Annotated in this window: 52 protein-coding genes (1 of these 52 only partly in view); 27 read left to right on the top strand and 25 right to left on the bottom strand. The window is 68.9% G+C overall.

From position 1 onward, the window contains the following. Positions 1–466, bottom strand: a 466-nt coding sequence (locus AB0J16_RS29975) for a transposase (protein WP_358545322.1), incomplete at its 3' end; no start/stop codon positions are given. 262 nt (positions 467–728) lie between these two features. On the opposite strand from AB0J16_RS29975, the gene AB0J16_RS29980 reads away from it, so the two are divergent. Both AB0J16_RS29980 and AB0J16_RS29985 read left to right on the top strand, forming a co-directional pair. Continuing rightward, a complete protein-coding gene (locus AB0J16_RS29980) occupies positions 729–1,382 on the top strand; it encodes an IS3 family transposase (RefSeq protein WP_358545324.1) in 654 nt (217 codons plus the stop codon). An 8-nt stretch (positions 1,383–1,390) separates the two neighbouring features. Continuing rightward, on the top strand, positions 1,391–1,648 hold the full coding sequence (locus tag AB0J16_RS29985) for an integrase core domain-containing protein (RefSeq protein WP_358545326.1): 258 nt from the start codon (positions 1,391–1,393) through the stop codon (positions 1,646–1,648). A 95-nt stretch (positions 1,649–1,743) separates the two neighbouring features. Here the strand turns inward: AB0J16_RS29985 and AB0J16_RS29990 are convergent, their stop codons facing one another. Continuing rightward, the gene (locus AB0J16_RS29990; RefSeq protein ID WP_358545327.1) at positions 1,744–2,103 is read right to left on the bottom strand and encodes a hypothetical protein; all 360 of its coding nucleotides are present in this window, start codon (positions 2,101–2,103) and stop codon (positions 1,744–1,746) included. Between the two features lie 170 nt (positions 2,104–2,273). On the opposite strand from AB0J16_RS29990, the gene AB0J16_RS29995 reads away from it, so the two are divergent. From AB0J16_RS29995 to AB0J16_RS30015, 5 genes are all read left to right on the top strand, one after another. Then, positions 2,274–3,476 carry a histidine kinase gene (locus AB0J16_RS29995; protein ID WP_358545329.1) on the top strand — a complete coding sequence of 401 codons (1,203 nt, stop codon included), beginning with the start codon at positions 2,274–2,276 and terminating at the stop codon, positions 3,474–3,476. Next, a complete protein-coding gene (locus AB0J16_RS30000; RefSeq protein WP_358545331.1) occupies positions 3,473–4,144 on the top strand; it encodes a response regulator transcription factor in 672 nt (223 codons plus the stop codon). The genes AB0J16_RS29995 and AB0J16_RS30000 overlap by 4 nt, the downstream gene beginning before the upstream one ends. A gap of 294 nt (positions 4,145–4,438) precedes the next feature. Next, positions 4,439–7,678, top strand: a complete 3,240-nt coding sequence (locus AB0J16_RS30005) for an efflux RND transporter permease subunit (protein WP_358545332.1) — start codon at positions 4,439–4,441, stop codon at positions 7,676–7,678. Continuing rightward, the gene (locus AB0J16_RS30010) at positions 7,675–8,913 is read left to right on the top strand and encodes a bifunctional glycosyltransferase family 2/GtrA family protein (protein WP_358545333.1); all 1,239 of its coding nucleotides are present in this window, start codon (positions 7,675–7,677) and stop codon (positions 8,911–8,913) included. Before AB0J16_RS30005 ends, AB0J16_RS30010 begins: the two co-directional genes overlap by 4 nt. Before the next feature lie 25 nt (positions 8,914–8,938). Further along, on the top strand, positions 8,939–10,972 hold the full coding sequence (locus AB0J16_RS30015; RefSeq protein ID WP_358545335.1) for a glycosyltransferase family 39 protein: 2,034 nt from the start codon (positions 8,939–8,941) through the stop codon (positions 10,970–10,972). 87 nt (positions 10,973–11,059) lie between these two features. Here AB0J16_RS30015 and AB0J16_RS30020 read toward each other — a convergent pair whose 3' ends face one another. Both AB0J16_RS30020 and AB0J16_RS30025 read right to left on the bottom strand, forming a co-directional pair. Then, positions 11,060–11,680 (bottom strand): TMEM175 family protein, encoded by a 621-nt coding sequence (locus AB0J16_RS30020; RefSeq protein WP_358545337.1) that lies wholly within the window; start codon positions 11,678–11,680, stop codon positions 11,060–11,062. A 121-nt stretch (positions 11,681–11,801) separates the two neighbouring features. After that, positions 11,802–12,749, bottom strand: coding sequence for a helix-turn-helix domain-containing protein (locus tag AB0J16_RS30025; protein WP_358545339.1), 948 nt, complete (start codon positions 12,747–12,749; stop codon positions 11,802–11,804). A gap of 101 nt (positions 12,750–12,850) precedes the next feature. Here AB0J16_RS30025 and AB0J16_RS30030 point away from each other — a divergent pair, with 101 nt between their 5' ends. Continuing rightward, a complete protein-coding gene (locus AB0J16_RS30030; RefSeq protein ID WP_358545341.1) occupies positions 12,851–13,894 on the top strand; it encodes a saccharopine dehydrogenase NADP-binding domain-containing protein in 1,044 nt (347 codons plus the stop codon). A 24-nt stretch (positions 13,895–13,918) separates the two neighbouring features. Here AB0J16_RS30030 and AB0J16_RS30035 read toward each other — a convergent pair whose 3' ends face one another. From AB0J16_RS30035 to AB0J16_RS30045, 3 genes are all read right to left on the bottom strand, one after another. Next, positions 13,919–14,269, bottom strand: a complete 351-nt coding sequence (locus tag AB0J16_RS30035) for a hypothetical protein (protein ID WP_358545343.1) — start codon at positions 14,267–14,269, stop codon at positions 13,919–13,921. 496 nt (positions 14,270–14,765) lie between these two features. Continuing rightward, positions 14,766–15,026: a hypothetical protein gene (locus AB0J16_RS30040; RefSeq protein ID WP_358545345.1), complete on the bottom strand. Its 261-nt coding sequence runs from the start codon at positions 15,024–15,026 to the stop codon at positions 14,766–14,768. Between the two features lie 161 nt (positions 15,027–15,187). Beyond that, positions 15,188–16,114: a tyrosine-type recombinase/integrase gene (locus AB0J16_RS30045; RefSeq protein ID WP_358545347.1), complete on the bottom strand. Its 927-nt coding sequence runs from the start codon at positions 16,112–16,114 to the stop codon at positions 15,188–15,190. Between the two features lie 229 nt (positions 16,115–16,343). Here AB0J16_RS30045 and AB0J16_RS30050 point away from each other — a divergent pair, with 229 nt between their 5' ends. The 4 genes from AB0J16_RS30050 to AB0J16_RS30065 all read left to right on the top strand — a co-directional run bounded on the left by AB0J16_RS30050 (position 16,344) and on the right by AB0J16_RS30065 (position 18,306). After that, positions 16,344–16,910 (top strand): DUF5994 family protein, encoded by a 567-nt coding sequence (locus AB0J16_RS30050; RefSeq protein WP_358545349.1) that lies wholly within the window; start codon positions 16,344–16,346, stop codon positions 16,908–16,910. 133 nt (positions 16,911–17,043) lie between these two features. Continuing rightward, complete coding sequence (locus AB0J16_RS30055; RefSeq protein WP_358545351.1) at positions 17,044–17,367, top strand: STAS domain-containing protein; 324 nt, start codon at positions 17,044–17,046, stop codon at positions 17,365–17,367. A 5-nt stretch (positions 17,368–17,372) separates the two neighbouring features. Next, complete coding sequence (locus AB0J16_RS30060) at positions 17,373–17,666, top strand: hypothetical protein (protein ID WP_358545353.1); 294 nt, start codon at positions 17,373–17,375, stop codon at positions 17,664–17,666. 82 nt (positions 17,667–17,748) lie between these two features. After that, positions 17,749–18,306 carry a hypothetical protein gene (locus AB0J16_RS30065; RefSeq protein WP_358545355.1) on the top strand — a complete coding sequence of 186 codons (558 nt, stop codon included), beginning with the start codon at positions 17,749–17,751 and terminating at the stop codon, positions 18,304–18,306. On the opposite strand, the gene AB0J16_RS30070 is transcribed toward AB0J16_RS30065, so the two are convergent. Continuing rightward, complete coding sequence (locus AB0J16_RS30070) at positions 18,284–19,471, bottom strand: MFS transporter (RefSeq protein WP_358545357.1); 1,188 nt, start codon at positions 19,469–19,471, stop codon at positions 18,284–18,286. The two genes, AB0J16_RS30065 and AB0J16_RS30070, sit on opposite strands and share 23 nt — an antisense overlap. A gap of 87 nt (positions 19,472–19,558) precedes the next feature. On the opposite strand from AB0J16_RS30070, the gene AB0J16_RS30075 reads away from it, so the two are divergent. Then, on the top strand, positions 19,559–19,996 hold the full coding sequence (locus tag AB0J16_RS30075; protein WP_358545359.1) for a helix-turn-helix domain-containing protein: 438 nt from the start codon (positions 19,559–19,561) through the stop codon (positions 19,994–19,996). A 10-nt stretch (positions 19,997–20,006) separates the two neighbouring features. Here AB0J16_RS30075 and AB0J16_RS30080 read toward each other — a convergent pair whose 3' ends face one another. From AB0J16_RS30080 to AB0J16_RS30095, 4 genes are all read right to left on the bottom strand, one after another. Then, complete coding sequence (locus AB0J16_RS30080; protein ID WP_358545361.1) at positions 20,007–21,596, bottom strand: serine/threonine-protein kinase; 1,590 nt, start codon at positions 21,594–21,596, stop codon at positions 20,007–20,009. Next, complete coding sequence (locus tag AB0J16_RS30085; protein ID WP_358545363.1) at positions 21,593–23,386, bottom strand: serine/threonine-protein kinase; 1,794 nt, start codon at positions 23,384–23,386, stop codon at positions 21,593–21,595. Before AB0J16_RS30085 ends, AB0J16_RS30080 begins: the two co-directional genes overlap by 4 nt. A gap of 122 nt (positions 23,387–23,508) precedes the next feature. After that, complete coding sequence (locus AB0J16_RS30090; RefSeq protein WP_358545365.1) at positions 23,509–24,519, bottom strand: aldo/keto reductase; 1,011 nt, start codon at positions 24,517–24,519, stop codon at positions 23,509–23,511. Beyond that, the gene (locus AB0J16_RS30095) at positions 24,516–24,962 is read right to left on the bottom strand and encodes a VOC family protein (RefSeq protein WP_358545366.1); all 447 of its coding nucleotides are present in this window, start codon (positions 24,960–24,962) and stop codon (positions 24,516–24,518) included. Before AB0J16_RS30095 ends, AB0J16_RS30090 begins: the two co-directional genes overlap by 4 nt. Before the next feature lie 76 nt (positions 24,963–25,038). Here AB0J16_RS30095 and AB0J16_RS30100 point away from each other — a divergent pair, with 76 nt between their 5' ends. The 6 genes from AB0J16_RS30100 (at position 25,039) to AB0J16_RS30125 (ending at position 29,269) form a co-directional block, all read left to right on the top strand. Further along, a complete protein-coding gene (locus tag AB0J16_RS30100) occupies positions 25,039–25,683 on the top strand; it encodes a helix-turn-helix domain-containing protein (RefSeq protein WP_358545368.1) in 645 nt (214 codons plus the stop codon). A 229-nt stretch (positions 25,684–25,912) separates the two neighbouring features. Further along, positions 25,913–27,376, top strand: coding sequence for an MDR family MFS transporter (locus tag AB0J16_RS30105; protein ID WP_358545369.1), 1,464 nt, complete (start codon positions 25,913–25,915; stop codon positions 27,374–27,376). A gap of 130 nt (positions 27,377–27,506) precedes the next feature. Then, a complete protein-coding gene (locus AB0J16_RS30110) occupies positions 27,507–27,851 on the top strand; it encodes a hypothetical protein (RefSeq protein ID WP_358545371.1) in 345 nt (114 codons plus the stop codon). A gap of 382 nt (positions 27,852–28,233) precedes the next feature. Beyond that, on the top strand, positions 28,234–28,359 hold the full coding sequence (locus AB0J16_RS30115) for a hypothetical protein (protein WP_358545373.1): 126 nt from the start codon (positions 28,234–28,236) through the stop codon (positions 28,357–28,359). 72 nt (positions 28,360–28,431) lie between these two features. Continuing rightward, complete coding sequence (locus AB0J16_RS30120) at positions 28,432–28,824, top strand: hypothetical protein (protein ID WP_358545374.1); 393 nt, start codon at positions 28,432–28,434, stop codon at positions 28,822–28,824. Between the two features lie 49 nt (positions 28,825–28,873). Then, on the top strand, positions 28,874–29,269 hold the full coding sequence (locus AB0J16_RS30125; RefSeq protein WP_358545375.1) for a hypothetical protein: 396 nt from the start codon (positions 28,874–28,876) through the stop codon (positions 29,267–29,269). A 65-nt stretch (positions 29,270–29,334) separates the two neighbouring features. Here the strand turns inward: AB0J16_RS30125 and AB0J16_RS30130 are convergent, their stop codons facing one another. Next, entirely contained in the window at positions 29,335–30,720 is a 1,386-nt protein-coding gene (locus AB0J16_RS30130; RefSeq protein WP_358545376.1) for a hypothetical protein, read from the bottom strand. 200 nt (positions 30,721–30,920) lie between these two features. Between AB0J16_RS30130 and AB0J16_RS30135 the strand changes: the two genes are divergently transcribed. Further along, positions 30,921–31,463 carry a hypothetical protein gene (locus AB0J16_RS30135; RefSeq protein ID WP_358545377.1) on the top strand — a complete coding sequence of 181 codons (543 nt, stop codon included), beginning with the start codon at positions 30,921–30,923 and terminating at the stop codon, positions 31,461–31,463. Between the two features lies 1 nt (position 31,464). Here the strand turns inward: AB0J16_RS30135 and AB0J16_RS30140 are convergent, their stop codons facing one another. The 3 genes from AB0J16_RS30140 to AB0J16_RS30150 all read right to left on the bottom strand — a co-directional run bounded on the left by AB0J16_RS30140 (position 31,465) and on the right by AB0J16_RS30150 (position 35,056). Continuing rightward, a complete protein-coding gene (locus tag AB0J16_RS30140; RefSeq protein ID WP_358545379.1) occupies positions 31,465–32,073 on the bottom strand; it encodes a TetR/AcrR family transcriptional regulator in 609 nt (202 codons plus the stop codon). 9 nt (positions 32,074–32,082) lie between these two features. Next, a complete protein-coding gene (locus AB0J16_RS30145) occupies positions 32,083–32,991 on the bottom strand; it encodes an alpha/beta fold hydrolase (RefSeq protein ID WP_358545380.1) in 909 nt (302 codons plus the stop codon). 67 nt (positions 32,992–33,058) lie between these two features. Then, positions 33,059–35,056: a GxGYxYP domain-containing protein gene (locus AB0J16_RS30150; protein ID WP_358545382.1), complete on the bottom strand. Its 1,998-nt coding sequence runs from the start codon at positions 35,054–35,056 to the stop codon at positions 33,059–33,061. Positions 35,057–35,192: 136 nt separating this feature from the next. On the opposite strand from AB0J16_RS30150, the gene AB0J16_RS30155 reads away from it, so the two are divergent. From AB0J16_RS30155 to AB0J16_RS30165, 3 genes are all read left to right on the top strand, one after another. After that, complete coding sequence (locus AB0J16_RS30155) at positions 35,193–35,969, top strand: SDR family oxidoreductase (protein ID WP_358545383.1); 777 nt, start codon at positions 35,193–35,195, stop codon at positions 35,967–35,969. Between the two features lie 90 nt (positions 35,970–36,059). After that, on the top strand, positions 36,060–36,740 hold the full coding sequence (locus AB0J16_RS30160) for an expansin EXLX1 family cellulose-binding protein (protein ID WP_358545385.1): 681 nt from the start codon (positions 36,060–36,062) through the stop codon (positions 36,738–36,740). 29 nt (positions 36,741–36,769) lie between these two features. Then, the gene (locus AB0J16_RS30165; protein ID WP_358545386.1) at positions 36,770–37,270 is read left to right on the top strand and encodes a hypothetical protein; all 501 of its coding nucleotides are present in this window, start codon (positions 36,770–36,772) and stop codon (positions 37,268–37,270) included. Between the two features lie 45 nt (positions 37,271–37,315). On the opposite strand, the gene AB0J16_RS30170 is transcribed toward AB0J16_RS30165, so the two are convergent. The 3 genes from AB0J16_RS30170 to AB0J16_RS30180 form a co-directional block, all read right to left on the bottom strand. Next, positions 37,316–39,097, bottom strand: a complete 1,782-nt coding sequence (locus AB0J16_RS30170; RefSeq protein WP_358545388.1) for a zinc ribbon domain-containing protein — start codon at positions 39,095–39,097, stop codon at positions 37,316–37,318. 642 nt (positions 39,098–39,739) lie between these two features. Further along, positions 39,740–40,705, bottom strand: a complete 966-nt coding sequence (locus AB0J16_RS30175; RefSeq protein WP_358545389.1) for an LLM class F420-dependent oxidoreductase — start codon at positions 40,703–40,705, stop codon at positions 39,740–39,742. After that, positions 40,702–42,141, bottom strand: coding sequence for a carotenoid oxygenase family protein (locus tag AB0J16_RS30180; RefSeq protein ID WP_358545391.1), 1,440 nt, complete (start codon positions 42,139–42,141; stop codon positions 40,702–40,704). Before AB0J16_RS30180 ends, AB0J16_RS30175 begins: the two co-directional genes overlap by 4 nt. A 106-nt stretch (positions 42,142–42,247) precedes the next feature. On the opposite strand from AB0J16_RS30180, the gene AB0J16_RS30185 reads away from it, so the two are divergent. Further along, positions 42,248–43,813, top strand: a complete 1,566-nt coding sequence (locus AB0J16_RS30185; RefSeq protein WP_358545392.1) for a class I adenylate-forming enzyme family protein — start codon at positions 42,248–42,250, stop codon at positions 43,811–43,813. On the opposite strand, the gene AB0J16_RS30190 is transcribed toward AB0J16_RS30185, so the two are convergent. Further along, positions 43,791–44,744 carry a helix-turn-helix domain-containing protein gene (locus tag AB0J16_RS30190; protein WP_358545393.1) on the bottom strand — a complete coding sequence of 318 codons (954 nt, stop codon included), beginning with the start codon at positions 44,742–44,744 and terminating at the stop codon, positions 43,791–43,793. The two genes, AB0J16_RS30185 and AB0J16_RS30190, sit on opposite strands and share 23 nt — an antisense overlap. A 267-nt stretch (positions 44,745–45,011) precedes the next feature. Here AB0J16_RS30190 and AB0J16_RS30195 point away from each other — a divergent pair, with 267 nt between their 5' ends. Beyond that, on the top strand, positions 45,012–48,092 hold the full coding sequence (locus AB0J16_RS30195) for a BTAD domain-containing putative transcriptional regulator (RefSeq protein ID WP_358545394.1): 3,081 nt from the start codon (positions 45,012–45,014) through the stop codon (positions 48,090–48,092). A gap of 63 nt (positions 48,093–48,155) precedes the next feature. Here the strand turns inward: AB0J16_RS30195 and AB0J16_RS30200 are convergent, their stop codons facing one another. Then, complete coding sequence (locus AB0J16_RS30200; RefSeq protein ID WP_358545396.1) at positions 48,156–50,651, bottom strand: polysaccharide lyase family 8 super-sandwich domain-containing protein; 2,496 nt, start codon at positions 50,649–50,651, stop codon at positions 48,156–48,158. A 128-nt stretch (positions 50,652–50,779) separates the two neighbouring features. Beyond that, entirely contained in the window at positions 50,780–52,000 is a 1,221-nt protein-coding gene (locus AB0J16_RS30205) for a cytochrome P450 (protein ID WP_358545398.1), read from the bottom strand. Positions 52,001–52,442: 442 nt separating this feature from the next. Between AB0J16_RS30205 and AB0J16_RS30210 the strand changes: the two genes are divergently transcribed. Further along, positions 52,443–53,552, top strand: coding sequence for a glycosyltransferase family 4 protein (locus tag AB0J16_RS30210; protein WP_358545399.1), 1,110 nt, complete (start codon positions 52,443–52,445; stop codon positions 53,550–53,552). Between the two features lie 80 nt (positions 53,553–53,632). Next, positions 53,633–54,187 (top strand): cysteine hydrolase family protein, encoded by a 555-nt coding sequence (locus AB0J16_RS30215; protein WP_358545401.1) that lies wholly within the window; start codon positions 53,633–53,635, stop codon positions 54,185–54,187. A 29-nt stretch (positions 54,188–54,216) separates the two neighbouring features. On the opposite strand, the gene AB0J16_RS30220 is transcribed toward AB0J16_RS30215, so the two are convergent. From AB0J16_RS30220 to AB0J16_RS30230, 3 genes are all read right to left on the bottom strand, one after another. After that, on the bottom strand, positions 54,217–54,747 hold the full coding sequence (locus tag AB0J16_RS30220; protein WP_358545402.1) for a phospholipase: 531 nt from the start codon (positions 54,745–54,747) through the stop codon (positions 54,217–54,219). Between the two features lie 145 nt (positions 54,748–54,892). Beyond that, positions 54,893–55,984, bottom strand: coding sequence for a Gfo/Idh/MocA family oxidoreductase (locus AB0J16_RS30225; RefSeq protein ID WP_358545403.1), 1,092 nt, complete (start codon positions 55,982–55,984; stop codon positions 54,893–54,895). Further along, positions 55,969–56,661 carry the 3' portion of a ThuA domain-containing protein gene (locus AB0J16_RS30230; RefSeq protein ID WP_358545405.1) on the bottom strand. 12 nt of this gene lie beyond the right edge of the window, so the window shows 693 of its 705 coding nt (coding positions 13–705); its start codon lies off the right edge, out of view; its stop codon occupies positions 55,969–55,971. Before AB0J16_RS30230 ends, AB0J16_RS30225 begins: the two co-directional genes overlap by 16 nt.

Raw genomic sequence — 56,661 nt, forward strand, 5'->3', positions numbered from 1 at the left:
GGGTGCGGGCCTTGATCGCAGAGTCCTTGGCGACTTTTACCATGCGGATCATTTCGACGGCGCCGTCACCGGTCTTGGCGATGGCGGTGGCATCCTTCGACAGCACAGCTCGAGCCGCGTTCTCGGCGTCGACGGCATCGGTCTTGCCGCGCCGCCGCCGACGGGCTCGATCCGGCCGGTTGACCTCCAGAACCTGAAGGCTGTGGCGGCGTAGGTAGCGATTCAGCGCTGTGCCGTGCGAGCTGGTGCCTTCGACCCCGGCCCGCCGCAGCTGGCCGTGTCCGCGCGCCCAGTCCAGCAGCGCCGCGTAACCGTCGGCGGTGGCCGGGAACGCCTGGGTACCTATGAGCACACCCATGACGGTGATCACCGCTGCGACGTGCATCTCGGCATGGGTATCCACACCGAGCACGATCTCCTCTTGCGCATCGGTGGCGGCGGTGTGGTCGTCGGCGGGGCGAGTCACGGCTCTCCTCAAAGGCTCGGGACGTGGTGGTCACCGGCCGAGCGAGGAGGTCAGGACTGTGATGATGCACATGGCGAGGCCCCTATCGGGACACATCCGCGCCTGGTCCGGCGGCACCGCCCGGGCCAGGGCGACAGGTCATCACCAAGGCACGCCGGCCAGTCTCAAACTGGGTCAGACCCTGGCTTGTCGGGCGGTGCCTCTTCAGTCTCACAGTCCTCAAGCGTTCAGTGGTCTTGTGGGTCAAAGAGGCGATGGGCCGGTGAGCGTGGCGGCCTTCATCAGCTCCCAGAAGACCGACTTCGGTATCGACCACGTCACCGCGTGCCGCGCGTTAGGGGTGTCGCAGTCGTGGTTCTACAAGTGGAACAAGCGCGTGCCGACGGCCCGAGAGCAGCGACGGATCAGGCTGGATGAGGAGATCAAGCGGCATTTCGAAGCGTCGGGCGGCACCTACGGCTCGCCTCGGATCACTCAAGATCTGCATGCGGAGGGCTGGAAGGTATCGGAGAACACGGTGGCCAAGCGGATGGCCGAGCTGGGCCTGGCCGGCCGCAAGCCGAGGAAGCCGCGCTCGCTAACCCGGCAGGGCAGGCGTCCGGCCGCGCCGGATCTGGTCGGCCGGAAGTTCACCGCGGTCGCTGCGGACGTGCTGTGGGTCGGCGACGGCACCATGATCGATACCGATGAGGGGCCGCTGTACCTGGCCACCGTCGAGGATCTGTTCTCCCGCCGCCTGCTCGGCTTCGCCATGTCGGAGCATCACGATGCGGCATTGACCGTCGCCTCGCTGCAGATGGCGGTCACCATCCGCGGCGGCGACGTGGATGGAGTGATCTTCCACTCCGATCGCGGGTCGGAGTACACCGCCGCCCGCTACCAGGCTACCAGGCTGAATGTCGCCGGCATGGGGTGATCCAGTCGATGGGCCGGGTCGGCTGCGCGCTCGACAACGCAGCCTCAGAGGCGTTCAACAGCACACTCAAGGTCGAGTACGTCCACCGGCAGCGCTTCCGCACCCGAGCCGAGGCGCGCCTGAAGATCGCTACCTGGATCACCGATTTCTACAACACCACCCGGCGGCACAGCGCCAACGACGGCCTGCCGCCCAACACATTCGAGCGTCAGATGATCGAGAAGAGGCAAGCATCAACGGCCCTGCTGAGGGCCGCTGTGGCATAAGACCGTCTCCACGCTTTGATTTTGAGGGGATTGACACTTGGGCTGCAGCGGAGCTTTCACAGGATGTGCCAGCTCTTGAGCTGGGCGTTCGCTCGCTAATCAGGTCCGCGAAGGGGCGTGGGAGCGGTTGCCTGTTTCTGAATGCCCAGCATTTCAGCACCGACGATGCCAGCAGAGGCACCCATGCCTGAGTAGAGGATCAGGCACCAGGCGGCGTCGCCGATCAGGGCTACTCGGCCCTGGTGCCAATGCGGTAGGAGGACAGCAGGCTGGGCTCGTGATCGGCGATGGGAAGGCCCACGCGGAGCGGCCCGGCTCGCCAGCATCAGCCCGTCGGACAGGCCGAAGCCGTCGACCGGGCGACCCAGGACGGCAGCACTGATCAGGTAATGCAGCGGGTGCAGGTACTCCTGCGGCCCAAAAGTGCCGCCGTGGTCGCCGAGCTGCGTCAGCACGCCGCGTCGCCGGGCGGAGGCGAACGTTCCGAGGCCTTAGCCGCAGGCCCCGGAATCGGCTGCCTTCATCGAACCCCGACCCCGCCGTACTGCGGGCGCAGTAGAGCCGATGGGTACCACGGGATGAGGGAATTCGCCCAGGTCAGACCTACTGTTTAGAGGTGCGTACCGTGACCTGGCTGCGACGGGAGCTCCTTTCCCGACCCTATGTGGCCGACACGATCCTGGCCGTGTGCGTCTATGCGATGACCCTGCTGGCGCCGGGCGCGCCCCCACCGCCGGGGGCCGAGTGGCACGGTGGGATACGGTCCCTCACCGCGTACGACATCGCGCTGGCTTCTGTCATCTGCGGTGCTCTGATCTTTCGGCGGCGGTGGCCGCGCAGCGTTCTCGGCGTCACGGTTGCCGGGTTTGTCGCCTCCGCTGCGGTCGACGATGGTCGGGGCCTGTTGAACCTGGGGGCGGCGATCGCGGTGTACACCGTGGCCTCGCGAGTCCCGCGCCGGCATGCGTGGGCCTACGGAGGGCTTGCCGCGCTTGTGGTTACCGTGGCCAGGGTGGTGTTCGGTGGAAGTGCGTTGCTGACGCCCGAGATGCTGGCGCCCATCGCGTCGATCGGCATGGCCACCGCAGTCGGGGACTCGCTGCGCAGCCGCCGGGCTTATGTGGCCGCTATCGAGGAGCGGGCGCGCAGGGCCGAGGAGACGCGTGAGGAGGAGGCCGAACGGCGGGTGATGGAGGAGCGGCTGTACATCGCGCGGGAGTTGCATGACGTTCTTGCCCATCACATCGCGCTGATCAACGTACAAGCGCAGGTTGCCGCGCATTTGCTGGCGACCGAGCCCGAGCAGGCCCGTACGGCGCTGGGCCATGTCCGTGAAGCGGGCAAGGAAGCGCTGGATGAGCTGCGGACGACAGTGGGCTTGCTGCGCCGTCCGGGTAGCCGTGATGAGCTGCTGACCGAGCCTGCGCCGGGGCTGGATCGGCTGCCCGAACTGGTCGACTCCTTCACCGCGGCCGGGTTGAACCTGGGTTGGCTCATCTACGGCGACCCAAGGCCATTGCCTGCTCCTGTGGATCTCGCCGCGTTCCGGATCGTTCAGGAGGCGCTGACCAACGTGAGCAAGCACGCGCCGCAGGCGACCGCGACCGTGCGGATCGACTACACGGCCGACGAGGTGATCGTCGACGTGGCCGACGATGGTCGGAGTGATGCGGGTGGGGTCTCCTCCGGGGCCGGTTCCGGTCACGGGCTGATCGGTATGCGGGAGCGGGCCTTGTCGGTCGACGGGACCTTCGTCGCTGGGCCCGTGGACGGTGGTGGGTTTCGGGTGCATGCCGTGCTCCCCGTCTCAAGGAAGAACAGGTCATGACCGTCAAAGTGCTGCTGGCGGACGACCAGGCGCTGGTCCGTGCCGGGTTTCGGGTGCTGATCGACTCGGCCCCGGACCTAGAGGTGGTCGGCGAGGCTGCCAACGGTCATGACGCCGTACGGCTGGCGCGGGAGACCATGGCCGACGTGGTGCTGATGGACGTTCGCATGCCCGGAATGGATGGTCTGGCTGCGACAAGGGAGATCACCTGCGATGAGGCCACGGCCGGAGTACGGGTGCTGGTCTTGACCACGTTCGAGATCGACGAGTACGTCTTCGCCGCGCTGCAGGCGGGTGCCAGTGGGTTCCTCGGCAAGAGTGTGGAGGCCGGCGAACTGCAGGAGGCCATCAGGGTGGTGGCCAGGGGTGAGGCGCTGCTGTCGCCGTTGGCGACCCGACGTCTGATTACCCGCTTCCTGGACGGGCGCGGGGTCTCGGCCCAGCATGTGCCTGAAGACCTGGCTGTGCTCACCGAGCGCGAGCGTGAGGTGATGATTCTCGTGGCTCACGGGCGTACCAACGACGAGATCGCCGATCTGCTGGGGATCAGCCGGGTGACCGCCAAGACGCACGTCAACCGGGCCATGACCAAGCTGAAGGCGCACGACCGCGCCCAGCTGGTGATCATCGCGTACGAGACCGGTCTGGTCCGTCCCCAGACCCGCTGATCGCCACCGCGCACACAAAAGCCACTGCGCCCCCTGATCGTCCGCGAACCGCGGGCGGGGGCCACGGCGCCCACTGACCGCCCGAGAACCGCGGGCTAGCTGATCCCCTGGGAACCGCGATCGCAGTAGCCCGCACCCCCATCTACTGCGATCGCCGCAGATCAGAACCCTCCTCCAGGCGGACGTCCGCTCAAGGCCGCGCCCCGAGGCTTGAAGTGGTGACCCAAGTGGTCCGGCTCGCCCGTTCCCCGCCGCACCGTGCGATCTGACACCCATGCGAAGAGAAGTGGAAAGATGTCGTTTCTGGCTAGATTGAGCCTTGCCCAACGGGGGCTCATAGCGCTCATCACGGTCGTGGTGCTCGCGTTCGGCGTTTACGTCACCCCGGCGTTGCAGCAACAGCTCCTGCCCTCGCTGTCGTTCCCCCAGGTCTCGGTCATGGCGACATACGCCGGCGCCGCTCCGGAGATCGTCGAGGACCGGGTCACGGTGCCGCTGGAGGAGGGGGTACGCGGGGTCACGGGCGTCACCGGGGTGAACTCGACGTCTCGGGAGTCCAGCGCGACGGTCCAGGTGGCCTTTGACTTCGGCACCGACATTGACGACGCGCAGAGCAAGATCCAGCAGGTGGTCAGCGGGCTGGCCGACCGGCTGCCGGACGGCGTGGAGCCGAAGGTGGTCGTGGGGAGTACCGACGACCTTCCGGTCATCCAGCTCGCCGCCGCTTCTGACAAGTCGCAGCAGCGACTCGCCGAGCAGTTGACCACCCACGTGGTCCCGACGCTCACCGGCATCGAGGGGGTCAAGGAAGCCTCCGTTACGGGCACAAGGGATCAGGTCATCACGATCACCCCCGACACCGACAAACTGAAGAAGAAGGGGCTGGACACCAGCGCGATCTCCACCGCCATCCAGGGTGCGGGCCAGCCGATTCCCGCCGGATCCCTCACTCACGCGGACACGACGCTGAGCGTCCAGGTCGGCGGCAGGTTCGAGTCGATCAAGGATCTCAAGGATCTGTACCTCGCCCCCGCCGCGCAGGCATCCCAACCCCAGGTCCAGGCCCAACCCGTAGGCCAGGATCAGCGGCCAGGCTCGCCGCAGGCCACCCCGACCGCTGCAAAAACCGCAAAAGCCGAGAAAGCCGAGAAGCCGAAGCCCGTACGGCTGGGCGACGTGGCCACCGTGAAGCTGGGCCTGGCCGAATCGACCACGCTCACCCGAACAGACGGCAAGCCCAGCCTGGGCGTCTCCATCACTATGAAGCCAGGCGGCAACGCGGTGTCGATCTCCGAGGACGTACGCGCCAAGCTGCCCGCCCTCGCCACCGCCCTAGGCACGGACGCCGCCCTCACTATCGTCTACGACCAGGCGCCCCAGGTGGAGAAGTCGATCGAGAGCCTGACCACCGAGGGCCTGTTGGGCCTGGCCATGGCCGTGCTGATCATCCTGGTCTTCCTGTTCTCGCTGCGCTCCACCCTGGTCACCGCAGTCTCCATCCCCCTGTCGGTGCTGATCGCCTTGATCGCCCTGTGGGCCTGGGACTACTCGCTCAACATGCTCACCCTCGGCGCGCTCACCATCGCGGTCGGCCGCGTTGTCGACGACTCGATCGTGGTCCTGGAGAACATCAAACGCCACCTCTCCTACGGCGAGCCCAAACGGCAGGCGATCGAGAACGGCGTACGCGAGGTCGCGGGCGCGGTGACCGCCTCCACCCTCACCACCGTCGCAGTCTTCCTGCCGATCGCCTTCGTCGGCGGTTTCGTCGGCGAGCTGTTCGGCCCGTTCTCCATCACGGTCACAGTGGCCCTGCTCGCGTCGCTGCTGGTGTCGCTGACCGTCGTACCGGTGCTGAGCTACTGGTTCCTCAAGCCGCCCAAGAACGGTGACCGGCTCAAGGCGGAGGAGAAGGAACGCCGCAGCCTGCTCCAGCGCGCCTACGTCCCGGTGATCCGGTTCGCCACCCGGCACCGGCTCACGACGGTCGCCGGCGCTCTGGCGATCCTCATCGGCACACTCGCCCTGGTGCCCCGGCTGGAGACCAGCTTCATCGACAACGCGGGGCAGGACACGGTCAACATCACCCAGAACCTGCCCGTCGGTACGTCCCTGGCCGCGGCCGACACGAAGGCCAAGGAGGTCGAGAAGGTTCTGACCGGCCTCGACGCGGTCAAGTCGTACCAGGTCACCGTGGGTGGCGCGAGCGGCGTCGGGTTCGCGGGCGCCGGTCCAGGCGGAGGGGGTGGCGGGGGTACGGCTCGCGCCAGCTACTCGCTCACCCTGCGCGAGAACAGTGACACCGCAGCCGTGGAGAACACCCTGCGCGACCAGCTGGGCAAGCTGCCCGACGCCGGAGAGATCAGCATCGGCGAGACGGGCGGCTTCGGCGGCGACGGGCTCGAAGTCCTGGTCCACGCCAGTGAGCAGGACACATTGAGCGACGCGGCGCGAGTCGTACAGCAGACCATGTCGGCCATCCCCGGCGTCACCGAGGTGACCAGCGGTCTGGCCGAGACCGCGCCGCGCATCGACGTCACCGTCGATCGCAAGGAGGCCGCGGAGCGCGGCCTGACCGAGGCCGCCGTCGGACAGCTGGTCGCCCAGGCGTTCCGTGGCAGTACCGTGACCCAGCTGACCTTCGACGGCACCACCGCCGATGTCGTCGTGGACACCGGCGACGCGCCCGTCTCGCTCGGTGAGCTGCGCAAGCTCGACCTGCCCGGGAAGGGGGACCTCTCCGACGTGGCCGAGGTCAAGCAGGTCAACGGGCCCGTTTCGGTCAGCCGGGTCGACGGGGAGCGTACCGTCACCGTCTCCGGCAAGAGCACCGGCGCCGATCTCGGCGCCATCAGCGCGGACCTGGACAGCCGGCTCGCCAAGCTGACCCTGCCCGCCGGTGCCACCTACTCCGTCGGGGGTGCCAGCGCCGATCAGGACGAAGCCTTCGGCAGCCTCGGACTGGCTCTGGTGGCGGCCATCGCGCTGGTGTTCTTCGTCATGGTCGCCACCTTCCGCAGCCTCATTCAGCCGTTGCTGCTCCTGGTGTCGATCCCGTTCGCCGCCACGGGCGCGATCGGTCTGCTGCTCATCACCGGTACGTCGCTCGGGCTGGCGGCGTTGATCGGGCTGCTGATGCTGGTCGGCATCGTGGTCACCAACGCCATCGTGCTGCTCGACCTGATCAACCAGTACCGCGGTCAAGGGATGCCGCTGCATGAGGCCGTCGTGGAGGGCGGGCGCAACAGGCTCCGGCCCATCCTGATGACCGCGCTGGCAACGATCTTCGCCCTGCTGCCGATGGCTCTGGGGATCACCGGTGGCGGCGGGTTCATCTCCAAGCCGCTCGCCATCGTGGTCATCGGCGGGCTGATCAGCTCGACGCTGCTCACGCTGATCCTGGTCCCAACCCTGTACACCATGGTCGAAAGCCGGAAGGAGAAGATCCGGGCCAGACGCGCGCCGCGATCCGCCGTACCGCCCATTGCCGAGACCCCCGGGGAGCCGGCAGTTGTTTCCGGAGGGCATCGATGACCAGCACAAGCCGGAGCGTCCTCCGGGATTTCCAGCCCTCGAAGCTACCGAATCCCACGGTCGAGATCGTCATCCCCGTCTACAACGAGGAGCGGGCGCTCCCAGGATGTCTGCGTACCCTTCACGCACACCTCAGTGAGTGGATGCCCTTCCCCTGGCGGCTCACCGTGGCGGACAACGCGAGCGTTGACCGGACGCTGGAGGTGGCCCGGGAACTGGCCGCCGAACTGCCCGGCACGAACGTGGTCCACCTCGACAGGAAAGGGCGCGGGCTCGCACTGCGTACGGTGTGGGGCGCGAGCGAGGCCGACATCGTCGTCTACATGGATGTCGACCTGTCCACGCGCCTGGACGCGCTGATGCCGCTGATCGCCCCGCTCGCCAGCGGCCACTCCGATCTCGCCATCGGCAGTCGACTGGCTCCCGGGGCGCGTACCGTGCGCGGACCGCGCCGCGAGCTGATCTCCCGCTGCTACAACGCGATCATCCGGCTCACTCACGGAGCCCGGTTCAGTGACGCGCAGTGCGGCTTCAAGGCGGCGCGTACGGACGTGCTCGGCCCGCTGCTCGAACGAACGCAGGACGACGCCTGGTTCTTCGACACCGAGCTGCTGCTGCTCGCCGAACACAACGGGCTGCGCATCCACGAGGTCCCGGTCGACTGGGTCGAGGATGTGGACACGCGGGTCGACGTCGTCAGCACCGCCACGGACGATCTACGCGGACTGTGGCGGGTGGCCCGCATGAAGGCGTCCGGCGCCGCGCGTGCCCCATTGCCGAGTCGCCCCACCCCGGCCGCCGAACACCCCGACGCCGTACTGGCCCCCAGCAGGGCACGCTCCCGGATCACCTGGGAGGTCGGCTGCTTCGTGGCCATCGGCGTGCTCTCGACGGCCGGTCAGGCCCTGCTGTATTGGCTGCTGCGCGCGTGGTGGCCGCCCGTGTTCGCGAACCTGGTGTCGCTGCTCGTCCTCACCGTGCTCAACACCGAGGCCAACCGCCGCCTCACCTTCCGCTGGTCCGGTACGGGGGCCGGCCGGGCGCACCTGGGAGCCGGCGCCCTGTTCCTGCTCGGGTACGTCGTCACCTCCGCCGCCGTGCTGCTGTTCCGCGAGGTACAGCCCGAGGCGTCGGCCGCGGCCGAGACGCTGGTGCTCACCGCCTCGTCCGTGCTGGTCACCGTCGTCCGCTTCCTGGTGCTGCGGCTGGCCGTCTTCCGCCGCAGCACCCCCTGATCCTTTCCAGAGAGTGACGTACGAGATGACTCCGCCATCCACCCCCCGCCCGCTCCCCAGACGGGCGGCGCTCGCGGTGATCCTGATCCTGGCCGCCGGACTGTACGGCTGGGCGCTGGGTTCGCTCGGCTGGGGCAACAGCTACTACTCCGCCGCTGTGAAGTCGATGGGCCAGAGCTGGACGAACTTCCTGTTCGGCTCGTACGACCCGGCGGGTGTGATCACCGTCGACAAGCCGCCGGCGGCGCTGTGGCCGCAGGTGCTCAGCACCAAGATCTTCGGTCTGCACGGCTGGGCGATGATTCTGCCTCAGGTGTTGGAGGGCATTGGCACGGTGTTCCTCCTGCACCGGACTGTACGGCTGTGGGCGGGCGAGGCGGCGGGGCTGTTGGCCGCGCTGGTTCTGACGCTGACCCCGATCACGGTGGCGATCAACCGCGACAACAACCCTGACACGCTGCTGGTGCTGACGCTGGTGGCGGCGGCATACTTTTTGACCCGCGCCTTGCAGACGGCTTCCGGTCGGGCCGGCCTGCGGTGGTTGTGCGCCGCCGGGTTCCTGATCGGCCTCGGCTTCATGACCAAGATGCTCGCCGCTTGGATGGTGATCCCGGCGTTCGCGGTGGCCTGGTTGGTCGGCGCGCGCGGCCCTTTGCTCGGGCGGCTCGGCAAGCTGCTGATCGGCGGCGTCGTTCTTGTGGTGTCCTCTCTGTGGTGGGTCGCCGTGGTCGCGTTCTGGCCGGGGAATCGGCCGTACATCGGCGGCAGCACTGACGGCAGCGCCTGGGACCTGGTCGTCGGCTACAACGGCCTCGGCCGGATCTTCGGCGGCGAGGGTGGGTTCAGCATCTCCTTCGGTGGAGCGGCTGGTCTGGGACGGCTCTTCAACGACCAGGTCGGTGGGCAGATCAGCTGGCTGCTGCCGTTGTGCGGGGTGGCGCTGGTGTTGGCCCTGGCTGTCGCCGTACTGCGCTGGCGCGGGATCACGATGCCCGGTGAGCCGCTCGCCGCGGCTGGGTGGGTGCTGTGGGGTACCTGGCTGGTGGTCTGCGGTCTGGTGTTCGCCACTCAGAAGGGGACCTTTCACCCGTACTACACGACTCAGCTGACCCCGGCGGTCGCCGCCGTCACCGCCGGCTACGCCACGACGCTGGCCCGCGCTCACCGGGCGGGGGCTCGCTGGGCGCTCCCGCTGGGAGCTGGGACCGTGGCGGTGACCACGGCCTGGGCCTATGTCGTGATCGGGCGAGTGCCGTCCTGGAACGGCTGGGTGGCGTGGCTTGTGGGCGCGGCCGGGGTGACGGCGATCGTCCTGCTCCTGCTGTCTGCTCGGCGACGACTGCTGCCCGCCGGGCGGCCACAGCTGCTGCCCGCCGCCGTCGGCGTCGCGGTCCTGGCGGTGCTTTCGGGGCCTGCGGCCTGGGCGATCAGCGTCCCCGGCTCCACGTCGGCGATGGGCGGCGCCAACCCCACCGCAGGGCCGCCGACCATGCCCTTCGGTCGCGGGGCAGGCGGGGGCGGCCCGGCTCCGGGCGGGTTCGAACTCCCGGAAGGAATGCAACTCCCACCAGGCACGAAGCTCCCGGAAGGCATGGAGCTCCCCCAAGGATTTCCTGCCGGGTTCTCCGGAGGCTTCCCTGGCTCTGGCGCCGAGCTCACCCCCGACCAGCGCAAGATCCTGGACTATGCCGTCAAGCAGTCCGGCCCCGCCCGCATCAAACTCGCCACCGAAGGCGGCGCCATGTCCGCCTCCACTTTCATCCTGAACAGTGACGCCAACGTCATCGGCATGGGCGGCTTCATCGGCATCGACGACGCCCCGACCGTCCAGCAACTGAAGGACTGGACGAGTTCGGGGCAACTACGCTTCGTCCTGGGATCCGGTTTCGGCGGCTTCGGCGCCATGATGGGCGGGGCGAGCACACACCGCTCGCAATGGCTGAAAGAGAACTGCACCGAAGTCCCCGCCGCCGCGTATGGGGGAACTCCCTCCAAACCGAGCAGCAGCCCAACGATGGGAGGCGGCACCACCCTCTACGACTGCGCCACCAAGCACTGACGCACAGCGCCGCCCGTACAGCAAGGGCTCAGAAAATGGGCCCACGGGGCGGGCTGGCGCAGCGCGGCGACCAGGCGAAACGCGGTGCTACATGGCCTTTCGCCTGGGGCGCATGTCGAACATGTAGAAGACGAGCAGCAATACGTAGAACACGAGCGCGCCTACCGCGCTGAACGCGCCGATGACGGTCGCGACGAGATAGAGCACCGGCCCCATTCCCCAGCGAAATCGCAGCGAGCGGGCCTCCGCCGGGGAGATGTGCGCGCCGAGGTGGCGGTGTCCTAAGGAGGAGTACCACCACACGGCGTTGTAGAAAATGCCGCCGATCACCAGCACGATGCCATAGAAGACGGCGGCCATCTGGGTGCCGTGTTCGGAGCGCAACGCCTCGGCCAGCACGTGCGTGGGAAACGGCAGAAAGGCGACATCCATCAGGAGAAGCACATTGAGGGTGAGCAGTATGCCGTCAGTCCTGTAGATGAAGTGGAACATCCGATGGTGGTTCATCCAGACCAACCCCACCAACAGGAACGTCACCACGTAGGCGAGGTAGGACGGCCACAGCCCTATCAGCGCGCCCCCGAGGTCCTCTTCCCAGCCTTCGGGCAGCCGGATCTCGAGCACCAGCAGGGTGATCGCGATGGCGAACACGCCGTCGCTGAACGCCTCCAGGCGCCCGGTGCTCATTGCAGAAGGGTCATCGCTCACGCCGGGCATAGTAGCGAGAGGACCGAGTTCACGCTGATGAGGTCCAGAGTTGTGGGGAAGGGCCGAGACCCCATGGTGCCGGCACCTGCTTCTCAAGGAGATCAATGACCTCGACCAGGCCTCACGCCCGGAACGTGCGCCGGTAGGCATCCGGCGGTACGCCGATCGCGCGGTGGAAGTGGCGGCGCAGTGTCGTCGCCGTGCCCATGCCCGCCGCCGAGGCGATGGTGTCGACGCTGTCGTCCGTGATCTCCAGCAGCTCCTGCGCGCGGCGGATCCGCTGCGTCAGCAGCCACTGCAGCGGCGTGGTTCCGGTTACTGAGCGGAAGTGGCGGGCCAGGTGGCGCGAGCTCATGTTCGCCTGGCGAGCCAGGTCCTCCACGGTGAGGGGCTGGTCCAGCCGCTGCATCACCCAGGTGAGCAGCTCGGCCAGGGGATGGCCGTCCTGGTCGGGCACGGGTGTGGTGACGAACTGGGCCTGGCCACCGGCCCGGTGGGGCGGCACGACCAGGCGGCGGGCGACCACGTTGGCGATCACCGAACCGTGGTCGCGGCGGACCAGATGCAGGCACAGGTCCATCGCTGCGGCCTTGCCCGCGGACGTGAGCACGCTGCCGTTGTCGACGTAGAGCACGTCCGGGTCGACCTCCACCCGGGGATAGCGGGCCGCCAGTACGTCGGTGTGGGCCCAGTGCGTGGTCGCGCGCAGCCCGTCCAGCAGGCCGGCGGCGGCCAGCACGAACACGCCCGTACACAGGGAGACCACCCGCGCGCCCGCCTCGTGGGCCGCGCGTACCGCCTCGACCAGGTCGGCCGGCGGGTCCTCGTCGACGTCCGCCAAGGCGGGAACGATCACGGTGTCGGCGTGCGCCAGCCGGTCGAGCCCGCAGTCCGGCTCCACCGAGAACCGGCCGACCCGGACGGCGTGCGTGCCGCAGATCCGGACGTCGTACCAGGGACCCGGTACGGCGTCCGGGGCGGAGCCGAAGACCTCGTAGGCCAGGGCCAGCTCGAAGTGCAGCATCCCGTCGGTAGCGGCGACCGCGACGGAGCGCGGGAAAGAGCTCATGTCGGGAATTGTACGGGTCGTGTCGTTTCGGACGCTGGCACCAATGGGGCAACCCAGACAGGATTTCCGCAGCGGATCACTTCGAGCACGAAGGAACAGATATGGGATCGGGTCGGAATGTGGCGGTGTACGGCGCCTATGGGCATACCGGGCGGTTCGTGGTCGCGGAGTTGCGCGAGCGCGGATACGTTCCGCTGCTCCTCGGCCGCGACCAGGACAAGCTGCAGGCTCTGGTACAGGACCAACCGGGGCTTGAGGCGCGGCAGGCGTCGGTCGACGATCCGGCCTCGCTCGACCGCGCGCTGAACGGCGCCGACATCGTGATCAACTGCGCCGGGCCCTTCGCCACGACCGCCGCCCCGCTGGTCGAGGCGGCGCTGCGCGCGGGCATCCCGTATGTCGACGTGGCGGCCGAGATCGAGGCGAACGCCGACACGTTCGCGCACTTCGCGGAGCGTGCCCGCGAGGCGGGCGCCGTGGTGGTCCCGGCGATGGCCTTCTACGGCGGCCTCGGCGACCTGTTGGTCACCACCGCTATGGGCGACTGGACGGCGGCGGACGAGGTACACGTCGCCTACGGCCTGAGCAGCTGGCACCCCACTGCCGGAACGCTCGCCGCAGGCGTGGTCTCGGGGCAGCGGCGGAGTGGCCGCCGTGTCCGCTTCACCGGCGGACAGCTGGAGTACCACGAGGACGCTCTGCCGACCCTGGAGTGGACCTTCCCGGCTCCGCTCGGCTCCCAGAGCGTCATTGGAGAGTTCACCATGGCCGACGTCGTCACCGTTCCTAGTCACCTGTCCGTACCGGAGGTGCGTACCTACATGACCGCCAAGGCGGCCGCGGACCTGTCCGCTCCTGACGCCTCGGCACCGACCGCCGTCGACGAGCGCGGCCGCTCCGCGCAGACCTTCGTCGTCGACGTCCTCGTCCGCTCCGGAGGTACGGAACGCCGCGTGGTCGTCTCCGGCCAGGACATCTACGCCATCACCGCGCCGCTCGCGGTGGAGGCCGTCGACCGTATCCTCACCGGCCGGACCAGGACCACCGGCGTCGTCTCCGCGGGCGCGGTCTTCGACGCCCCGGACTTCCTCCGCGCCCTGTCGGCGCATCTCTCGCTGCATGTCCCGCTCGACGCACGCGGCTGACCGTGCTGGGGATCCGGACCGTGGTCAGGCAGGTGCCGTCAGCGGGTCACGGGGCGAGGGCGGTTCCACCAGAGGGAGAGGGGCGGTGTCGACTCGCTGGTGGATGACGGTGAAGCTGCTGGGAAGGGCGTTGAGGGCGGTTTGGAGTTGGTCGGCGTTCTCGGCGCCGTGGTAGGAGCCGCCGGTGGTCTGGGCTATCTGCTTGAGCGCGGGCTCGTCGATGGTGCGGGGGTTACGGCCTCTGTCGAATCCGCCGCGGCCGCCGAAGCCGCCGCCCCAGCCGCCGAAGCCGCCGTCGAACTGTGTGTTGTCGCAGACCATCGGGGTCGGGTTCGTGGTGCCGAAACCGATGGGGAAGGCCCGGACGCGGCGCACGGCCGCCTCCTGCGCGGCGATCTGCGGGTCTCACCCCGCGGCTGGGACAGCTGTTTCGCTGCGGACGGCAAATCCATCACATGCAGTAGTTCTCGAGCGTCGACGAAGCACTGGACGCCGAGAAACGGGTGCGCGAGGACGGGCTCCAAGCCCTCGTCGGCAATGACAACATCCAGGTCTCAGCTGTTGTGAGCGCGCTCGAACTCGACGCAGCGACATCATAAGGCGTTAGTTCAGAGAAGGCACGTAAGGCAAGTGTCCCTTAATCTGCGGGCGGTCGTCGTAGGACGGGTCGTGTGTGGTTTGGCCGCCGATTTCCGTCTCAGCGAGCCGAGATCGTTGCGTCCTCGGCTCGCTGAGACGGGAGGTTTAGTGGCTGCCGGTGAGTGGTGGGTGGCCTGCTCGGGCGGGTCGTCGCCCGTCACGCTGCCCATCATCTCGTGGTTGTGAACGAGTTCGGCGGGTCCAGGTCAGGGTGCGTTGGGGCAGCCCGCCGCTACAGGTACTGGCCCGCTTCGGTTCTGTCTGTCTTCGACACCCGCACCGACACCACGTTGGCGAGGTTGATGACCACGCCGTTCACGTCGGTCTCACGGTCATATCTTGCCCGCATCAGCACCAGGCTGCGCCGCTCGTCCAGAGCACGAGCGATCGCCGCCACCGCCTCTTCCTCCCCGTCGAAGTCTCCGCTCATCACGGAGACGTCTTCGCCGCCCATCAGGTGGAATCGAAGGATAATTGCGACTTTTTCAGGCACGGCCGGCTCCTTCGGAGAGAATCCGCAAAGGGTATCTGCCCAGCCTCGAACGCTGTAGGCAACTGCCCTGCACGTTCGCCTCCGCGCGGGCGCACGCGACGCCCTCCAAGCTGGATACAGGCAGTAACAATCGTGCCATCCGTCCCGAACCGGATTTGTGGTCAATGGTCGGTGATGAGGGCGTCCAGAGCAGCGGCCTTGTCGGCTTCGGTGGGCAGGGCGTAACGGCGGGTGGTGTCCAACGAGCCGTGACCGAGGAGTTCGGCGACCAGGATGGGGTCTTTGCCGTCGCGGATGAGCTGCGTGGCGAAAGTGTGGCGCAGGACGTGCGGGCTGAAGGGCTCGGTGGGGTCGTCATTAAGGCCAACGGCGTCGCCGAAGCGGGTGATGATGTCGCGGGCGGCGCGGTCGCTCAGGCGGCCGCCGCGGTGGTTGAGGAACACCGCGGCGTGGGCGCCGGCCGCCTTCCAATCGGCGCGGGCTTCCAGCCAGTCGGTCAGGGCCTGGCGCAGGTCCGCATGGACGGGCAGGAGGCGGATCTTGCCGCCGTCGCGGCCCTTGCCGCGGATGCGTAGTTCGCCCTTGCGGGCTGATAGGCGGACGTCGGCCAACTCGAGGCCGACGACTTCGGAGATGCGCAGGCCGGCGTAGTAGGGCAGCAGGGCGATGGCCTTGTCGCGCGGGGATGCGGTGAGTTGGACGTGGCGGATGTAACGGCGGGTGCGCCGGGCCTCCAGGGCGCGGGGGGCGGTGCGGCGCGAGTCGCGTTCCCGCTGAACTGTGGGCTTGCCGAGGCCGCGGCGGGCGTAGAAGTCGTCGATGGCCGACAGGTAGGTGTCGATGGTGTTGGGGGCGCGGCGGCCGTTCTTCAGATGCCGGCGGAAGTCGCGCACGGCGCCGGTGGCGGCGATGGGGTCGGTGAGCGGGTCGCCGTCCAGGGCGCCGGCGTCGGCTTGGTCGGCCAGCCAGGCCAGGTAGCCGCGCAGCCGGGAGACGTACTTGGTCTTGGTGGAGCCGGCCAGCGGGGCGTGCGCGAGCGCGTCGGTGTAGTCGGCCAGGACAGTGGCATGGGGGGCGGGGAGCGGCACGGTCCGCGACCGGCTTGTGTTTCCGGAAGCTGATCCGGCCGGTTGCATGATCTCTGAGGGCGTGTTTCCGGAAGTCACCCGCTCAGTCTACTTCCGGAATTGGGCAATTCCGGAAGTCATGCCGTACACTGAAGGTACCGAGGCCTTTTCGAGCGTTGGCATTCAGGTCTGCGTCGCCCCCGGCGAACCACCACCGGCCTCTTCGGGGGCCTGGACAGGTCAGGCGACCATGACGCCGACGCTTCTTTCTCAACCCGCACCGCTCAGCTCCGCCTCGTCCGCGATCCCGCGGGTCGATTCCGGGCTACGGCTCAGCCTCCGCCCGGTGCCGAATCGGCGAGCGGTGGTGGACGGGGCCTGGTGGCCCTCCTCCCGTGACGCGGCCGTCGAACTGCCCGGCCTCATCGCCGCCGTGGACCGGCTGCTGGATCGGGTCACGCTCCGCATCGGCCTGCATGGCGATGCGTGGCAGAACATTCCGCGCCGCATCTCGGCACGCGGGCGTCAGGTCCGCGTCGGCTGGTTCCGCTACACCGACCCGCGTGTGATCACTCTCAGCTTCGCCGCCGGCGAGCCGGTCGTCCTGCTGATCATCCCTTCGGGTACCGCCGCCGGCGCCGCCGGGGCCACGCTCAAGCTCACCGCCCAGGACATCGCCGGCTTGAGCATCGAGGCCATCCTCACCCTCGCGCATCTGCCGGCCGGCCCCGCTCCGCGTGCCACGGCCGACGGCTCGGCCCGCTGGGAGGACGAGGGAGGGTCGGTCATCGGGCAGGTGGCGCAGCCGTCCATGTGACGGCCGACAACGCCCCGTGTGCCGCTTGCCGGCCGGATCGAGCGGTCCTGGCACCGCCCGTACTGGCGGCGGGCCGATCTTCGGCCGGCAGGCATCTCATCACCTTTCAGCTTCTCCCGTGAGGAGGACTTCCATGACCGTCATCGACGCCGCCCCGCTCGCCGGGGTGAGCGCCTCGGCGCCGACCCTGGTGCATCTGTCGGGGGACATCGACATCTTCACCACAGCTCGGCTGCGCCAGAGGTTGATCAACACCCTCGACCACAGCACCGATTTGCTCATCCTGGATCTGTCCCAGGTCACCTTCTGTGGGGCAGGCGGGTTGGGCGTGCTGATCGGCGTGCAAGGCCGTGCCCGGACACGCGGCATCACGCTGGCCCTGACCGGCGTTCCGCCGCGCGTGGCCCGGCTGCTGCGCATCACCGGCCTGGACCGCCGCTTCCCGGTCATGGCGTGAGCGGCATGCCGACCGCCACCCGCACCGCCGCCGGGGCGGGCTATGACGGCAATGCGCCGTTCCCCCGGCCCGCTGCGCCCGCGCGGGCCGGTATCGTCCCGCTGACGCTGACCGCGGCGATCGTCATCGCGCCGTTCCTCGCGCTGGGTGCCGGCATCTGGCTGGCGTGGGGAAGCGGGATCTCCCTCACCGACCTGCTGCTGGCCGCCGTCTTCTACGTGGTGACCGGGCTGGGGGTGACGGTCGGCTTCCACCGGCTGCTGACCCACCGCTCCGACCCGCACTCCCCCCACAAATAAGGCGAAAGAGCTATAAAGCCCGCCTTAGAACTCCCTGAGAAACGGTCCTGGTTGGACACCCGGCGTCTTGGATACTTGGCGCATGTCCATGATTTCCAAGGTCTTATTAGGGGTGACGGTCCTCGGCGGCCTGCTCACAGGCTGCAGTGGTGGCAGCCCTGCCGCCCCCTCAGGGTCCTCCACGCCGGCCACATCGAGCGCGCCGCCCACCTTGACCGCGACGACCGCACTGGCGCGGCCGTTCGCTCTGCCGAAGAGCTGCGACGATCCCCGGATGGTCGCGGCCATGGGCGCGTTGATCAAGGGGAAGAAGTTCAGCAAGCGGTACGACGCCAGCGGTGCGCTGACCTGCTCGTGGGGGAAGAAGATTCCCGCGGCCTCGGTGACGGTCGCCCTTCCGTCGGCGCCGCCCAAGTACAAGGACTTCCCTCAGGTCGAGGTCCCCGAACTGACCACGCTCGGCGTCGAAGCGCAGTCCGGCGGCACCGAGATCGCCCTTGGCAGCCGGTCCCTGTACAACCAGGTGTTCGTGGTCACGGCCCCGCAGTTCCGGCTCACCGTCGACCAGTTGAGCGAGAAGCGCCGCGACGACGACCTACGCGAGGCGGCCGTCGCCCTCACCACGTGGCTGATGTCGTAGCTACTGTTCGTTTGAGGCGTACCCTCCTGTCGGTCGCCCAGACGGCCAGCGCGCAGGCCGCGAACCCGGCCCCGAGGAGACTGGAGCCCGCCCAGCCATGGGCGGTGAAGATGGCGGTGGTCGCGGCCGCACCGAGGGCGGAGCCGAGCGAGTAGAAGACCATGTAGCCGCCGATGACGCTGCTGGTGCGCTCCGGATGCGCGGCGGCGAGCAGGTGCTGGTTGCTCACATGTACGGCCTGGACCGCGAAGTCGAGAACCACGATTCCGACGATGAGGAGCCACAACGACCACGGCAGCCGCGCGATCGCCGCCCACGAGAGGATGAGCAGGGTCAGCGCGAGACCAGTGACCGGGGCCGCCCGTCCCGCATCCGCCCACCGTCCCGCGCGTGCCGCACCGAGTGCGCCGGCGAGTCCGGCGATGCCGAACAGTCCGATCTGGCTCTCACTCAGCTGCCATGGCGGGTCCGCCAGCGGCAGGGACAGTCCGCTCCACAGGGTTCCGAACGATGCGAACAAGAAGAACGCGATGAGCCCGCGCGTCAGGAAGACCCGCTGCCCGAACAGTCCGCCGAGTGAGACGACGGCCCGTCCGTACCCCGTAGGTCGGTTGGGGCGCTCCTCTGACGGCAGTACGGCGAGGACGACGGCCGCCAGCCCGAGTGACAGCACCGCGAGCAGGGCATAGACACTCCGCCAGCCCCACACCTCGGCGAGCGTGCCGGTGACGACCCGCGCGCCCAGGATGCCGACCACAACGCCCAAGGTCACGACGCCGATGTTCCGTCCGCGTTCGGCAGGCGGCGAGACCGAAGCGGCGTAGGCCACCGTGGTCTGCACCACGACCGCGAACACCCCAGCCATCGCCAGCCCCAGGAACGCCACCCATGCGGCTGACGCCGAGGCCGTCAGGATCATGCCCACTGCGGTGAGCGCCAGGTGCGCGGCGATGAGTCGGCGTCTGTCGACCACATCGCCAAGCGGCACCAGCAGCACCAGCCCTGCCAGATAACCGAACTGGCCGACCGCGACGATCCACCCAGTGAGCTCCGCCGACACACCGAGATCGCGTCCCATCGGCTCCAGAACCGGCTGCGCGGCATAGATGCTCGCCACCGCGACACCACACACCACCGCGAGCAGCAACCGCCGCCACATGTCCATCGCACCCCAAACCCAATCAGTAGCAGATTGCAACCAATTTGACCGTACGGCATAATGGTTTCAATTCGCAACCGATTGGGAGATGCCGTGCCGAACACGGACTGGACCGACCCCGAGTGCCCCGTCGCCCGCACGCTCGACCTCGTCGGCGACAGGTGGAGCCTGCTCGTCATCCGCGACGCGATGGACGGGGCACGATCGTTCACCGAGTTCCAGCGGCGGACCGGCATCGCCCGCAATATCCTCACCGACCGCCTCCGCAAGCTCATCGCTCACGGGCTCCTCGCCCAGCGCACCGCGCCATCGGGCCGCCGCCAGGAATACGTGCTCACCGACGTCGGCCGCGACCTCTTCCCGGTCATCCTCACCCTGCGGCAGTGGGGAGAACGCCACGCCTTCGCCCCCGGCGAGACCCGCTCCACCCTTGTCGACCAGCACGGCGTCCCTGTGCCGGAGATCGCGCCGACCAGCGCCGACGGCACCCTCCTCGGCACCGACACCACTTACGTTCATAAGCCCCGCTAAAAGCAACGGCTCAGGACGCGCCAAGCTCCCGGCTGCTCTCGACCCGGAAAGAGCTGCCGTCGGGGACCAGGTTGAGCCTGGACACGGTCCCGTCCGTGCCGAGGCGGAACACCCGTGCGCCTGCCGCGGTGAGCGCTTCCAGGGCGATGGCGCGCGTACCGTTGCCCGACGGGGCCGAAAGCAGCGTCGTCGTCCGGCCGGACGGCCACTCCCCCGTCGTCATCTCGGCCGAATCCGGCTGCGGGCTCGGCGGCCAGACGTGGTCCAGCTTCCACACGGTTCCGACGCTGCGCATCTCCATGACCACGCCGCCGAGATGGTAGTCGGAGGTGGAACCCTTGGTCGTGTTGATCTGGCCCCAGACCAATACGACGACCCGGTCAGCCCGCGCGGCGACGATTCCGCTCTCAGATGCCACCGCCCGCTGCACGATCTTCTCGTCGCGGATCTGTCGCGCCTGGTCCTGGAGGCGGCCGGTGTACTCCACGCCCGCACGTCCCGTGGTCGCGTCATCCACTGCCCGGAAGTCCTTGTCGAGCGTCTTGTAGTCGAAGCTGTTGATGATCGTGTAGGCGGTCCGGGCCGTTGCCCCGGCCTCCAGGGCGTAGAGCGGTGGCGGTGCAAGGACACCATCGCTCTTCCCCAGGCTCGCCGGTCTGCCAACGTCGGCGGGCAATCCTCTCCATATCGCCGCACCGAGTCCACCAGCGAGCAGTACGGCTGCCGCCACAGCGACGATCCATCCCCGCCTCCAGCCACGCGCCCGGACCGGCGCCGGTACCTGGGCAGGCTTCAGTGGGGTGCGGTCGACAAGGTGATAGAGGAGGTCCTGGGCTGACGGGCGGAGGGCTGGGTCCTTGGCCAGGCATGTCTGGAGGATCGCGCGCAGGAAGCCGTCCAGTTCCGTGTCCGGGCCCAGGTCGGGTTCCTGGTGGAGTACGCGGTAGACGACGGTCGGCACCGCGTCGTCACCGAAAGGAGGACGGCCTGTCGCGGCATAGGCGAGCGTCGCGGCCCATGAGAAGACGTCGGCGCTGGGAGCCGGTGGATGTCCGGCCAGCTGTTCGGGCGCGATGAAGGCGGGCGTGCCGGTGATGAGGGCGTTCGTGGTGGGGCCGCCGACGGCGCGGGCTAGGCCGAAGTCGACGACGCGGGGGCCGTCCGGGCCGATGATCACGTTGCGGGGGGACAGGTCCAGGTGGGCGACGCCCGCGCGATGGATCGCGGTCAGCGCGGTGGCGGTGGCGACGGCCAGTCGTTCCAGTGCTCCGCCGCGCAGGGGGCCCTCCTGCCGGACGAGTTCGGCCAGAGATGGGCCGGGGACGTACTCGGTGACGATGTGCGGCGGGTCGGCGGTCAGATCGGCGTCGAGCACCTGGGCCGTACAGAACCCGGAGACCCTGCGCAGCAGGTCCAGCTCGGCCGCCATGCGATGCCGGGCGGCCTCGTCGGAGATCCGGGGCAGCGCTTTCACGGCGACCTGCCGTCCGTCGGCCCCCGTGGCGAGGAAGACGACGCCCTGGCCGCCCGCGCCGAGTCGGCCGAGCACCCGGTAGCGTCCGATGCGTTCCGGGTCGCCTGGGCGGAGGGGCAGGCTCATTTGGTACGCCGCTCGAACATGGATCGATTGTCCTTCGGCGAAGTGACGTCCTCCAGCTTCCATCGCCCGTCGACCCGGCGCAGGTACAGCCGGTACGCCACCACCTCGTGGTCAGGGGCCTTGGCCGAGTCGCCGAGGTGGATCAAGGTCGCGACGTCGGGCCCGTCGAAGCGTTCGAAGGCCGTACCGATCTCCCGGTATTGCCAGGTCCACCAGGCGGGAACCTGAGCGTCGGGGACCGCGGCCAGCTCTCGCCACCACTGCTCGGCCCGTCCCGTGGTGCAACGATCGAAGAAGTCCGGACGCTCTTCCAGGCGGGGCCCATTGATGAACGCCTCGGTCTGGCAGTGGGCGGCGTCGGTGACCATCTGCCGTACCTGCGCGGTGGGCCAAGCGGCGTCGGCCGGAGCCGGAGAGCCGGACGGTGTGGTTCGCGCGTAGTCCATCTTCCAGCCCGCGCCTGAGGGGACCATCTCGGCGAACAGCAGCGGATCCTCCGACTTCGTCGGGGTTCCGTTGCGGGTGATGGCGCTGAGTCCGGTGACGATGACCGACACCCGCTGCGGCGACGCCCACACGATGCCCACGGCGGTCGCCCGCGCCGTCTGCTTCGCCTTCGCGGCTACCACCGCGTTCTTGGAGTTGGCGACCAGATGCTGGTAGTCCTGCGCCGCCGTCCCGGAGAGCAGTGCCAGCGTACGGCGCTCGCCGGCGTCGTAGTCGGTGTAGTCGAGGCTGTACCAGGCCTCGAAGGCCGTTCGTGCCGCCCCTGCCGCGGCTTGGGAGTATCCCGGAGGCTCGTTGGTCGTCGCGGACTTCGTGACCGTCGCGGGCTCCGTGACCGTCGTCGTTGTCTCGTTTGTTCTCGCCCACCAGAGCGCGCCGCCCGCCAGGATGAGGGCCGTGGCGATCGCGCTCGACGCTAATATCGTGCGCCGCGCCCGTCTCGTTGGTTTTCGTACGGCAGGACGCGGCTCGGCTGGGGAGCCGACGCCGAGATCCATGATGGACAGCGGGAGTTCGGCTGCCGTGGGACGGTCGGTGGGCTCCTTGGAGAGGCAGCGTCCTACCAGAGGGCGGAGATGACCTGGCAGGGAGCCGAGGTCGGGCGGCTCGTTGAGCACGCGATACAGGACGGCGGGCAGCGAGCCGGCCTCGAACGGGGAGCGGCCGGTGGCGGCGTACACCATGGTGGCGCCCCAGGCGAAGATGTCGGCGGCCGGGCCGAACTCCTCGCCCCGGATCTGCTCGGGGGCCATGTAGCGGGGAGTGCCCACTTGGGCGCTGGCGAGGGCGGCACCGTCCTGGAGTACGCGGGCGATGCCGAAGTCGATGACGCGTGGACCGTCGCGCCCCAGGAGGACGTTCTGCGGTTTGAAGTCGCGATGGACGATACCCGCCCGGTGAATCGCGATGAGGGCCGTGGCCGTCGCCACCGCGAGCCGGTCGAGCTCGGCTCCGGCGAGAGGCCCGTGTTCGGCGACGAAGGCGTGCAGGGATTGGCCGGCGACGTACTCGCTGACGATGTACGGCGGGTCGGCCGTCACATCGGCGTCGAGGACCTGCGCCGTACAGAAGCTGGAGACGCGCCGCAGAATGGCGAACTCGCGCTCGAACAGGCGGCGGGCATCGGAACCCACCTCGGCGTTGATCACCTTCAACGCCACCTGGGCGCCGTCTGGCGCGCTGGCCAGGTAGACGATGCCTTGGCCGCCGGCCCCGAGCCGTCCCGTCAACGCGTAGCGTCCGACGTGCTTCGGGTCGCCTGCGAGCAGCCCTTCAACGCTCATCACCGCACAGGCTAATGGTCGTTCAACCTACCGGCCAGAGTGGCGCCGTCATGCGGACAAAGGCCCAGCTCACCCCCTGGCGCTCATGGCGCCCGCAGGCTCCAGAACCGCGAGCGCGTTTGTCAGCGGGGGCCGACGAGCGCCGAGCCGAAGACCCATGAGGACGTCTGGTCGATGAAGTCCCCCGGGAATCCCAGCGCGAAGCCGGTGGCCTGTTCCAGACTGTCGATGCTTTCGGGCGGCAGGGTGAGGTCGGCGGCGGCGAGGTTGTCGCGGAGTTGGTCGGTGCTGCGCGCCCCGACGATGGGGTGGACGGCGTGGGAGCGGCTCGCCGTCCAGGCGATGGCCACCTGCGAGGGCGTGGCACCGAGGTCGTCGGCGACGTCCTGCACCACGCGGGCGACGGCGTGGTCACGAGCCGAGAGCGATTCGGCGCTGAGCCGGCCACCGGTCGCGGGTCCATCGGGGCGGGTGTACTTGCCGGACAGCACGCCGCCGCCCAGCGGGCTCCACGCGGTGACGCCCAGTCCGAGCGACTCGGCCATGGGCAGCAGCTCGCGTTCGATGTCACGCTGGAGCAGGTTGTACGGCACCTGGAGACCGATGAACGGACTCCAGCCGTGCCACTGCGCCAGAGTGTTCGCCCGGGACACGATCCAGGCGGGGGCGTCGGAGATCCCCACGTACAGCACTTTGCCCGCCCGGACCGCGTCGTCCAGCGCACGCATGGTCTCCTCGATCGGCGTGGCGCGGTCCCACATGTGCACCCAGAAGACGTCCACATAGTCCGTGCGCAGCCGGCGCAGGCTGGTCTCCAGCGACGCCCGCAGGTTCTTGCGATGGTTCCCGGCCGCGTTGGGGTCGGCGCGGTCGCGTGAGACGGTGTACTTCGTGCCGAGCACGAACGACTCGCGCCGGCCCTCCAGCAGCTCGCCGAGTATCTGCTCGCTCGCCCCGTCGCGGTAGTTGACGGCGGTGTCGATCATGTTGCCGCCGGCTTCGGCGTACAGGTCGAGCATTCGCCGGCACTCCGGCAAAGGCGCGCCGACGCCTCCCTGCTCGCCGAAGGTCATGGCGCCCAGGATCAGCTCGGAGACCCGCAGACCGCTCGCGCCCAGCGTGCGGTACCTCACGCCGTCGCCGATCCGCTGAACAGCTCCGCGGCACGGGAGGTGATCTCGTCGTGCGGCACGTCCCGGATGTGCTGGTCCAGCGCCCAGCGATGCCCGAACGGGTCGAGCACCTGGCCGGTGCGCTCACCCCAGAAGGCGTCGTGCACCGGCTCGAAGACCGTGGCTCCCGCCTTCAGCGCTCGTGCCCAGGCCGCGTCGACATCCGAGACAGGAAGGTGAAAGGCGGCGGAGGTGCCACCGAGGGCGGCCGGGGAACGCATGCCCAGCGCGGGCATCTCCGCGGCTACCGCGAGGACGGTGTCGCCGATCAGGAGGTCGACGGTCAGCGTGCGGCCGCCGGGAAGAGTGATGCGATTGGTCTCGCGCGCGCCCAGAGCCTCGGCGTACCAGGCTGCGGCGTGGTCGGGGTCGGTGACGACCAGGTGGATTGCTATGTGTGCCATAACCGGGACCATACACAGTGTCTGGACATGCCGTCTAGACGCATCGTCCGTACAAGGCGGTCATAAGCTGGGTCGCATGTCCGCCAAGCGCACCGCACACTCCGCCCGCCGATCTGGAGCCGCGCCGGCCGCCGCGGAGCTTCGGGAGCGCATCATGTCGGCGACGCGCGAGCTGCTGAGCGAGCGGCGCTTCGACGCCCTGAGCGTGGCCGACATCCTGACCGCCGCCGAGGTCTCCCGGGCCAGCTTCTACTTCTACTTCCCGAGCAAGCAGGCCGTACTCGGCGAGCTGGTGCGCGCAGCCGTGACGCAGGGGCAGCAGGCGGCGCAGCCCTGGATCGACGGGCAGCAGGACCCGGCGGCCGCGCTCCGGGCCGGGGTGAGCGACGGCGCCCGGCTGTGGCGCGCCAACGCGGGCGTCCTCATGGCGATCGTGGAGAGCTGGGGCTCCGACGAGGGCCTGCGGGCCCTGTGGCTTGAACAGATGGACCTGTTCACCGAGGCCGCCGCAGCCCGCATCCGATCCGACCCGGAGGCGCTCCGGCAGCTCGGCGACGCCGATGTACGCGCCGTGGCCGCCTCACTGACCTGGCTGGGAGAACGCCTCTACTACCTCGCCGCGGCCGGGGTGCCGCCCTTCGACAACGAGGAGGTTCTCATCGACGTCCTCACCAATGCCTGGACCGCGATGCTCTACGGCCGGTCGGCCCCGGAGCGGTGAGCGCCCAGGGAACCGACGTCGGCTGCTGAGCGGCTTGACGTCACACTGACCACGATCTGGAGATCGTCATCGGCCGCCAGTGAAAACCGGGTGACATTTCGCATCACTCACCGGAATGCTGGGGCGGGGGCGATGAGTTTTGTCGGTGGTGCCGGTCAGTCTTTGCGTGACCACAACATCGTGTGAGCCCGATGACCACATCATGTCCGACAACCCAGATAGAGGTGCCGTGTTCAGCCCAGAGCTCGACTCACCCGCCAAAACCGCGACCGCCGTTTCGGGTCGCACCCCGGCCGTGATCCGGCTGCTGGTGCTCGCCACCTTCGTGGTGATTCTCAACGAGACGATCATGATCAATGCGATCCCTCGGTTGATCGACGCGCTGCACATCACCGAGCAGACCGCGCAGTGGCTCTCGACCGCCTTCATGCTGACCATGGCCGCGGTGATCCCGATCACCGGATGGTTCCTGCAGCGGGTGTCCACACGCAGTGCGTACACCACCGCTATGGGCCTGTTTCTGGCCGGCACGGCGTTGGCCGCCGTCGCGCCGTCGTTCGAGGTGCTGCTCGGCGCCCGCATCATCCAGGCGTCCGGGACCGCGGTGATGATGCCGCTGCTGATGACCACGTTGATGCAGGTGGTGCCCGAGGAGGAGCGGGGCCGGGTCATGGGGAACGTCACCCTGGCCATCTCCGTCGCGCCGGCGATGGGTCCGGCGGTCTCTGGGGTGATCCTGCAATTCGGGTCCTGGCGGCTGCTGTTCGCCGTGGTGCTGCCCATCGCCGCCTTGATCACTTGGGGTGGCCTGAAGCAGCTCAAGAACGTCGGAGAGACCGAGTTCAGCACCATCGACTGGTTGAGCGTCGTGACCGCGGCGGCCGGCTTCGGCGGGCTTGTCTTCGGGCTCAGTCGGTTCGAGGGTGGTGACGTCGGCGTCGCCGCCGCGATCGTGGCGGCCGGCCTGCTCGCCATCGCCGTCTTCGTCGTGCGCCAGCTGTCGTTGCAGAAGCGCGGCACGCCGCTGCTGGACCTGCGTACCCTGCGCCACCGCACCTACACGGTCGCGCTGATCATGATGTCCGTGGCCTTCATGGCGATGCTCGGCTCGATGATCCTGCTGCCGCTGTACCTGCAGAACATCCGCTTGCTCACCCCCCTGCAGACCGGGCTCCTCGTGATGCCGGGCGGCCTCGCGATGGGGCTGCTCGGTCCGATCGTCGGCCGCCTGTTCGACAAGTACGGCGGCCGGGTTCTGGTCGTCCCCGGCGCGATCGGCATCACGCTCGCGCTCGCCGGCTTCACCCAGATCACGATGACCATGCCGTTCTGGCAGCTCCTCGGCCTGCACGCGCTGCTGATGGTGGGCCTGGCCGCGACCTTCACCCCGGTGTTCACCATCGGGCTCGGCGCGGTTCCCCCGCCGCTCTACTCCCACGCCAGCTCCATACTGAGCACGCTGCAGCAGGTCTCCGCGGCCATCGGCACCGCGCTCGTGGTCACCGTGATGAGCGCGCGAGCCGAAAGCCTGAGATCCGAGGGAGTCACGCAGGTGCTCGCCACCCTCGACGGCATGCGGCTGGCCTTCATCATCGGCGCGGTGCTGTCCGTGGCCGTGATCGTCACCGCTGTGCTTCTCCCGGCCCGCGCGGACGGCGCCGGTGAGCACGGGGAGCGGCCGATGCACGCGTGACGGCGGTAGCGAACTCAAGGACGGGGGTCAGAGCAGGCGCCTGATCTCGCCGTACGCTCGGTAAAAGCCGCCCTGCCCGGCCGAGCGTACGCCGTCGACCAGGTAACGGGCCCCCGACGAATGCGGCCAGGTGGCGAGCTCCTCGCTGGACGGTCACGCGTCACTCGCCTTCGACGCCGTCAGGCTCTACGTCAACGCCGTCAAACAGCTGCGGGAGGAGGCTCCTGGCATGCCCCTGACCTCGGCGGCTGTCTGGCACGCCATCAGCGGCGTGCACGGCGACAAGGCGCTCGACGGGGAGAGCGGCATGATCGACTTTGGCGGCGACGTCGATCGTCAGGTTCCGCTGGACAAGCTCATCTCCGTCCAGCACGTGGATGGGCTCGGCCAGCCGTCGCAGGTGGGGTTCTGCGGCCGGGTCGGCGCCCGGGAACAGGCGCTGTGGTGCCCCGCCCTGGAGGTCGGCCGCGGTTAGGAGCGGCAGCATCGTCTGAGCGAATCGGCGGGGGTTGTGGGTAATTTTGCGCAGACACCCGCGGCGTGTAAGGGTGAGGCTGTTGGCTACATGCGAACGCCCAAGGCGGGGAAGCGGGCCGGGCAACGCGATCGGACGACGAGCAGGCCCGCCGCCTGATCATGAACAGACCCATCGCACGGCGACTTACGACCAGCCGACCACGTCTCACAGTGAGATGGCCGGCGGCGTCAGGAAATCTCTCGCCTGTCGGTGATCGGCCGTCGCGGATGGGTAGATCGACGACTTCGCGAGACCGGCGGGCCGCCGAAAGGCGTTGACCGTTCCGACGCGCTCGCCGAGTGGTCCCGAACCGCTTCGCAGGAGATCACAGGGTACGGGCGTGATCATTTCCGGTATCGGCACATTGATCGCCATCGCCCGCCGCATGGAGGCGCGCGACCCGAAGACGGCGTGGACCACCAGGCTCCACCGTGCCCACGGCCGCCCTTGGCCGCACACCCGCTGATCTACATCAAGAGCGTCCTCGAACTCGCCAGGTCGCTCGATGCTCCATGGAATCGACGAAAGGACCATCTCCATGCGCCGCACCATCGGCGTGACCGCAGCCGTGACCATCACCGCGGGCCTCATCGCGACGCCATCCGCCGCCGCCTCGGCCTCGGACTCGGCTATTACCGCCCCACCCACGAACGCGTCCGCGCTGGGCATTCACCGGAAGTCCCGCAAGTGCGCCAAGCCGACGGGAAACACGTTCAACATCTCCTGGCGTGACGGGCCCTCGTCCACCACCTTCTACTTCAACAACCACTGCAAGGAAAAGAACCGCATCAGGGTGTGGTACGCCTCGCTCGGCATGAAATGTAAGGCCATCACCGTCAATCCTGGAACCAAGGGGAGGAAGAAGCTGCACAGAATCTACTACCAGAACCTCATGAAGGTGGACTTCGGCAAGTGCCCGTACTGGCCGTGAGTCTCTCAACGCCCCACGAATGACTGAGAATACGAAAGGAATATCGCCTATGCGCCGCGTCACCGGTGTGACAGCCGCCGTGGCAGTCGCCGCGGGCCTCATCACGACGAGCCCCGCCAGCGCCTCCTCCTCGGCTCCGAGCGAGACGACCACCGCCACGAACGCGTCTCAGGTGGCCGCTCGCGAGAAGTCCCACAAGTGCGACAAGCCCAAGGGGAAGAGGTTCAACATCTCCTGGTCTCCTGGAATGGAGTCCACCACCTTCTACTTCAACAATCATTGCAGGGAAAAGAACCGCATCAAGGTGTGGACGACGGACTCCGTCACACACGTCACTTCGTGCACGAATATCGGAGTCAAGCCCGGGGTGAAAGGCAAGAAGAAGGTCTGGGGCGCCATAAAGGGCAACATCGACATGGTCACCTTCGGCACCTGTCCCTGGTAGCAGCGGTATGAACACCGCGCTGTCGTGGGCCATGCCGACGGATCTGCCATCGCGATCGTCTGGCTTCACGGATTGCCGGTGCGGCCCGCGCCCAGGTCATCCTGTGCTGCCCACACCGTCATAGTTCGGGCGGGTCCGCCGATGCGGCGCCAGGCGCCGGTGTCGCGGGACCAGCGGAGGATCTCCGAGCGGTCTTGGGTCAGGACGTACACCTCCTGCCGGCCGACCCGCACCTCCGCGCCCGCTGGGCCGATGTCCTGCCAGTTCTGGTTCTTGGCGTCGGTCCCCGGCTCAGTGAGGACCCGCAGCCGCTCGCGCGACGGATCGGTGGAGAAGAGGCCGGCGGCGCCTCCGTACAGGTCGTCGGCCGGGCCCGCCGCGTAGGCCCAGAGTGGTCGCGCTCCCGCGAGCCGGCGGTTGACCGTGGTCCGTTCCGGGGTGAGGCCGTACAGGTGCCGGTCGGTGAGTGCGAACGCCGCGCCCGCCGTCCCGACGAAATCCCATTGGCCGGGGCGGCCCAGGTAGGTGAAGATCCGGCCGTCGTTCGGGTCGGTCGCGAACAGGCCCGGCTCACCGCCGTACAACCGCGCCGCCGGGCCGCCTATCTGGGTCCATGACGTGCCGTGTCCGTCCCAGATGTGTACGGCCTGACGGTCCGCGGCCAGCCGGTAGACATGTGTGCCGCTGACCGCGAGGTCGCCGCCTGGTTCGCCGATGGGGAACCAGAAACCGGGACGCCCGCCGTACGCGTAGAGCAGGTTGTCCATCCCGGTCGCGAACAGGCCCGCGGGCCCGGACCAGAGCTGCTTCGCGGCGGCGCCGATCCTGGTCCACCGGGTCGCGTCCCATTGGAAGATGCCACGGCCACCTGGTCCGATGGCGAACACGCCGGTCCCCGTGAGCGGCGCGGCCGTCGGGGCGTCGCCGGCCTCAAGGGTGCCCGGCGCGCTCGCGGCGGTGTCCATGCTGCTCGCCGGGGCTAATCCGAGCAGCAGCATGAGCACCGCGAGGACCACGATTCCGGCTCCACCGCTGTTGAGCATGTTGCGTGTCAGGGGGCGTGAGCGCTCTGGGGCCTTTATGGGCTCCGGGGCGTTTGCGGGCTCTGGCGCCGCCGAGGGTCCGGTGATCGACGGCGAGGCCGCTGGAGCGGGCGTCTGGAGTGGTCCCTCAAGGGCCGCCTGGTGCAGCCGCGCGGCCGTCTCCATGCGTGCCTGGCGGGTGCGTTCGTCCGGTGTGCGGTCCTCTACCAGCCGGCGCAGCAGTTCCAGCGGGATGATCTTCTGGCCAGAGCGGTACTCGCCCCAGAGCGTCTTGCCCACGTGGTAGCGCCCGGCGAGCTCGCGGACGGTCATCCCGCTGGTCAGCGTCAGCAGGAACTGCGCCAGCGCGTTCGCCTGCTCCGTGCTCCCTCTCGGCCTGCCCTGGGGCCTGCCCACCCGGCCGCTCATCGCGGTCGCCTCCCTCCCGCTCCCCTCCCTCTCTGATGATCAGTTGAACAGAACGATTGTCCGCGGACAACTCATTGTCCGGACTTCACCAGCGATTTCACGCCGAACCGGTTCCGGACAACTGCCGCGTCCGCCAGCCTCCGAAATACCGCACCTTTTGCCAAGGATTCCGGCCGACCGTACCCAAGGAGATACTGAGCATGAGCTTCATCGACAACGAGCAGATGAGCAGGCTCACGGCACGATTCGCCGCAGCGGCCCTGCTCGCGACCGCCCTCAGCGCGTTGCCGGCCTCTGCCTCCACCGCGGAGAGCGGGTACACGCCTGAGCGGGTGTGCGGCAGCGGCTTCGGGAAGGTGGTGGGCGGCACCCAGACGGTGACCGACCAGGGGCGCATCGTCCGGGGCTATGTCTACCTGCTCTACAACGCGCGTACCGGGGAGAACTGCGTCGTCACCATCAAGTCGAGTTTCGTGGGGCAGCCCACCCTGACCAGGGCGACCCTGTTCGTCAAGGTCCCCGGCAGCAGCGCCGCAGACAAGTTCGAGGAAGAGGACGCCTACAAGTACTACGCGGGTCCGGTGAAAGCGCAGGCCAAGGATGTCTGCGTCGCCTTCAATGGGTATGTCAGCAACCTACGCGTCAACGAAAAGTCGTCAGCTTCCAGTGTCCAGGCCACCGGCGGTTCGACGAGCTTCGGCAACTGCGGCACACAACGTATGCGTCAAAGGGGGATCCGCTAGGTCAAGCCGCTGTCGGCCCGAACAGGCGGTCCAAGTGGTAGCCGATGATCTCGATGGCGGCCTCGCGGCTGCGCTGCCCGCTGAGGACGCTGGAGGTCAAGCCGTTGACGAGGGCCAGCAGGCCGGCGACTTCGGTACGCGGGTCACGATCGGGGGTGATCTCCCCTGCCTGCTGCGCGGCGGTCAACCGTACGGTGAGGAAGTTCTCCAGTGCGTTGGGCAGGGTGACCCCGACCGCGGCGAGCGCCGGGTCAGTGAGGGCGGCCGTGTAATACGCGGTCCAGGCCATGGAGTCCAGGCGGCTCTGCTCGTCGGAGGGCAGAGCCGCGCCGAGGACCGCGTCGAAAACGCCTCGCGGTGTCAGCTCGCCCGCGGCAGCGGTGGCCCGCTGCTTGACCCGGCGGTCCATGCGGGCACCCAACTCGGTGAGGCCGGACTCGAGCAGGGCCTGCTTGTTGGTGAAGTAGTACTGGACGACGCGCAGCGAAACCCCGGCTTCGGCGGCGATCTCACGCATCGACACTGCCTGCAAGCCACGGGTGCCGGCGATGCGCAGCAGCGCCTCGGTCAACTGGCGCCGTCGCGCATCATGGTCTACCTGTTTGGGCATGTCGATTTCCTAGCTGTGCTTCGATGTCGCGATGCCGAGCCGTACCTGGCCGGGAAAAGCAAGAATCCGCTCGACGACCAGGTCCGGAGCTTCGACGGGCAGCGCGTGTCCGGTGCCGGGCACGATCTCCACCCGCCACGACGGCGCGACCTCGGCCAGCCGCGCGGCCATCGCCTGCGCGTCGTGCATCGCGCTGCGGGCGCCCAGCAGCACCTGTATGGGCACGGACAGCTCGCGCACCTGCTCATCGGTGTAGACGGGCGGGATGGGCAGGCGCCGGCGGAAAGACCGGCCGGCCGCCACCAGCTTCATCAGCGCGTCCTCGCGTAGCGTGCCGTTGCCCACCGCGTCAGCGACACGATGTCGCGGCGCACGAGGAAGCAGGGCGGCCATACCGCCGACGATGAGCCACCGGAGAAACCGCCCGGTCATCGGCGCGAAGCCGGCCGGGTCCACCAGGGTCAGCGCCGCGACCCGGCCGCCCCCGCCGAGCTGCTGTTCCACCGCGATCCAGCCACCGTAAGAGGCACCCACCACATGTGCGCGCTCAGCACCGGTCGCGACCAGAACGTCGGTGAGCCAGCCGCCGACCTCGGCACCGGTCGCGAGCGGGTGCCTCTGGACCGAGCGGCCGGGCTCGCCGAGCGGGTCGACGGCAAAGACCGGACGCATGCGTGCCAGCGGTTCTATGTAGCGGTACCAGGCCAGTGCGTTCCCGCCGGAGCCGGCCACGAGGACGATGGGGTTTCCCGTGGCGGGCCCGGCCCGGTGGATCCGCACGCTGCCGGCACGGGTCTCCACATCGATGGCGTCTACCGGCACCGGCCACAGCTCGCCGAGCATCCGGTCGTAAGCGGCGTAGTACTTGTCACGGGCAGAGTCGCTGGCAAAGGCGGATGGCCGGTCTGGAATGCGCATGGTGACCTCATCTCCCGAATGGATACAGTCGTATCCTAAACGGCCCCCGCGAGGCGGCGCCGCGTCGTTAGAAGTCGTCGTTCAGCAGTTTGAAGAACGTGTCGCCGCGGACGATCTCAAAGGGGTCGGTGAGCAGGGTGCCGAGCTCGGCGACGTCGGCCGGCGCCCAGTTCCAGGCGTTGATCGCGCCCGCGATGAACAGCGGTGATTTCCCGTCCCAGCCCTCGATGTGCTTCAGCAGCGTGTCGCGATATTCCTGGGCCTTTCCCTGGGGGGAGAAATTGCCGATCAGCGGGATGCCGGCCGGGCGGATCCGCAGGTCGCCGCTTTCCCAGGATTGGATGATGCCGCGCACCGGGGTGTTCTTTCGGTACGAGCCGGCGATGCGCTCGTCGAACGCCACCCAGCCGGTGTTCTCCGGGTTGCGATAGTTGTAGGCGTAGACCAGGTCCATGCCGGTGTCGCGCAGGAAGCGGCCGCTGAGTTCGGTGTAGGCGTCCAGGTCCTTGGCCGGCCAGGATCCCGGGTATGTGTAGCCGGCACCTGAGGGGCCCGAGATCAGCAGGTCGTTGGCGGTGGCCGTGCGCTGGTAGTACGCCAGGAGCGCGGGGCCGATGTCGGCCAGCAGGGGGCTGACGGTCCAGTTCACCGGCACGGCGCCGCGTTTCGGGTCGTCCCAGAGTTCGCGCATTCTGCGCTGGCAGTACTGGATGTTGTCGCCCTCGCCGAATGTGAGGGTGAGGTAGACGCGGTTGCGTAACGTGGCCGCCGGTCTCGGTCGTACGCGATCGGAGACCTTCGCGGCGACGCCCGCGTGCACGGTGGCGTTCATGTAGTAGTCGGCGGGGACCACTTCGACGGCGTGCTGCGAGGTGCGGTCCACGCCGCCCCATTCGCCCGCCACGTCATTGGAGAACCAGCCCGCGTAAGGGGTGGTGGGCTTCACCTTGCTGAGAATCTCGTCGAGTAACTTGCCCGCCTCCCCCGAGGGCGGCAGCCAGAACACCATCGCGCGCATCGCCGCCGCGTAGTCGCGGAAATACGGGAAGGGCTCCACCCGGGTGGGCGCGGTGGTGGCGGCCGTGACCAGGTATTGGTTCCACAGGTCGACCTCGACCAGGAGTTGCTGGGTCCCGGCCGGTGCGACGAATCGGTAGATGAAGTAGCCGCCGCCGTCGGAGAAACGGTTGGCGTCGCCGCCGATGGAAGAATTGAGGCCGTCGAACAGGTACGGGGCCTCGGCCTCCGTACCCGGGATGAAGGACACGATCTCCTTGCCGTCGGCCTTCACTTTCACCGAGCCGACCGAGGCGCCCCAGCCGTCGTCGCCGAGGGAATCCTGGAAACGCAGATACACGCCGTCCTGGCCGGAAAGCTCCTGGCTCAGGTCGAAGGTGCGGACCGCCCTGTTGGAGGAGTCACGGACGCGCTCGCTCTCGCGGGCGATCTCGCGCCACTGAACGCCGTCCACGCGTACCGTCCTGGTCGGCGGAAGTCCGGTGAGCAGCGCGTGCGTGCAGCGGGGGAAAAGGTGGTCGAGCTGCCATCGGTACGTCCCCAGAATGTCGTCGGCTTTGAAACGGCCGCGCAGGTCGGTGATGATTCTGAGGCCGTACTGGCTCGCCTGCTCGGCGGTGGCAGCGACGGCGTTCTCCAGCCCGGCCAGCGTGGTGGCGACATTCACGGAATCGGGCACCGCGGGGTCGTGCACGATCGCTCCGCGTACCTCGTTCTTGTAGCGGGCGACGAGGTCGAGCGGCTGGTCATGGCGCGTTACGGCGGCGCCGGTGCTGGACAGCCAGCGCAGGTCGTAATTGGCGCTGTCGTAGTTGAAGTAGAGACGCGGCTGCCGCCGGTTGACGATTCCCTGGAGGGTGGTCAGCAGCAGCTGGTCGTTTCCGTGGAGTGTGCTGACGTCGGCGACATCGAGCCGGGTGGGACGGCCGAAGTTCGGCAGAAGGGGGACTCGAGTTGTGGCGGCGGCCGGGCTGGGGAGGGTGATTCCGAGGCCGCCGGCCGCGAGGACCACGCCATTGGCCCACAGGAAAGTACGTCGTGACACCATCAGCGATCGCTGCTCCTTACTGGAGGGACCGGGACTGACATCGTTGTCATCTCGCAGCGAACTTAACCGGCTGACGAAATGTTGTCCATGGTGTAAATACGGCAGGCAACGAGCAAACGCTTGGTAGAGTCGACCCGTGCTGCTGGAGGGCAAGATCGCGGTCGTCACCGGGGCGGGTCCAGGGCTGGGCCGGACGCTGGCGGGGCTGTTGAGCGAGGAGGGCGCCAGGGTCGTCGTGGCCGCCCGTACCGCCGCGACCGTGGCGAAGACGGCCGACGAAGTGCCGGGCGCGCTGGCCGTACCCGCCGACGTGACCCGGATCGACGACGTACGGCGGCTGGCCGACACGGTGATCGAGCGGTTCGGCCGAGTGGACGTGCTGGTCAACGCCGCCTTCCCCGGCTCGCACCGCAGGAACGTACTGGACATGTCCGTCGACGACCTGGAGACCTGGCGCGGGGCCGTCGAGACCGGCGGTTACGGCACGCTGCTGGCCTGCCGGTTCATCGCGCCGCACATGGTGGCCCAGGGCTCCGGCTCGATCGTGAACATCACCTCTATGTCGTCCCGTACGGGCTACGCGGGGCGCAGCGACTACGCCGCGGGCAAGGCCGCCGCGCACCTGCTGTCACACTGCCTGGCCGACGAGCTCGGGCCGCATGGCGTACGCGTGAACTGCGTCGCGCCCGGTTGGATCGCCAGCGAGCTGCTTGACGACTGGATGCGCACCCGGGCGGCGGCGGAAGGTGTCACGTTCGAGGAGATCCTCGCGCGGGACGTCTCGGCGATGGCGCTGCGCCGCATCGCCACGGAGGAGGACGTGGCCCGCGCCGTCCTCTACCTTGCCTCCGACCACGCCAAGGCCATCACGGGCGCGACCATCGATGTCAACGGCGGCCAGCTGTTCACGTGACAGCCTCCGACGATATATGGCGCTTTATCGTACTGAGATCCACTCTTTTCGCTACTGTCACATCCGCCCCTTATGAGAGGAACACCACGGATGCGACGCTTACCCGCCGTTCTCACCGCCGCGCTCGCCGCGACCTCGCTCCTTTCCGCCCCGGCCCCCGCCCTCGCGCAACCAGCGCAGGCGGCCAAGGGGCAGGCGACCTTGTATGAGCTCCAATCGGGGGGCGGCAACTGCTCGTATCCGTCACGTCCCGCCGGCGACCTCTATGTCGCGCTCTCCCCCAGTGAGTACGCCGCCGCCGCTGCCTGCGGCGGCTACCTGGACGTCACCGGTCCGAAGGGGACCGTCCGGGTCAAGGTTGTCGACCAGTGCCCGGAGTGCCAGGCGGGGCACATCGACCTGAGCCGTACGGCCTTCGCCCGCGTCGCGGACCCCGCCAAGGGCCTGGTGGGCGTCACCTACCGCCCGGTCGCCAACCCGAAGGTCGGCCGACCGCTCTCCTTCCGCGTCAAGGAGGGGTCGTCGCAGTGGTGGCTGGCGCTGCTGGTCATCGACCACGGCAACCCGCTCACCTCGGTCGAGGTGAAGTCCACCGGCGGCACCTGGCGCAAGCTGGCCCGCGCCAACTTCAACTACTGGATCGCCGAGTCCGGCGCGGGCCAGGGCCCCTTCTCCGTACGGGTCACCGACACCCGCGGCCACCGGGTCACGGCCAACGGCGTTCGCCTGTCCCCCGCCGCCGTCCAGCGCAGCACCACAAAAATGTACTGACAATTCTTTCTGGCATACAGTGAATGGTCATGCGGACCTCGGCCATGGCAGTCGCGGGATTAGTGATCGTCGCGGTCGCGGTCGCGATTTCCGCTGTCGTGCTCGTCCTGTCAGCGCCAGCCGGCAGGGCCGTCCCCTCGGCACCCACAACCTCCCAGCAGGTCGCCGAAGAGGACGAGGAAGACGGGGAACGAGTAGCTCCCGGGACCGCTTGGTCACTGCAGCTCGACGGGGAGACCCGCCAGAGTCTCGTCGACGTCACACAAAACGCGGGTGCGCGGGCAGCGCTGAGTGGATCCGTATATTACGGCGCCGTATACGGGCAGAGCGAAGCCGAGGACGATTACTACGCGATCGCCATGACCGACAGGATCCACTTCTGGAGCAAACATGGCGGCGATGCCTGGCGTTATAGGGGCGATTTCGAAAAGGCCGGCTGCATAGCCCCGGTGCCGTTCAGGCTGTACACCGCATGGGGCCTGAGCCTTTCGACGGCTCGGCCGGACGGCCAACCTCCTTGCCCTCAATAGGCAGTCATCAGAGCGTCTTGAATTCCCTGTGGTTCCCTGAAGGAATCAGGCAACTCGGACGGGCGTGGCCTGGCCCGGGCTGTTCCCGTGCTCGATGTGTATGAGCACGGGGGTGGCTTTGGCGTGGTGGAAGCCGGTCCGATGGTGAGAATTCCTGACATGCCCTGTCCGGTACGGCTGGTGCCGTCCCGGCTTGGGTGCATGGCCCGCCGGACGCTGTCCACCGCCGGTGGGCGGTGGGGCGGGCACCGTGCGCCGGTCGGGCACACGGCTGGACGTCATCGAGTTGTTTCGTGAGTTGGCCGGGGTACGGGTGGGCCGTTTCGGGGTGGGGCGCCTCTTGGCTCTGTCGCGTGCTGCCGGGCGGGGGTGCAGATCGGTTCGGGTGCGGCGGGCGCGGCGGGCCGCCCGGGTGAGCCTGCGCGTTCGGCGGGCGCGGGCGACATTCCTCTCCACGACGGCGTGGATGGTGCGCACCCCGGTGGAACGGTGGGTGCGGGTAGCGTGCTGGCCGAGCAGGCCGCGGGAGACGATCCGCTCGGCCGCTGCCCAGTCCCGATCACAGGACAGGCCGCAGGCCGGGCAGTAAGCCCACCTCCAGCCCTTGTCGGCGAGCCGGTCGGGGGCCGGGCAATGCCGGAGCACCGACGTGCCGTCCCCGCATCGGGGGCAGTACCGGGAAGTGCCACGCGCCGCGACCGTGACCACCGCGATGGCGTACTTGGCCGCCAGATGCCGGATCGCCTCGACGATCTGCCCGCGTACCTGCCCCGACAGTCGCGTGTTCGCGCTGCCTCGGCGTCCGCGTGCTTCCAGGGTGGCCAGGTCTTCCAGGTAGATGACCGTCGTCCCGGCGGCCACGGCCTGGTCGACTGCCCAGCGGGCGGCTGACCAGGCCAGCGCCTTGTTCAGGTTGCGGATGCGCGCGCACAGCCGCTCATGTTCGACACCGATGACCTGGCAGGCCGCGCTCAACGCGGCGTAGCGGGGATCGGCGCCAGTCATGCCGGCCAGGAGTCGTTGCTGGTGCTTTATCTTGGCGGCCAGGTGCTCACGCTCGGCCCGCAGTCGGTGCAGCTTGGCCGACACACCGCTCGCATCGTAGAGCAGCGGCCGCCCATCGCCGATCACCCGGCTGCCGGAGATCACCCGCCCATCGGCCACAAGACGTCCCACCACACCGGTCAGCAGCCCGTTGAGGCCCCAGTCGAAACCGCACCCGATCACATGACCGGTAGCGGGTACGAAGCCGATCGGGATCTGGAACGGCAGATCGACGCGCACCCGACCCTCGGTCACCCGCAAGGTGGGGGCGCACAACCTCGCCTCCGACGGCACGGTCGGCGGCAAGACGACAGGCAGCACATGCCAGGCCCAGTCCCTGGCGGACGCGGGCGATTCGACCAGGGGAAGCCGCACCCGCAGCCGGGCGCCGCGGTGGCCGATGCGCTCCAGGGTGAGCAGTTGCCGGTCGGCCGCCGCCAGCACCACCTGCGCCGCAACGTTCGGCGGCTCCTCCAGTTCGGTCAGATCTGCCGGGAACACCTCATGCTCGTCGTGATAGGCGCGGATTTGCCGGGTCCGGTTACGGATCTCCGCCGCCGTCACCCCGTCGGGTAGCAGGGCGCGCAACGCGTCCCATTCGGCGTCGGTGCGCGCACCCGGGTTGTGCGGCCAGGTGGTTACGATCGCCTCCACCAGGCGGCGCCGGTGCAGCGCCAGCCGCAACAGGCGGGCGGCCTGCTCCTGCGCGCACCGCAACACCCGATCGCAGACGTACACGCCGGGCTCCGGGCCCACACCCCAGCCCAGCCGTCGAACAGCCATAGCCCTTCGACGGCAACACCCGCCCGTCCAGCCCCACCCCGCCAGCCAGCCCATCCAGATCGGCTGGATTCCACCGGAGCGCGACCAAGCAGCCGGTCAGATCCCGCGCCAGAGCGGTCAGCCAAGCCACCCGCCGTGCCAGCAGCGCCTGAGGGACGACCTCGCCCGTTTTCTCCACCATGGCGGCGTGGGCGGTGCACGGAGCGGTCGCGGTGAGCTTACTCACGCACCGCCCCCGTCAGGTGATGGGCTCCCAGGCGGCATCGACGCATCTGCAGTCCACCCTGCGGCCCAACCTGCACCCTGCCCACCCCATCTCTACGATGTGTGACTTTAACGCTACCAAGAGTTGGCATCTTTGGATAGAACATGTGAGCGATATGCATCCGCCGGATACCAACACCGGCCCCCTCGCTCACCGCGCCAATGTCGGCACGCGCGATCAGGCCATACGCCAAAGAAGCACCTACGGGCACCGCGCCACCATCCGCACCGAGATCCGCCGCCCCCGCCTCCGCACCCAAGGCTTGGCCGGAAACCCCACACTCGCCACCGCCTCCGAAGACGAGACCGAACCCGTGCCCCAGACCACGTCCCACCGGCACAATACGGACTACGAGCCCATAGCAGAACCTGAGGTTCTCATAGCGAATATGAGGAACGGTTCATACCCTTGAGTGTGGCCGTGCCGCCGGGGTCGCGGTCCGTGCTCACCGGCACCAGGGCGACCTCCTCCACCCCGGCCGCCGCATAGGCCGACAACCGCGCACCGACCGCGTCCACGTCGCCGAGCAGCGAAACCGAGGCGACCAGCTCGTCAGGCACCGCGGCGAACAGCTCCCGGGGATGTGGCCGGGTACGGGCGAAGGCGACAACGTCGGCGAAGCCCGCCTCGGCGAACATCTCGCCGTACCCGGGAGCGGGTAAGTACCCGACCACAGCCCGCCGGATGCGATCGATGGCCTCGCGGTCGGGGTCCACGGCGGCGGTGACCCAGGCGACCACGGACGTGGCCGGATTGACGGCACGCAACTGGGCGGCCAGCCGTCCGGCCGAGGCCGGCGTGATCAGGTTGAGCACCATGCGGTCGGCCAGGGCGGCGGTCCGGACGGCCGACGGCCCGAAGGCCGCGACCGACAGTCGCGAGTGCGGGGCGGGCAACCGGAGGCGATAGCCGCTGCTCGACACGCACGTTCCGGTGAAGTCGGAGCGCTCGCCGGCCAGCAGCGGCCGGAGCGCCTCGACGGCTTCTCGCAGCGCGGTCGCGGATCGGGCGCGCGAACGCCCGTGCCAGCCCTCCACGACGAGCGGGCTGGAGGTGCCCACAGCGACGTCTACCTGCCGCCCGGTCATCGCGGCGACCGAGGCGGCCCCCATGGCGATCATCATCGGATCGCGTACGGCCACCGCCAGCGGGCCGATGGTGAGACCGATCCGCGTGGTGGCCAACCCGACGGCGGTGGCCAGGGCGAAGGCGTCATACGTGGCCATCTCGCCGATCCAGAGCGACGGATAGCCGAGCTCGTCAGCGGCGCGGGCCGTCAGCAGGGCCTCCTCCGCGGGCCGATCCTGCCACAACCCGAGGGAGACCGTCAGCGAAGGATTCACGGCAGCTGCTCTGCCCGTACCCAGGTGGCGTGGAAGCCGAGCGGGACCCGCCGCGGCAGCAGCACGCGGGCGATCGGGCCCTCGGAGATCTGGGCGGCGTGCAGGATCTGCACCTCGGAGCGGCCCTCCCGCTCGTCGGTGACGAAGCTGACCAGGTAACCGTCGTCCTCGCCGGTCGAGCCGTCGCGGGGGGCGAAGGGCGCCTCGCTGCCGTACCGGCCGGGGCCGTAGGAGTAGGTCTCCTTGGCGCCGGTGACGTTGTCATAGCGGACCAAGCCGTCGAAGAGGTTGGTCTCGGCGTCGGCCACGGTGACGTTGTAGGCGTAGCGCGTGGGGTGGCCGGTGGAGCGCGTGTCGATCGAGGGGAACTCGGTGTTGTGGTCGGCGTCCACGTACTCCTCCGAGGTGCGGCCGGTCCGCAGGTCGAAGCGGTAGCGGTACATCCGCGCGTCGAGCTTCAGATAGGAGATCATCCGCGCCAGCGGCGAGCCGTTCGTGGAAGGCGTCGGGCGTGAGACCCGGCAGACGTCCAGGACGATCTCGTCGCCCTCTTCCCAGGCGTTGACGACGTGGTAGATGTAGCACGGCTTGGCCTCGAACCAGCGGATCTCGTCCGCCTGACCCCGTCGCGGGAGCACGCCGAAGCGGGCGGGCAGCTCCCGGTCGAAGGTCAGCTTGTGGCGGCCCTGCCGAGCGGCGTCGAGGTCCTGGTAGAGCGGCAGATCCATGAGGATCGCGTGGTTGCGTGTGATCGCCATGTCGTGCGGCAGCCGCGCCCCAGGCAGGTCCAGCTCCACGCAATGCTCGACGCCGCCGCCGGGTCCGACCACGCCATAGCGCAGGTACGGCGGGCGCGGCCCGTAGTCGAACCAGAACAGCTCTCCGGTGCGCTCGTCCACCTTGGGATGCGCCATGAAGTCACCGTTGAGCGTGTCGAGGAAGGTGTCGACGCCGAGGGTCTCCAGCGAGAGCGGGTCCAGACTGTACGGCGCGCCGCACAGATACCACGAGGCCAGCACCCTGCCCCGATGGAAGATCACATCGGTGTTGGCCGTGTCCTTGAAGGGCAGGCCGCGCGCGTTGCCGAAGGGATTGCCCTTCGGATTCTCCATCACGCCGGTCCAGAGCGAGCGGCCGGCGGCCGACTCCGCCTCGAAGGCCCTGGTACGCACCCAGCGGTTGCGGTAGCGGGCCCGGCCGTTCTCGAAGTGCACGGCGTGCACCATGCCGTCGCCGTCGAACCAGTGGTATCGGCCCGCCACCGGAAAGCGGGCGTTGGGGCCGTTGCGGAGGTAGACGCCGTTGAGGTCAGCGGGGATCCGCCCGATCACCGTGAGCTCGTCCGCGGTGATCTCGTCCTGGACCGGGGCGTAGACGCCCAGCAGGTACGGGTTTGGCTCGCCCGATTCATCCGCCATCACGACAATGTCGGCCATGCCCTGGAAGCTATGAAAAGCGAATTCAGGCGTCAATATCCGGGCGTTGACGGCCTCATTTCCGCTTCCTAGTGTTGCGGCCACCACCCCACGGACGGGAGTCGTGATGACGCATTCCGCCGACCGGATCGCCCGCTACACCGCCAAGGGCTGGTGGACCGGTGACACGATCGACCAGCTCCTCAGGACGCGGGTGGCGGCCCGGCCCGACGACATGGCGATCGTGGACCCGCTCAACAAAATGCTTGAGGGTCCGGTGAAACGGCTGACCTGGGGACAGCTCGGCGCGGAGGTCGACCGGGTGGCCGGCATACTGCGCGCGCAGGGGGTCGGTCCCGGCCACGTGGTGGCCGTTCAGCTGCCCAACAGCGTCGAGCTGGCGGTGAGCTTCCTCGCGACGGTCCGGCTCGGCGCGACCGTCACGCCGTTCCCGGTGCAGTACCGCGCGTACGAGCTGGCTCAGCTGCTGCCCTTGTCCGGTGCCGGGCTGCTGATCACCGGCTGGGAGTCCAGAGCGCCGGAGGGCACCCCGACACTGTCGTGGCCAGGCGACCTGGAGGACGCGACCGGCACCGAGGTGCCGCGGCGGACGGCCGACCCCGCCGAGCGGGTGACGATCTGCTGGACCTCCGGCACCGAGGCCACCCCCAAGGGCGTGCCGAGGTGCCACTACGACTGGCTCGCGGTCGAGGCGATCTGTACGGCCGCGCCCGCGCTCACCGGCCAGGACGTGATCCTCAACCCCTTCCCGATGGTGAACATGGCCGGCATCGGCGGCGTCTTCCTGCCATGGCTGCGGGTCGGCGCGCTGCTCGTCCAGCACCACCCCTTCGATCTGCCTACCTTCCTGGCCCAGATCGCGGCCGAGCGGGTCACCTACACCCTGGCTCCACCCGCGCTGCTCACCCTGCTACTGCGCGAGAAAGCGATCCTGGCCAAGGCCGACATCTCCTCGCTCACCCGGATCGGCTCGGGCGCGGCCCCGTTGCCGCCGCCGATGGTGCGCGGCTGGCAGGACGAGCACGGCATCGCGATCATCAACTTCTTCGGCTCGAACGAGGGCATCGCCCTGCTGTCGGACCCCGCCCACATGCCTGACCCGGAGGTCCGCGCCCGTTTCTTCCCGCGCCCCGGAGCGCCGGGGGCACCCGAGCTGCTCGATCGCGTGCGTACCAAGCTGGTCGCGCCCGACGGGAAGGAGATCACCGAACCGGGAGTCCCCGGCGAGCTGTACCTCAGCGGTCCCACGGTCTTCGCGGGCTACCTGCCGGGCACGGCCTCGGTGGACCCGTTCGACGAGGACGGCTACCTCAAGACGGGAGACCTCTTCGAGATCGCCGGCGACCGGGGGCAATACCTGCGCTACGTCGACCGCGCTAAGGACATCATCATCCGGGGAGGCATGAACATCGCCCCCGCCGAGCTCGAAGCCCTGTTCGCCGGACACCCTTCGGTAGCCGAGGCAGCGGTCGTCGGCTACCCCGACGACGTGCTCGGCGAGAAGGTCTGCGCGGTCGTGGTGCCCAAGGGCGAGATCGACCTCGAGTCGGTCGTCAACTTCCTCAGGGACCAGGGCATCGCCTCCTACAAGCTCCCCGAACGGCTGGAGATCGTCGAGGCGCTGCCGCGCAATCCCGTCGGCAAGATCCTCAAGAGGGAGCTGAAACTGTGATCCGTGTCCTGGGCGACGGAAACCGTCCCTCGGGGACGGCGAAATGCACCTCGGTACGGCTGAGCTCCCCACCGCACGACCGGCACCGCGGGCACGGGCGGAACGGCTGACCGCACGCGCGATGGGTGACGCGCACGTCGGTGTCCGGCGGGCCGGTGTACCACCGCTGCGCCCAGTCGACGACGTAGGCGAAGATGCCGAAGAAGTCCAAGCCCTTGTCGGTCAGCTGATACCCGGGCTCTTCCACCGCGAGCACGCCCAGCTCCCTGAACTGACGCAGCCGGTTGGACAGCACCGACGGGGCCACGTCGAGCTCCGACCGGAAGTCGGCGAAGCGCCGGGTGCCGAGGAAGGCGGCCGCGATTATCACCGTGCTCCAGCGGTCGCCCAGCAGGTCGAAGGTCTCGGGGAAGTACGACAGCGGGTCGGCGGCGGCCTTGCCGCGCAGGGTCCTGCGGTGATGGCGCGGCACCGCCACCTGGGCGAAGGTGGCCGCGCCCCGCACGATCTCGGTGTCATGGGCGGCGACCGGCGCCCGGCCGCAGCCCGCGCAGCCCAGCTCCACGTCGATACGGTTGCCGCAGACATCGTGCACCAGCTCCGACAGCCCCTGGCGGTCCGGCACCCACCTGCGCTCCCATGACCAGATCTCCACCAGCGTCGGCCACAGCTCGATCGCGCGCTCGGTCAGCCGGTATTCGGTGCGGGTACGCCCTTGCTCCCGGTAAGGGGCCGGACGCAGCAACTCCCCCGCGACCAGCTCCTTCAGCCGGTTCGCCAGCACCGACTCGGACATCCCCAGTTCGTCCCGCCAGTCGGCGAAGCGCCGGATGCGCAGGAGGAAGGCCCGCTGAAGGATCAGCAAGTTCCACTGATCGCTGATCGCCAGCAGCGCCTGCCCGATCGCGCTGGGCCGCTCCGCTTCCGTCACCCGCTCCGCCCCCGTTCCGTGCCGACCTGCCACTTCGGTGACGGCCGCTCTCTCTGAAAAAGCCATCCGAGCGTCTCGGCACGGCGCTCCCTGACCGGCGCCCCCGCCGGACGGTCCAGGGCCTGCGCCGAGACGCTCAACCGCAATGCACGTTGTTCAGTCGGAGGACCATATGAGGCCGCTCTTCCGCTTTTCTTCCGTTCTGATTCCGAAGCTGACGGACTGTGGAGATCGCTAGGCGTAACATGGGGTGCACAGGGGGCAGGAGTGCAGCACTATCGGATACTGGGGCCGGTCTCGGTAGACGGGCCCGGCGGTCCGATCGAGTTGGGCTCGCCGAAGCAGCGCACCGTGCTGGCCGCGCTGTTGTTGAACGCGAACCGCACGGTGTCGGACGACCGGCTGATGTTCCTGGTGTGGGGCGAACAGGCCCCGCGCACCGCCATCGGCCGATTACAGGTCTATGTCCATGAGTTGCGGGCGCTGCTGGGCAGAGGGCTGATCAGCCGCGTCGGCACCGGTTACCGCATCCACACCGGTGGCGGCGAGGTCGACCTCGAGGTGTTCGAGCAGCTCAGGGCTGCCGCCTGGGAGGATCTGGCCGGCGGTCGCCCCGAGGCCGCGGCGCGGCGGTTGCGTGCGGCGGTGGCGCTGTGGCGCGGGTCCGCGCTCGGCGGCGCCGGCGAGCTGCTGGTCGAGCAGGAACGCCCCGGACTGGAAGATCGCCGGGTCGGCGCGCTGGAGGAGCTGTTCGAGGCCGAGCTGGTGCTGGGCCGCCACAGCGAGATCGTGGCCGAACTCCGTACGGCGGCGGCCGAGCACCCCCTGCGCGAACGCCTGCAGGGGCAGCTCATGCTGGCGCTGCACCGGTGCGAACGCCGATCCGAGGCGCTGGCGGTCTTCAGGGACACCCGGAATCGGCTGGTCGACGAGCTGGGCATCGAGCCGGGTCAGACGCTGCGGGAGCTGCACCAGCAGCTCCTGACCGACCAGGCAGGACAGGACGAAGCAGGGCAGACGATCCAGGCCGTACGTCCCGCGCGTCCCGCCGAGCTGCCCCGCGACATCCGTGGCTTCGCCGGACGCGAGCGCGAGCTGGCGTGGCTGGACGACGCGTTGGACGCCAGCGGCGCGGTGTGCGTGCTCACGGGAACGGCCGGTTCGGGCAAGACGGCGCTCGCCCTGCACTGGGCCCACCGCGCGAAGAGCCGTTTCCCCTCCGGCCAGCTCTATGTCGACCTGCGCGGCTACGACGCCGAACACGAACCCCTGACCACGGCCGCGGCCCTGGCCCGGCTCCTGCTCTCCCTCGGTGTCGAGCCCTCGCAGGCGCCCGGCGGCTTCGACGCCCAGCTCGGCCTCTACCGTTCGCTGCTCGCCGAGCGTACGGTCCTGCTGGTCCTGGACAATGCCCGCTCGGCGGAGCAGATCGACCCGCTGCTGCCGCCGTCGGGAGCCGCGCTGGTGACCAGCCGTCAGCACCTGGGCGAGCTGGTGGCGCAGGCGGGGGCCGAGCAGCGCTCACTCGGCGCTCTACCGGAACGGGACGCTCTCACCCTGGTCGGCGGCATGCTCGGCCCCGCGGACAGCCCGTCGGAAGCGGCGGCCCGCGCCGACCTCGTCCGGCTCTGCGGCGGCCTGCCGCTCGCGCTGCGCATCGCCGCGGCCAACGCCGCCACCCCATGGAGCGGGACCGCGGCCGTGGTGAACGAGCTGACCGCCGGAGACCCGCTGACCGGCCTCACCGTCGACGGAACCGACCACAACCCCGTCACCCTCGCCTTCTCCGTGTCCTACCGCGCGCTCTCGGCGACCGACCAGCGGGTCTTCCGCGTGCTGGGGCTCGTACCGGGGCCGGACTTCACCGTCGAGGCGGTGGCGTCGGCCGCCGGCGTGCCGCCCGCCGAGGCGCGTACGGCGGTCAAGGTCCTGGCCGCGGCCCACCTCGTCGAGCACCATCGCGCCGACCGGTTCAGGCTCCATGACCTGGTACGGCTCTACGCAGGCGTAGAAGTCGGCGGCGACCCGGATCGCGACGCCGCCTGGAGCCGGTTGTTCGATCACTATCTGCGCCTTGGCGACGCCATCGCCGCCTGGTGCGCCCCTGACGAGATCCGGCTGCCGGGGCACGCCTCACCGGTGGCCGGTTCGCCGGTACCGCCCAGCGCCGAAGAGATCTCCAACCTGGTGGCCGCGCTCGCGCAGGCGGCCCGCCGCGATCCCGATCCCGGGACCTGGCGGCTGGCGGAGCAGGTGTCGATCATCTGCAACAGCACCGGCCGCCACGGCGAATGGCTGGAGATCGCACCGACCCTGCTCGCCGCCGCCGAGCGGGGCGCGCAGCCAGATATGCCCGCTATGCGAGCCATGTTGCATTACGCGATAGGCAAGAGCCTGTTCCGTGCGGTTCGCAGCGAGGAGGCCGTCCACCATCTCGAACAGGCCGCCAATATCGCCACCGCGTGCGGCTGGCGGGAAGGTATGGCCGAGTCCTGGGCGAGCCTGAGCTGGGCCCTGGAATGGACGGGCCACCTTGAGCAGGCGATCGTCTACAACCGCCGTGCGGCTGACCTCTTCACGGAGCTCGGCTCGGTCGTCGGACGCAACCGCACCCTCAACAGGCTCGGCATGCAGTACCACCACCTGGGTCAGCTGAAGAGCGCGGAGCGCTGCCGACAAGAGGCGCTCAGCCTGAGCCGCAGGCACGGACTGGCCTACGCGGAGGCGAATGATCTGCGCGATCTAGGCTCCACCCTGGTAGACCAGGGCCGCTACGACGAAGCCGAATCCGCCCTGACGGAGGCAGCGACCCTGTCCGGCGCCTTGGGCGCGGGCAGCGTGGCCTACATACAGACCTGGCTCAGCCGGCTGTATTGGGAAACCGGGCGGTGGTCGGCCGGCCGCACGGCGGCGCTTCGCGCCCTCGGCCTCGCCCGCGACCAGGGAGACCGGCTCATCGAGGCGGCGGCCCTGATCGCGCTGGCCGATACCGAGATCCCCCTCGGACTGCTCGACGAGGCGGGCGACCACCTCGACCTGGCCGACAAGTTCAGCGGCGCCGCGAATCTGCGGTGGCACCAGAGTTACGCCGCGGTCGCCCGCGCTCGTCTCTTCGCCGCCCGCGGCGACTTGACGGGCGCCATCCGGGTCGCCCTGCTCGCTCGCGACACCGCGCACCGCAACTCCTACCGCCTGCCCGAGCTCGCGGCCCTGACCGAACTCGCCGCTCTCTACAGCGACCAGGGCGACCGCGCCGAGGCCGGGCAGGCGGCCGAGCAGGCTCTCCGGCTGTGCCGCACGATCGGCCACACACCCTGCGCCGACCGGCTGGAACCGTTGCTCAAGTGAGCTCCGGGAACCGGCTGCGGGGGTTGGTTCGCCGCGCGACTTCGCGATGAAGTGAGGGCGAGCTCAGCGCAGGGTGGCGGTGAAGGAGCGGCCGTGGGCGTGGCGGGTCGACGCCTGGATCAGGGTGCCGCCCGGCACCCGCCGTACCGTCACCCCTTCGTCGGCCGTGTCCATCCTGAGGGGCGCGCCGGCCAGGACGACCGTGACGCGGTCGCGTTTCATCGTCGGGTCGGACAGAGCGACGACCGTGCGCTTGCCGGACCGGACGATGACCGAGGCGGGGCCGTCGATGAGCAGGCGCTCGGCGTGGCGCGGCCCGTCGGTGAAGACGTTGGCGGCGACGAGGCCGAGGGTCTTGTGCTTGATCGCCTGCACGTGCCGGTCGTTGGCCAGGACGGTCAGCGGGCCGTTCGCGTAGCCGCGCAGGCGGGCCTCCGTCGCGTTCGGGACCAGGGCGTAGGCGAGGGCGGTGACGCCGCCGGTGGCGGGGTGGGTGACCGAGGCGGTGAAGACGTTCTTGGTCACGTTGGTGTCGGGGTTGGACGTCCGCACGACCCGGCGGCTGCGGGTCACCGTCTCCAACCCGGCCGCGACAGGCTGCCGGGTGAGGAAGGCGTAGCCGATCGCCGTACGACGGGTGCCGTTGGCGTAGCGCAGCCAGCGCGGCGGCGTGGTGTCGCCCGTCTGCCAGGGCGTGCCGTTCCAGCCCTGGCCGGTGAGCGCGACCGCGTCGCCGGGAGCGGCGATGCGGCTGTCCACGGTGGTCACCGCCGCGCGGCCACCCTGGCCGGAGATGCCCGCGGCCAGCACCACGATCTCGTCGTCGAGCAGGAACCAGGACTTGGTCGCGCGGGCGTTCTGGTAGGCGACGAAGTCGTCCGGCAGGATGCCCGCCTGCTTGGCGGTGTACGCGGCGTCGTCGGACTGGACCATGCCGGACACGCCGTACGCGCCGAGTGTCGCGCCGCCGGAGAAGGCGTTCTCGGCGCGCGGGAAGTACACGTAGGTGTTCTGGGACTCCGAGGAGGAGGTGAAGTTCAGCGGGTGGCCCGGGTTCTCGTACCAGAGCCGGCCGTACAACTCGGGCACCGTCCGCCGGTCCTCCACCGGCGCGGTGACCCCGGCCAGCCGGTACGGCGAGACGGCCGTGTAGTAGTCGACGCCGAAGGCCTCGCGCTGGTCCTCGCCCGCGAGGTAGAGGTAGTGCGCGCCGTCGCCCTGGAACCACGGCATGAGGTTCTCGCCGCTCATGTACTCGTATTTGCTGATCCGGTCGGAGCTGCGGGCCAGGGCGAAGGCGTAGCCGGGGCGCCGGTGGACGGTCCTGTCCATGGCGTTGAAGGCCACGCAGCGCTCGGGCGCGTTCAGGTCGGCGGCCGGGATGGCGGCGTCGGCGCGGATGGCCGCGTAGCGGGCGATGCTGACCGGGGAGGCGAAGGCGGCCGTGTCGGCGGCCGGCAGGAACTTGACGTACTTCTTCAGCGCGAGCGCGTCGGCGGCGGTGACGTGGTCGGCCAGGTCGGCGATGGCCTCCACGATCACCCCGACGTCGGCGTAGCCGGTGCCGGTGCGCGAGACCGCCCGCCCCTTGACGATCTCCATCAGCCACCCCTCGAAGATCAGCGGGGCGAAGCCGTCGTTGACCCAGCGGTACACCACGCCGGGCAGGTCGAGGACGCCGGCGCTCGCCGCGCCTTCGAGCGTCTTGAGGGTCTGTACGACCCTGGTCAGCAGACTGCGCCCGTAGGAGCCGGTGTAGGCGACCGAGTCGTGCTGGATGAAGGAGCCGTCGGCGTAGTAGCCGTCGGTGACCCCGTGCTGGAGGTTGTAGGGGTCGACCGTGGCGAAGACGGTGGCCAGGTCGGTGATGGCCTTGCCGACACGGGCGTCGTCGCTGATGAGCGCGCCCTGCAGGATGCGGTTGGCGGTGATGTCGGCCAGGTTCGCCCCGGTGTGGAAGCGGGAATCGAGGTCGACGTCGCCGTTCTTGCCGTTGCGCAGGTAGGCGTCCATCGAGGCGATGTAGGTCGCCGTCAGGTCGGGCCGTTCCTCCCGCACCCGGTCGGCCAGCAGGGCCAGCGTCCGGCTCACCTGGATGGAGATCCCGATCTCCCAGTTGAACCAGTTGCCGTAGTAGCCCTTCGACTGATCGCCGTAGTAGCGCTCATGCAGCCACCGCAGACCGTCGATGACCCGCCGCTGGGCGGCGGCGTCCTCGTTGAGCCCGCCGCCGGGGGTGCGGGTCGCCAGCGCGATCTCGTACAGGTACTGGAAGGCCAGCCGCAGGTTGGCGTCGTCGGTGCCGAGGCTCAGCCCGGCGAACAACTCGCCGTCGGCCGCCTTGTCCATGGCCGTCAGCCGCTGCCTGGCGGTGTTGAGGATCGACGCGAGCTTGGCGGCCACCTCGGGCCGGGCGTTGACCTCCGGGGTCCCCGCGAACATCGCCACCGTGTTGGCGAGCAGCCGCGCGTGATCGACTCCCGCTGCGGCGTACGAAGGGGAGACTGCGGCAAGCAGACCGGCGGCGGGGAGCAGGGAGAGAACCTGGCGACGAGACATGTGCGGCACAGCGGGCTCCAGGCCGTCGGAGGATACGCCGGGCTCACCCTACATGATCTACGTTTGTCGGCCCAGGCCCGTGATGAGCGGCCCGGCAACCGTGGGCTGCCGGGCCGGACACCGGTACGTCAGGGCTGGGCCACACCGAGGTTGGCGGGCAGGAACAGCGGGCCGATCGTGAAGAACGACGGGGAGTAGGGGATGTCGTCGGGGTCGATCGCGAGGCTGAGGTCCGGGAACCGCCGGTACAGCGTCTCCAGCGCCACCCGGCTCTCCAGGCGGGCCAGCCCCGCCCCGATGCAGTAGCGCGGGCCGTGGCCGAAGCCGAGGTTCCCGGTCGACTCGCGGGTGATGTCGAACTGGTTCGCGCTCGGGCCGTGCTCCGACGGGTCGACGCCGGTGGCCTGGAAGACCACGCCCACCGCGTTGCCCTTGGGGATGGGCACCCCCGCGATGATCACATCCTCCGCCGTGAAGCGGAAGCTGGTCATCATCACCGAGTGGCGGTAGCGCACGGTCTCCTCGACCACGTCGGCCCACCGGTCCTCAGCCTTGGCCAAGGCGAGCTGGTCGGGGTTCTGGGCCAGCGCCACGATGGCGTACCCGAGCAGGTGCACGGTGGTCTCGTGGCCGGCCACGAGCATGATCCACAGCACGCCGACCAGTTCGTCGGTGGTGAGCTTGTCATCCTCGTCGTGGGTCTGGACCAGGCCGGAGGTGAGGTCGTCACCCGGCTCGCGCCGCTTGCGCTCCACCAGGGCGTGCAGGAACGCCATGAGGTCGTTCTGGGTCGCGAACGCCACCTCCGGCGGAGTGGTGTGCGCCAGCAGCGTGGAGGTCCAGTTCCGCAGCCGCAGCCGATCCTCGGGCGCCACGCCGAACAGCTCGCAGATCACCCACATAGGCAGCGCCTCGGTGAAGGCGGGGACCAGGTCCACACCGTCGCCGGCGGCCACCACCTCATCGAGTAACTCATCGACCATCTGCTGGATCCGCCCCTCCATGGCCTGCACCCGGGCCGGCGTGAAGGCGCTCATGATCAGCCCGCGCAGCCGCCGGTGGTCGCCGCCGTCCATGGTGGACAGGTGACCGCCCTGGATGATGGCGCGCAGCGGCCAGTCCTCGGGGATCGATCCGTCGTGGAGAGCGGGCCAGTGCTTGGGGTCTCTGAGGAAGGTCTTGTTGTCTCCGGCGAGGATCTCCCGTACGGCCTTGTGGGTCAGGGCCAGGTAGGCGGGCACGCCTCCTGGGAATTCCACCTCCACCACGGGAGCGATCTCCCGGAACCGGATGCAGGTGTCGAGCGGGTTCTCGTCCACGACAGGGAAGGAGGGGAGGTTCGTTGCCATTTGACCCCTTGGGTGAGGAGATCGTTAAGTGCGCAGTGATCCCATCACATATGCCGGACGATCTCCAAACAACCGAAGTCAGCAAGCAGTAACGTGAAGGCTACCTTCCGTTCCGCTCGCTCACGGCTGCCGGACAGGGCGGCCGAGGAGGACCCAGACGGCGTTGCCCAGGGCGAGCAGGACCGAGGACTCGTGCTGCCAGTTGCCGCATGAGCGCACTGCCACGCGAGGGCGATCTTCAGGGCACAGTAGATGATCATCTCGCCCGGGTCCGTTCCATTGAATATTTCACTAGAAAAGGCCAACTGGCGACGTTGATTTCCCGTCAGGCTTCGTATCTAGTGAAGAAGGCGCTCTAGCGACAGGGGCAGGGCTGCAGTCGAGGTTTCCGAATACCCGCCCGCGTAAGAAGCTCGTCTATGGAATCGCTTAGTGGGAGGCGATGACCGTGCGCGTGGCGTTCATCATGGCCAGGGCCTCATCCGCGCCTATCGGTGCGCTCAAGACGGTCTACTCCTATGCCTCCCGCCTCGGGGAAATGGGTCATGACATTCTGCTCGTCCACCCGCGGCGGCCCGTACGCCACCCGCTCGGGCCGCCGACCAGGGCGGTCGCGCCGATAATGCCGGCGGACGCCCATCCGCACCCGTGGTTCTCCGCCGGGCCGCGGACCCGCAGCGTTTTGGTATCCGACCCGGCCGACTTTCTCCATACGCTTTCCGGACGGCATGATCCCTTCGACGTCGTACTGGCGACGACCTGGCAGGTCGTGCCGCTTGTGGCCGCCCTTCCCGCGTATCTGGGCCTTAAGGCATTGTTCTTGCAGGACTACGAAAGCTATTTGCGGCCCGACGGAGCGGCGCGGGAGGCGATGGAAGCGGCCATGCGTACCGGCTGGCCCATCGCCGTGGGCGCACGGCGGCTGCGGTCCATCGTCGAGAGCGTTTCCGGCGCGCCGTGCGCTCTGGTGGAATGCGCCGTCGACAGCTCGACCTTCTTCCTGCGGACCCCGATCGACTCGGCAGAGCGGGTCCTGGTCGGGTTTCCGGCGCGCCGCGAATGGTCGAAACGGACCGGCGACGCGATCACCGCGTTGGAGCTGGCGCGGGAGGCGCGCCCCGGGGTGGTGCGGGCGTGGTGCTTCGGCGCGTACGACGCCGACCGGCTGCCCTTCTGGATCGAGCACCATCCGGGGCCGAGCGACGCCCGGTTGCGCGGCCTGTACAACCGGTCGGCCGTGTTCGCGGTGCCGTCGGAGTACGAGGGATTCGGCTTTCCCGGCGCCGAGGCCATGGCCTGTGGGGCCGCGCTGGTCACGACGCGGAACCACGGCATGGAGAGCTACGCGGAGCATGACCGCACGGCGCTGCTGTGCCCGCCGCGAGATCCGGAGGCTCTGGCCGAGGGCATCGTCCGGCTGCTCGACGACGCCGCGCTACGGCACAGGCTGGCCAGGACCGCGGTCAAAGAGGTGGTTCAGCGGACGATGGACGACGCGGTCTCGGACTTCGAGACCTGGCTCCTGACGATCCGGGAAGCCTCGCCACGCTGAAGGTTTTGTCGGTGGCGCGGCCTAGTGTGGCCAGCTTGGCATGTCCGGCCGACAGAGGAGATCAACGTGAGGAGATCGTGGTGACCACGCTGTCAGATCGACCCAACACCGCCTTGCTGGTGATCGACGTCCAGGTAGGCATCGTGGCGGACACGCACCAGCGTGACGTGGTCGTCGCCAACATCGGCACGCTCGTCGACCGGGCTCGCGAAGAGGGTGTCCCGATCGTCTGGGTCCAGCACTCGAGCGAGCAGTTGGCGAAGGGGAGTGACGCCTGGCAGTACGTCCCGGAGCTGGTCCGCCGGGAGGCGGAGCCGCTGGTGCACAAGACGTTCGCCGACTCCTTCGAGGACACCGACCTGGAGGAGGTGCTGGCCGGGGCCGGAATCGGACGTCTGATCGTGGCCGGGGCGCAGACGGACGAATGCATCCGGTCCACGATCCACGGCGCCTTCGTGCGTGGCTACGACGTGACGCTCGTCGGTGACGCGCACACGACGGAGGACCAGAGCGCGTGGGGCGCCCCGCCGCCGGACAAGGTCATCGCGCACACCAACCTCTATTGGCGCTACCACACGGCGCCCGGCCGCACGGCCGCGGTGGTGGAGACGAAGGATGTGACGTTCGGCGACTGAGCCGACGGCATCCTCCGTCTCCACCGGTTTCAGGCGTCGGCGTTCTGGGCGTTCCGTTCGGCGTCCCGCTTGACCCGCTGGATCTGGTCGTCGGTGACGACGAGGTCGCCCAGCTGCCGGACCGCCTGGTAATACGTCCAGGCGAGGCCGTCACAGGTGGCCTTGGAGACTCCCGAGTATCCGGCGCACACCTGCTTCAGATCGAAATAGAAGGCGCTGTCGATACGGTCCTTGTTGGCCGGGAATTGGCTTACGGCCTTGTAGTTTCGGTAGCCGAAATCGTGTCGCCGGCACGGCATCCGGAAATCGAAACCGAGGGGCTGGTCGGGGCTGCTGGAGCACAGGTCGGTGGACCAGTCGAAGGCGTAGTCGGCCCACGCCGCCTGGTTCTGCCAGGCGGCCCGCCAGGAGGCGGCGCTGGCGGCGGTGGGCTGGCTGAATCCGGAGAGGGCGGCGAGTTTCTGCTCCAGAGTCACAGCGTGGGCTGGTAGGGCGAACGCGAGGACGGCGATCAGGGAGGTGACGACGGCGGCTAACGTGGCGAGGGATCGTCTGACCATGAGGACCTGCTTCTCTTGCCCGGGGGGTGAATGGTCATGGCAAGGTTCACCTGACGGTCTAACGATGAAGCGAAATCCCGGGCAATGCAGAAGCAGATCTTGCTTAATTTCCGCCGAGAAGTTCGAGCAAAACGGACATTTACCTCTAGTCGGTGGGCTGAGTCAGATTCACCGGCGAAGGGCGTTCGCAGGTGCTCGTGATGGTCACCGCCGCGCCGGAGTGCGCCGAGGCCAGCAGCGACTCCATGACGTCGAGCACGTGGAAGGCCAGCGAGCCGCTCGTACGAGGCTCCTCGCCCGCCGGGGTCGCGGCGAAGTCGGCCAGGCCCACCCCGCGCCCGCCCTCGACGTAGCCGGCCCCCACGGGGAGAGTCCGCCATTCGCCCTCACCGACCCCTGAGACCAGGACGGATCCGTCGAAGTAGTTCGGGTCGGGCACGACGAGCGAGCCCGTCTCGCCGTGCACTTCGATGTTGGGCGCCTTGGTCGCCGCCCCGTCGAAGCTCATCACCAGCGTGGACAGCGCTCCCGAGGTGTGGACGAGCACTCCGGTGACGTGTGTGTCCACCGTCACCGGGATCTCCTCGCCCTGGCGGGGCCCGGAGCCGATCGTGCGCTTGGCCCGCGTACGGCTGGCCGCGCCGACTACCGACGCCACCGGGCCGAGCAGCGTCACCAGGCTGGTCACGTAGTAGGGCCCCATGTCCAGGAGCGGGCCGCCGCCGGGGACGTAGTAGAAGTCGGGGTTAGGGTGCCAGCGTTCGTGACCGGGCGTCATCATCGTCGCGGTCGCCGCGATGGGCCTGCCGATCAGGCCGTCGTCGATCGCCTTGCGCGCCGTCTGCGTACCCGTGCCCAACACGGTGTCCGGCGCGCACCCCACGCGCACCTGAGCGGCGCCGGCCGCCCGCAGCATCCCGGCGGCCTGCTCGGCGGTCGCGGCAAGGGGCTTCTCGCAATAGACGTCCTTGCCGGCCGCTATGGCCTGGAGCGCGATCTCGGCGTGGGCGGCCGGAATGGTGAGGTTGAGCACGATGTCGATGCGCGAGTCGGCCAGCAGCTCCGCCACGCTCAGCACGTCGACACCCGCATAGGGCCGCACCGCCTCCCGCGCCCGGTCAAGGTCCAGATCGGCCACCGCGACGAGCCGCAGCTGCGGCAGCCGGTCGATGGTCTGGAAATACTGCGCCGAGATGGCGCCGCACCCCACGACGCCCACGTTCACCGGCTGGCCCACAGCATGCCCCTCTCAATGATGGTGCGTACGTTCTCGTCCTCCAGGACGTCGAGGCTGTGCCCCGGGGTCGCGACGAAGATCCGCCCGCTCCCCCACCGCCGGGTCCAGATCGCCGGCGAGGTGACCTCCCGATGCCAGGGGTCCCACGGACGGACCTGCTGCGTCGTCGTGGCGAGCACGTCGATGTAGTCGTCCGTCAGCACCCAGTACTGCTCGGTCACGAGGCCGAAGTCCGTGATGCCCTCCGTGATGGGGTGATCGGCCGCTTCGGGCAGCATGTTCACGGTGTACGGGACGAAGTTGTCCGCCGCCGTGCCCTGCCGCTCGGCCGGCTCCTTGCCCGGATGGCAGGCGAACTGCCCGCCGATCAGGTGCAGATAGTCGGAGGAGTTGCGGTAGGAGTCGGCGATGCCACCGTGCCAGCCCGCCATCCCCGTGCCCGACTCGATGGCGGCCCGCAGGCCGTTGAGCTCGGCCTGTTCGATAGTGCCCATCGTGTAGCACTGCACGATGAGATCGATCCCGGCCATGAACGCGGAGTCCGCGTACGGCGCCGGGGAGTCCGCCCGGCTCACCTCGAACCCCTGCTTCTCCAGATAGGGGATAAAGAGCTCGGTGGCCGCGACCGGGGCGTGCCCTTCCCAGCCGCCCCGTACCACCAGCGCCTTCCGACGATG

The organism is Nonomuraea sp. NPDC049750, assembly GCF_040659625.1.
Classification (GTDB): domain Bacteria; phylum Actinomycetota; class Actinomycetes; order Streptosporangiales; family Streptosporangiaceae; genus Nonomuraea.

Bases quoted from the DNA above. Each gene is read 5' to 3' on its own strand.
- AB0J16_RS29985 (WP_358545326.1), top strand. From the start codon at position 1,391: ATGGGCCGGGTCGGCTGCGCGCTCGACAACGCAGCCTCAGAGGCGTTC.
- AB0J16_RS30000 (WP_358545331.1), top strand. From the start codon at position 3,473: ATGACCGTCAAAGTGCTGCTGGCGGACGACCAGGCGCTGGTCCGTGCC.
- AB0J16_RS30005 (WP_358545332.1), top strand. From the start codon at position 4,439: ATGTCGTTTCTGGCTAGATTGAGCCTTGCCCAACGGGGGCTCATAGCG.
- AB0J16_RS30010 (WP_358545333.1), top strand. From the start codon at position 7,675: ATGACCAGCACAAGCCGGAGCGTCCTCCGGGATTTCCAGCCCTCGAAG.
- AB0J16_RS30015 (WP_358545335.1), top strand. From the start codon at position 8,939: ATGACTCCGCCATCCACCCCCCGCCCGCTCCCCAGACGGGCGGCGCTC.
- AB0J16_RS30025 (WP_358545339.1), bottom strand. From the start codon at position 12,749: ATGAGCTCTTTCCCGCGCTCCGTCGCGGTCGCCGCTACCGACGGGATG.
- AB0J16_RS30030 (WP_358545341.1), top strand. From the start codon at position 12,851: ATGGGATCGGGTCGGAATGTGGCGGTGTACGGCGCCTATGGGCATACC.
- AB0J16_RS30050 (WP_358545349.1), top strand. From the start codon at position 16,344: ATGACGCCGACGCTTCTTTCTCAACCCGCACCGCTCAGCTCCGCCTCG.
- AB0J16_RS30055 (WP_358545351.1), top strand. From the start codon at position 17,044: ATGACCGTCATCGACGCCGCCCCGCTCGCCGGGGTGAGCGCCTCGGCG.
- AB0J16_RS30060 (WP_358545353.1), top strand. From the start codon at position 17,373: ATGCCGACCGCCACCCGCACCGCCGCCGGGGCGGGCTATGACGGCAAT.
- AB0J16_RS30065 (WP_358545355.1), top strand. From the start codon at position 17,749: ATGTCCATGATTTCCAAGGTCTTATTAGGGGTGACGGTCCTCGGCGGC.
- AB0J16_RS30070 (WP_358545357.1), bottom strand. From the start codon at position 19,471: ATGGACATGTGGCGGCGGTTGCTGCTCGCGGTGGTGTGTGGTGTCGCG.
- AB0J16_RS30080 (WP_358545361.1), bottom strand. From the start codon at position 21,596: ATGAGCCTGCCCCTCCGCCCAGGCGACCCGGAACGCATCGGACGCTAC.
- AB0J16_RS30085 (WP_358545363.1), bottom strand. From the start codon at position 23,386: ATGAGCGTTGAAGGGCTGCTCGCAGGCGACCCGAAGCACGTCGGACGC.
- AB0J16_RS30095 (WP_358545366.1), bottom strand. From the start codon at position 24,962: ATGGCACACATAGCAATCCACCTGGTCGTCACCGACCCCGACCACGCC.
- AB0J16_RS30100 (WP_358545368.1), top strand. From the start codon at position 25,039: ATGTCCGCCAAGCGCACCGCACACTCCGCCCGCCGATCTGGAGCCGCG.
- AB0J16_RS30120 (WP_358545374.1), top strand. From the start codon at position 28,432: ATGCGCCGCACCATCGGCGTGACCGCAGCCGTGACCATCACCGCGGGC.
- AB0J16_RS30125 (WP_358545375.1), top strand. From the start codon at position 28,874: ATGCGCCGCGTCACCGGTGTGACAGCCGCCGTGGCAGTCGCCGCGGGC.
- AB0J16_RS30130 (WP_358545376.1), bottom strand. From the start codon at position 30,720: ATGAGCGGCCGGGTGGGCAGGCCCCAGGGCAGGCCGAGAGGGAGCACG.
- AB0J16_RS30135 (WP_358545377.1), top strand. From the start codon at position 30,921: ATGAGCTTCATCGACAACGAGCAGATGAGCAGGCTCACGGCACGATTC.
- AB0J16_RS30140 (WP_358545379.1), bottom strand. From the start codon at position 32,073: ATGCCCAAACAGGTAGACCATGATGCGCGACGGCGCCAGTTGACCGAG.
- AB0J16_RS30145 (WP_358545380.1), bottom strand. From the start codon at position 32,991: ATGCGCATTCCAGACCGGCCATCCGCCTTTGCCAGCGACTCTGCCCGT.
- AB0J16_RS30150 (WP_358545382.1), bottom strand. From the start codon at position 35,056: ATGGTGTCACGACGTACTTTCCTGTGGGCCAATGGCGTGGTCCTCGCG.
- AB0J16_RS30160 (WP_358545385.1), top strand. From the start codon at position 36,060: ATGCGACGCTTACCCGCCGTTCTCACCGCCGCGCTCGCCGCGACCTCG.
- AB0J16_RS30165 (WP_358545386.1), top strand. From the start codon at position 36,770: ATGCGGACCTCGGCCATGGCAGTCGCGGGATTAGTGATCGTCGCGGTC.
- AB0J16_RS30170 (WP_358545388.1), bottom strand. From the start codon at position 39,097: ATGGCTGTTCGACGGCTGGGCTGGGGTGTGGGCCCGGAGCCCGGCGTG.
- AB0J16_RS30180 (WP_358545391.1), bottom strand. From the start codon at position 42,141: ATGGCCGACATTGTCGTGATGGCGGATGAATCGGGCGAGCCAAACCCG.
- AB0J16_RS30185 (WP_358545392.1), top strand. From the start codon at position 42,248: ATGACGCATTCCGCCGACCGGATCGCCCGCTACACCGCCAAGGGCTGG.
- AB0J16_RS30200 (WP_358545396.1), bottom strand. From the start codon at position 50,651: ATGTCTCGTCGCCAGGTTCTCTCCCTGCTCCCCGCCGCCGGTCTGCTT.
- AB0J16_RS30205 (WP_358545398.1), bottom strand. From the start codon at position 52,000: ATGGCAACGAACCTCCCCTCCTTCCCTGTCGTGGACGAGAACCCGCTC.
- AB0J16_RS30210 (WP_358545399.1), top strand. From the start codon at position 52,443: ATGACCGTGCGCGTGGCGTTCATCATGGCCAGGGCCTCATCCGCGCCT.
- AB0J16_RS30220 (WP_358545402.1), bottom strand. From the start codon at position 54,747: ATGGTCAGACGATCCCTCGCCACGTTAGCCGCCGTCGTCACCTCCCTG.